General features: G+C 64.3%; 40 protein-coding genes, 1 tRNA gene and 1 riboswitch. Of the genes, 28 read left to right on the top strand and 13 right to left on the bottom strand.

The annotated features are described in order from the left end of the window. Positions 1-24 precede the first annotated feature (24 nt). On the top strand, positions 25-669 hold the full coding sequence (locus ACTHN9_RS25575; protein ID WP_440539610.1) for an NAD(P)-dependent oxidoreductase: 645 nt from the start codon (positions 25-27) through the stop codon (positions 667-669). Between the two features lie 83 nt (positions 670-752). Here ACTHN9_RS25575 and ACTHN9_RS25570 read toward each other — a convergent pair whose 3' ends face one another. Beyond that, a complete protein-coding gene (locus ACTHN9_RS25570; protein WP_440539609.1) occupies positions 753-1394 on the bottom strand; it encodes a cysteine dioxygenase in 642 nt (213 codons plus the stop codon). A gap of 123 nt (positions 1395-1517) precedes the next feature. On the opposite strand from ACTHN9_RS25570, the gene ACTHN9_RS25565 reads away from it, so the two are divergent. The 4 genes from ACTHN9_RS25565 (at position 1518) to ACTHN9_RS25550 (ending at position 4550) form a co-directional block, all read left to right on the top strand. Continuing rightward, positions 1518-1973: an Lrp/AsnC family transcriptional regulator gene (locus ACTHN9_RS25565; RefSeq protein ID WP_440539608.1), complete on the top strand. Its 456-nt coding sequence runs from the start codon at positions 1518-1520 to the stop codon at positions 1971-1973. Between the two features lie 98 nt (positions 1974-2071). Then, a complete protein-coding gene (locus ACTHN9_RS25560; RefSeq protein WP_440539607.1) occupies positions 2072-3484 on the top strand; it encodes an AAA family ATPase in 1413 nt (470 codons plus the stop codon). Positions 3485-3487: 3 nt separating this feature from the next. Beyond that, positions 3488-4225 (top strand): HNH endonuclease, encoded by a 738-nt coding sequence (locus tag ACTHN9_RS25555; protein ID WP_440539606.1) that lies wholly within the window; start codon positions 3488-3490, stop codon positions 4223-4225. A 121-nt stretch (positions 4226-4346) separates the two neighbouring features. Further along, positions 4347-4550, top strand: a complete 204-nt coding sequence (locus ACTHN9_RS25550) for a hypothetical protein (RefSeq protein WP_440539605.1) — start codon at positions 4347-4349, stop codon at positions 4548-4550. Between the two features lie 29 nt (positions 4551-4579). Here ACTHN9_RS25550 and ACTHN9_RS25545 read toward each other — a convergent pair whose 3' ends face one another. Then, complete coding sequence (locus tag ACTHN9_RS25545; RefSeq protein WP_440539604.1) at positions 4580-6862, bottom strand: FUSC family protein; 2283 nt, start codon at positions 6860-6862, stop codon at positions 4580-4582. Positions 6863-7112: 250 nt separating this feature from the next. Here ACTHN9_RS25545 and recC point away from each other — a divergent pair, with 250 nt between their 5' ends. Genes recC through arfB form a run of 4 tightly spaced genes read left to right on the top strand, consistent with a single transcriptional unit; the run spans position 7113 to position 17095 of the window. Next, on the top strand, positions 7113-10604 hold the full coding sequence (gene recC / locus ACTHN9_RS25540; protein ID WP_440539603.1) for an exodeoxyribonuclease V subunit gamma: 3492 nt from the start codon (positions 7113-7115) through the stop codon (positions 10602-10604). Beyond that, complete coding sequence (gene recB / locus ACTHN9_RS25535) at positions 10601-14416, top strand: exodeoxyribonuclease V subunit beta (RefSeq protein WP_440539602.1); 3816 nt, start codon at positions 10601-10603, stop codon at positions 14414-14416. The genes recC and recB overlap by 4 nt, the downstream gene beginning before the upstream one ends. Positions 14417-14441: 25 nt before the next feature. Next, positions 14442-16694: an AAA family ATPase gene (locus ACTHN9_RS25530; RefSeq protein WP_440539601.1), complete on the top strand. Its 2253-nt coding sequence runs from the start codon at positions 14442-14444 to the stop codon at positions 16692-16694. Continuing rightward, entirely contained in the window at positions 16691-17095 is a 405-nt protein-coding gene (arfB, locus tag ACTHN9_RS25525) for an alternative ribosome rescue aminoacyl-tRNA hydrolase ArfB (RefSeq protein WP_440539600.1), read from the top strand. Before ACTHN9_RS25530 ends, arfB begins: the two co-directional genes overlap by 4 nt. A 34-nt stretch (positions 17096-17129) precedes the next feature. Here arfB and ACTHN9_RS25520 read toward each other — a convergent pair whose 3' ends face one another. The 3 genes from ACTHN9_RS25520 to thiC form a co-directional block, all read right to left on the bottom strand. Next, positions 17130-18404, bottom strand: coding sequence for a sensor domain-containing phosphodiesterase (locus tag ACTHN9_RS25520; protein ID WP_440539599.1), 1275 nt, complete (start codon positions 18402-18404; stop codon positions 17130-17132). A gap of 360 nt (positions 18405-18764) precedes the next feature. After that, positions 18765-19688 carry a DMT family transporter gene (locus ACTHN9_RS25515; protein WP_440539598.1) on the bottom strand — a complete coding sequence of 308 codons (924 nt, stop codon included), beginning with the start codon at positions 19686-19688 and terminating at the stop codon, positions 18765-18767. A gap of 317 nt (positions 19689-20005) precedes the next feature. Next, complete coding sequence (gene thiC, locus ACTHN9_RS25510) at positions 20006-21937, bottom strand: phosphomethylpyrimidine synthase ThiC (protein WP_440539597.1); 1932 nt, start codon at positions 21935-21937, stop codon at positions 20006-20008. 75 nt (positions 21938-22012) lie between these two features. Then, positions 22013-22124, bottom strand: a riboswitch (TPP riboswitch). A gap of 238 nt (positions 22125-22362) precedes the next feature. Between thiC and ACTHN9_RS25505 the strand changes: the two genes are divergently transcribed. After that, positions 22363-23310 (top strand): EamA family transporter, encoded by a 948-nt coding sequence (locus tag ACTHN9_RS25505; RefSeq protein WP_440539621.1) that lies wholly within the window; start codon positions 22363-22365, stop codon positions 23308-23310. Positions 23311-23356: 46 nt separating this feature from the next. On the opposite strand, the gene ACTHN9_RS25500 is transcribed toward ACTHN9_RS25505, so the two are convergent. After that, entirely contained in the window at positions 23357-24907 is a 1551-nt protein-coding gene (locus tag ACTHN9_RS25500; protein WP_440539596.1) for a hypothetical protein, read from the bottom strand. Positions 24908-24973: 66 nt separating this feature from the next. Further along, positions 24974-26083, bottom strand: a complete 1110-nt coding sequence (locus ACTHN9_RS25495; protein ID WP_440539595.1) for a hypothetical protein — start codon at positions 26081-26083, stop codon at positions 24974-24976. Positions 26084-26369: 286 nt separating this feature from the next. Between ACTHN9_RS25495 and ACTHN9_RS25490 the strand changes: the two genes are divergently transcribed. Then, positions 26370-29795, top strand: coding sequence for an RHS repeat-associated core domain-containing protein (locus ACTHN9_RS25490; RefSeq protein WP_440539594.1), 3426 nt, complete (start codon positions 26370-26372; stop codon positions 29793-29795). Between the two features lie 93 nt (positions 29796-29888). Here ACTHN9_RS25490 and ACTHN9_RS25485 read toward each other — a convergent pair whose 3' ends face one another. The 6 genes from ACTHN9_RS25485 to ACTHN9_RS25460 form a co-directional block, all read right to left on the bottom strand. Continuing rightward, positions 29889-30716: a phosphodiesterase gene (locus ACTHN9_RS25485; protein ID WP_440539593.1), complete on the bottom strand. Its 828-nt coding sequence runs from the start codon at positions 30714-30716 to the stop codon at positions 29889-29891. A gap of 42 nt (positions 30717-30758) precedes the next feature. Further along, a complete protein-coding gene (locus ACTHN9_RS25480; protein ID WP_440539592.1) occupies positions 30759-31784 on the bottom strand; it encodes an ABC transporter ATP-binding protein in 1026 nt (341 codons plus the stop codon). An 18-nt stretch (positions 31785-31802) separates the two neighbouring features. Next, positions 31803-32696: an ABC transporter permease gene (locus ACTHN9_RS25475; protein ID WP_440539591.1), complete on the bottom strand. Its 894-nt coding sequence runs from the start codon at positions 32694-32696 to the stop codon at positions 31803-31805. A gap of 8 nt (positions 32697-32704) precedes the next feature. Further along, positions 32705-33529 carry an ABC transporter permease gene (locus ACTHN9_RS25470; protein ID WP_440539590.1) on the bottom strand — a complete coding sequence of 275 codons (825 nt, stop codon included), beginning with the start codon at positions 33527-33529 and terminating at the stop codon, positions 32705-32707. 145 nt (positions 33530-33674) lie between these two features. Then, the gene (locus ACTHN9_RS25465; protein ID WP_440539589.1) at positions 33675-34727 is read right to left on the bottom strand and encodes an ABC transporter substrate-binding protein; all 1053 of its coding nucleotides are present in this window, start codon (positions 34725-34727) and stop codon (positions 33675-33677) included. Between the two features lie 118 nt (positions 34728-34845). Then, positions 34846-35889, bottom strand: a complete 1044-nt coding sequence (locus ACTHN9_RS25460) for a substrate-binding domain-containing protein (protein WP_440539588.1) — start codon at positions 35887-35889, stop codon at positions 34846-34848. Between the two features lie 241 nt (positions 35890-36130). Here ACTHN9_RS25460 and ACTHN9_RS25455 point away from each other — a divergent pair, with 241 nt between their 5' ends. The 17 genes from ACTHN9_RS25455 to ACTHN9_RS25375 form a co-directional block, all read left to right on the top strand. Beyond that, complete coding sequence (locus ACTHN9_RS25455) at positions 36131-36961, top strand: undecaprenyl-diphosphate phosphatase (RefSeq protein ID WP_440539587.1); 831 nt, start codon at positions 36131-36133, stop codon at positions 36959-36961. Between the two features lie 98 nt (positions 36962-37059). Beyond that, a tRNA-Arg gene (locus tag ACTHN9_RS25450) sits at positions 37060-37134 on the top strand. Positions 37135-37472: 338 nt separating this feature from the next. Further along, positions 37473-37769, top strand: coding sequence for a hypothetical protein (locus ACTHN9_RS25445; protein ID WP_440539586.1), 297 nt, complete (start codon positions 37473-37475; stop codon positions 37767-37769). 871 nt (positions 37770-38640) lie between these two features. Continuing rightward, entirely contained in the window at positions 38641-39306 is a 666-nt protein-coding gene (locus ACTHN9_RS25440) for a response regulator (protein WP_440539585.1), read from the top strand. Positions 39307-39323: 17 nt separating this feature from the next. Further along, positions 39324-41966 carry an ATP-binding protein gene (locus ACTHN9_RS25435; RefSeq protein WP_440539584.1) on the top strand — a complete coding sequence of 881 codons (2643 nt, stop codon included), beginning with the start codon at positions 39324-39326 and terminating at the stop codon, positions 41964-41966. Continuing rightward, positions 41944-42366: a hypothetical protein gene (locus ACTHN9_RS25430; protein WP_440539583.1), complete on the top strand. Its 423-nt coding sequence runs from the start codon at positions 41944-41946 to the stop codon at positions 42364-42366. The genes ACTHN9_RS25435 and ACTHN9_RS25430 overlap by 23 nt, the downstream gene beginning before the upstream one ends. Positions 42367-42496: 130 nt before the next feature. Beyond that, positions 42497-46327, top strand: a complete 3831-nt coding sequence (locus ACTHN9_RS25425; RefSeq protein WP_440539582.1) for a hypothetical protein — start codon at positions 42497-42499, stop codon at positions 46325-46327. A 200-nt stretch (positions 46328-46527) separates the two neighbouring features. Then, entirely contained in the window at positions 46528-47547 is a 1020-nt protein-coding gene (gene tssA, locus ACTHN9_RS25420; RefSeq protein ID WP_440539581.1) for a type VI secretion system protein TssA, read from the top strand. A gap of 48 nt (positions 47548-47595) precedes the next feature. Next, the gene (gene tssB, locus ACTHN9_RS25415; protein WP_440539580.1) at positions 47596-48171 is read left to right on the top strand and encodes a type VI secretion system contractile sheath small subunit; all 576 of its coding nucleotides are present in this window, start codon (positions 47596-47598) and stop codon (positions 48169-48171) included. A gap of 25 nt (positions 48172-48196) precedes the next feature. After that, entirely contained in the window at positions 48197-49723 is a 1527-nt protein-coding gene (gene tssC, locus ACTHN9_RS25410; RefSeq protein ID WP_440539579.1) for a type VI secretion system contractile sheath large subunit, read from the top strand. Between the two features lie 84 nt (positions 49724-49807). Beyond that, a complete protein-coding gene (locus tag ACTHN9_RS25405) occupies positions 49808-50290 on the top strand; it encodes a type VI secretion system tube protein Hcp (protein ID WP_440539578.1) in 483 nt (160 codons plus the stop codon). A 79-nt stretch (positions 50291-50369) separates the two neighbouring features. Further along, positions 50370-50897: a type VI secretion system baseplate subunit TssE gene (gene tssE / locus ACTHN9_RS25400; RefSeq protein ID WP_440539577.1), complete on the top strand. Its 528-nt coding sequence runs from the start codon at positions 50370-50372 to the stop codon at positions 50895-50897. Beyond that, entirely contained in the window at positions 50894-52810 is a 1917-nt protein-coding gene (gene tssF / locus ACTHN9_RS25395; protein WP_440539576.1) for a type VI secretion system baseplate subunit TssF, read from the top strand. The genes tssE and tssF overlap by 4 nt, the downstream gene beginning before the upstream one ends. Next, positions 52795-53811 carry a type VI secretion system baseplate subunit TssG gene (gene tssG / locus ACTHN9_RS25390; RefSeq protein WP_440539575.1) on the top strand — a complete coding sequence of 339 codons (1017 nt, stop codon included), beginning with the start codon at positions 52795-52797 and terminating at the stop codon, positions 53809-53811. Before tssF ends, tssG begins: the two co-directional genes overlap by 16 nt. 12 nt (positions 53812-53823) lie before the next feature. Then, a complete protein-coding gene (gene tssH / locus ACTHN9_RS25385; RefSeq protein WP_440539574.1) occupies positions 53824-56526 on the top strand; it encodes a type VI secretion system ATPase TssH in 2703 nt (900 codons plus the stop codon). Positions 56527-56550: 24 nt separating this feature from the next. Beyond that, entirely contained in the window at positions 56551-56940 is a 390-nt protein-coding gene (locus ACTHN9_RS25380) for a DUF4280 domain-containing protein (protein ID WP_440539573.1), read from the top strand. Positions 56941-56989: 49 nt separating this feature from the next. Continuing rightward, positions 56990-57671 (top strand): type VI secretion system Vgr family protein (locus ACTHN9_RS25375; protein WP_440539572.1); only part of this gene is annotated, 682 nt, incomplete at its 3' end.

Genomic DNA, 57671 nt, shown 5'->3' with positions numbered 1-57671 from the left:
ACATCCATTCGATAAGGAGTCTGTATGCAACGTCGTCTAAAAATCGCACTGTTTGGCGCCACGGGAATGATCGGATCGCGCATCGCGGCCGAGGCGCTTGCGCGCGGCCATGAGGTCACGGCGATCGCACGCAAACCGGGGCAGGGTGGCGCGCTGCCGCAATTGAAGACGATCGCGGGCGACCTGTTCGACGCGGCGCAAAGCGCGACGCAGATCGCGGGCTTCGATGCGATCGCGAGCGCCTATGGTCCTGGCCGCGACGAACCGTCGAAAGTCGTCGAGGCGGCGCAGTCGCTCGTCGCGCTTGCGCGCGCGTCGGGGGTCAAGCGACTCGTGGCCGTCGGCGGGGCAGGCTCGCTGCTGGTTGCGCCCGGCAAGCAACTCGTTGACGCGGAAGGATTCCCGGAGGCTTATAAAGCGGTCGCGTTGGCCCATCGCGACGCGCTGGGGGTTTATCGGACCGTCGCCGATGTCGACTGGACGTTCTTCGCCCCCGCCGCGATGATCGCGCCGGGCACGAAGACCGGCGTCTTCCGCACGGGCGCCGATTCGCTCATCGTCGATGCCGACGGCAACAGCAAGATCTCGGCCGAGGACTATGCGGCGGCGTTCGTCGACGAAATCGAGCAGGGTCGCTTCGTCCGCCAGATCGCGACGGTTGCGTACTGATCGCCGGCCGTCGGCACGGATCGATCCGGCTTAAGTCCATGCCGCGCGCCGCGTTCGGCGGCGCGCGCACGTCAGTGTTCGTTTCAGGCAGGTTCGTATTCGGCCGATATGAGGCGATTGACGTGCGTCGCGAATCGCTCGCTCGACACGCCGTAGATATGCAGCGACACGGCGGGCCGGGGGCTCTCGTTGCCGAGCCGATGGATGGCGTTCAAGCCGGCCCGCCCATACGAGACGGCGCCGGCCTCGCGCGGATGAGCGCGGGACCGGGTCGCACAACGCGCCGCTTCATTCCATGCATACAGGGTCTCGGTCAGCACCCCATCGAGCACCGCATAGCCGCACCAAGTGTGATGGGCATGCACGGGGCTGGCTTGACCGGGTTGCCAGACCAGCGCCGCAGCCGCATAGCGGCCGTGCGGATCGGCGACCAAGAGGTGGCGTCGATAGCCGTTGAGTGCGCCTTCGCGCTGCGCGGGCGTCAATAGCGCGTCCTCGGCCGCGGCTTGGGTCAGCGCGGCGCGCACACGGGACGCGAACTCGGGACATGCGCAATGGGCCGGGTCGGCACCGGACTGAACCGCGTTGAAGGCTTCGTCGAGTGCTTGGCGCAACCGCTCGACGGCGCAGGCCGCGCTTGCATCGATGACGGCTGCGCCCCGCGTGCCGGACATGTGCAGGCCGCGCGGGGCCTCGTGCGCCGAAGATTCGAGGTTGGGATTCATGGTCCGTCGTCAGGTTGGATCGATCTCCCATTTATATCGGTTTATGCGTAAAAAGAGTTTCCCTATAATTCCACCATCGCGCGCTGGGCTAGAAAAAAATTCTATTTGGGAGTGGAAAAGGGAATGGATGCTATCGATAGGAAGCTCGTCGAGCTGCTGCAAGCCGATGCGACGCTGCCGATCGCCGAACTTGCGAGCCGGGTCAACCTTTCGCAAACGCCGTGCTGGAAGCGGGTGCAACGGCTCAAGGAAGAGGGTGTCATTCGCGCGCAGGTGGCGCTGTGCGACGCACGCAAGCTCGGCGTGGGCACGACCGTGTTCGTCGCCGTGCGGACGAACCAGCACACGGAGGAATGGGCCAAACAGTTCGTTCAGGTGGTACGCGACATCCCGGAGGTGGTCGAAGCCTATCGGATGAGCGGCGAGACCGACTATCTGTTGCGGATCGTCGTCTCCGACATCGACGATTTCGATCGCGTCTACAAGCAGCTGATTCGTGCGGTGCCGTTGTTCGACGTCAGTTCGAGCTTCGCGATGGAGCAGATCAAATATTCGACGGCGCTGCCGGTCAGGTCCTAGCTGCTTTATTATGTCGGCGCCGGCGACCGACGCGTCGCCTGCACCGAATCGTGGCGTGCGTTCCGCACGTCTGCCCATTTGAGCCGGAGCTGCCTCACGTGCGTCTTGTCACCCTCAAACTCCAAAACTTCCGAGGCTACGAGGAACGCAAGTTCGTCTTGCACCCGCAGTTTAATTTGATCGTGGGCGTGAACGGCAGCGGAAAGACGTCGTTGCTGGAAGCGGCCGCCGTCGCGATTGGTTCTTGGTTTCTTGGGATTCGCGGTTACGATTCACGGCATATTCGGCCGGGGGACGTGCGTATCGTGCGCGAGTTCGTCGAAAAGCGGTACCGTGAGTTGCCGCAGTTTCCGGTGAGGGTCGAGGCCGAGGGAGTTGTGACGGTTGAGAGAGCGGAACGCAGCGCGTCCGGCGAGATGAAGTTCTCCGAGCCAACTGAGGAGCGCCACGTCACTTGGGCTCGTTCTGTCGAAGGTCCAGGCGGGCGTACGACGCAAGCTAACGCGAAGAAATTGAAGACAGTGGCTGAAGTCATGGCGCGATCCGTTCTGGATGGGAAAGCCAAGGTTCTTCCGCTGATTCGCTATTTCGGCGCGGGCCGTTTATGGGAGTCGGTTCGAGAGTCCGACGGAAAGACGCTCCGCAAATACAAAGTGAAGCAACCTGCTGACCTCAAGGAAACCGACTTGCTTGAGCAGTTACTTGCCGAGGGAGAGGCACTAGCCCAACCGTTTTACGGTTATCAGTTGAGTGTTGACAAACGTTGCAATCCTGACGATCTAATTCGTTGGATGGCCTACGAGCGGCGTAACGAGCTTGACGAGGAAGAGCAATCTCCGGCGTTACGGCTTGTCTATCGAGCCGTCGAGTCTATGCTGCCGAACGCAGTCTCCGCCCGGTACAGCGTGAAGCTACGGACGTTGATCGTAAAGTTGAAAGATGGTCGATTTCTATCGTTCGAGGAACTAAGCGACGGTTACCGAAACATAGTCGCCATTGTGGCCGATCTCGCCATCAAGGCCGCAATGCTAAATCCGAGCCTTGCCGAAAAGGCACTCGAATGGACGCCCGGTGTCGTCCTAATCGATGAATTGGATCTTCATCTCCACCCGACGTGGCAACGTGGAATTATCGAGGCTCTGCGCCGGACTTTTCCGAGGGTCCAGTTCATCTGCACCAGTCATTCGCCGTTCCTCATCCAATCGCTGCGCTCCGGAGAGGAGTTGATTGTCCTCGATGGCCAGCCTACAGCGGAAGTCGCGAATATGTCCCTCGAGGACATCGCTTGCGGGCTGATGGGCGTTGAAAATGCCGATGTCAGCAACCGCTATCGCGAGATGAAGGGCGTCGCCCGACAATACCTGGAAGAGCTTGAGGACGCAGCGATGATTCCCCAGGAGAAGTTGGCCGATTTCAAAGAACGGCTTGCTGATGCCATAGCGCCGTACGCAGACAATCCAGCGTTTCAGGCTTTCCTGGAAATGAAGCGTGTGGCCAAGTTAGGGGAGTAAGGAATGCGGCCGATTCGTCGCGGGACGTCTCCTCAGGCACACGATTTCGATCCCTATGCAAGTGCACAGCCGTATCTCGTTTCTCGCTTGGGGATGTACTGCAGTTATTGCGAGCGGCGCATATGCACGAACTTGGCTGTGGAGCATATTCAGCCGAAGGCGTTGGCGGATTTCGCTCACCTGGAAGGGACGTGGAGCAACTATTTGCTCGCTTGCGTGAACTGCAATTCGACCAAAAGCGCTAAACGGGTTGGACTGCACAATACGTTTTTGCCCGATCGCGACAATACGTTCGTCGCCTTCTCTTATTTGGAGGACGGCAGAGTCGTGCCGTCTGCTGCCGCTGTCGATCTTGGCATGCGAGCTATGGCGGAAGCGACCCTAGCTTTGACCGGCCTGGATAAGGGAGATCGAGGCAACCTGGACGAGAATGACAAAGAGGTCGCGCTTGACCGTGCTTCGCAGCGCAGGGAAGCTTGGCTGCTTGCTCTCGAAAGCAAAGAAGCTGTTAGGGCTCGGCCGCACTTGGTCGAACTTCGCGATGCTGCCGTGCGCTTGGCCTTGGCATATGGATTCTTCAGCATCTGGATGACTGTATTCGCTGACGATTTGGACATGCGCCAGCGCCTCATTGCGGCGTTCAGCGGGACGCAAGCGAGTCAATGCTTCGATGCGACAACGGCCCAGCCAGTTAGCCCCGCACCGAATCCCGATCGGCTCGTCGGCGGCGGCAAGATTTGATCTCATCGTTCGAAATGGCGCTGCCGGTCAGGTGACGCTCGCGGCGATGCGCGTAGAATGCCGGCTTCCGTCTCACTTTTCCGTCGACGGGCGTCCTTGCCGACGCCGCGACCCCTCTTTCATGAACGACCCGCGCCAATCGAACAAATCGAATCCCACGACTCGCGTCGCCGTGTTCGTCGTCGTCGTCGTCCTGCTCGTGATCGCCACGTTCGTGTTCAATGCGATGAAGGGCAAGCGCGAGTACGACGAACAAAACGCCGCGGCGACGGCCCCGGCCGCCAGCGCAGCGGCCGCCGCCAGCGCCTCCGGGGCTTCGCAGTAAGCGAGGCCGTTCGTCGCGATTCGAGGCCGTCAGGCCTCGGGTAGCCGAATCGCGCCCGCGTCCTTACGAATCAGGAACGAAGCGGCGAGCATTTGCTTGCACTGCAGCGCCAGCAGCTTGATCTCGCCGACGAATTCGGGCGGCTGCGCGCCGGCGCGTTCGACGTCCACGACCATCGTATCCAGTTCGCGCGTGAGCTGTTTCGTCGTTTCCGCTTGATCGACGGGCGGCGCCTCGCCCGTTTGCGCTCGCGCAAGATTCTCGCGCACGGACGACAGCGCGCGTTGCAGCGCCGGCGCGCCGTCGGGTTCCTGCTGCGCCACGCTGCGCAGCAACGGCGCCGCGGCGGTGATATGCGCGGCCAGCACGTGGCTTTGCACGAGCAGATCGTTCAACTCGGCGACGAACCGCTGCTGCGCCTTCGGTTCGAGCATCATGCGCCGGAACGCCTGCGCCAAATTCGCAAAGGCGATATGAACGTTCTTGCGTGCGAGCCGGTAGCGCAATTCGCGTTCGTTCGTGCCGGCCGGCTCGGGCGGCACCCCAGCCGTTGCGGCATCGGCCGACCCGGCGGCGCCGGGCGCGCCCGCACGCTGCGCATTGCCCCACCACCAAGCGCTCTCCAAGTACTGGCGCGTCGCGGCCAGCATCTCCGTAACGAGCTTGCCCATCAGCCGATATTCCCAATACGGGAACAGATGACTCGCCGCGATCGCGAGCGCGCAGCCGATGACGGTATCGATCGCCCGCTCGCCGATGATGCGCAGGCTGCCCGGGGCAAGCAGATGGAACAGCAGCAGGACGTACGACGACGTGAACACGACGCTCGCCGTGTAGTTGAACAGCAGCAAGCTGTAGCTCATCACCATCGAAACGCACATGAAGACGAGCAAAATAGGCGTCGCCTTGACGAACCAAATCAACGCGAGGCTCGCCGCGCAGCCGATCGCCGTGCCGACGATCCGCTGCGTATTGCGCTGCTTCGTGAGCGAGTAGCCCGGCTTCATGATGATGAGCGTCGTCATCACGATCCAGTAGGCGTTGGTGAGCGGCAGCAGGCGCCCGAGCCAAAACCCCACGGCCACCGCGATCGTCACGCGCAGCGCATGGCGAAAGCTGGGCGATGCCATCGTCAGGTTCGAGAAGATCTGCGGCCACGGCACGCGGCGGCCGGACAGGAATCGCATGAGCGTGTGATCGACGCGCAGCTCCGTGCGCACGGCCGGCGTTTCGCTGCCGACGCTTTTTTTCATTTTGTCGATGAGGCGCACCGCGCTCCAGAGACGCCGGAACGTGGTCGATGCGGCCGCATACGCTTCGGGGCTGCGCTCCGGCATCCCCTGCTTGCGCATGAGTTCGATCTCGTACTCGATCGCGCGTATTTCCGCCTTGGCGTGCGCGCGCGACTCGGGCCGCCGGTTCTGCAGCACGGCGAGACCGATTTCCTCGAGTTCGATCGCCGCCTTGCGGATCAGATCGCGGAAGAACAGCATCAAATCGGCATTGCCGAAGGTGCTGCGCATGAGCGGGTAATCGGTATGCGCTCCGACGAACAGCTCGTGCAGGTCCACCGTATTGATGAACAGGTTGAACAGCGTCACGCGGCGCGGATCGAGCTTGCCGCGCCGCAGCTTGGGCAGATTGCGCAAGACGATCGCGCGCGCGGCGTCCTGCATTTCGACGGCCGCCGTTTGTTTTTCCACGAGACGGGTGTAGCACTCGTCGAGGTTGGCGTCGACGTCGTAGAAATCGGCGCGGGCGAGGAGGTATTCGGCGCAGGCGAAGACGTTTTCCGCCAGTGCCTGCTTTTCCATCCGGTGTGCCTGCCACCGCGAAATGAAGGTGGCCCAGTAGGTGTACCAAAGGCCGCCCAGCAATATCCAACTGGCGTTAGTGAGCGCTTTGAGCGGGGTGAGGTGCTCCTCGAGCGTCATCACCATCATGAATAACGTCGCGAAGCTGATTTGCGGCCAGCGGTTGCCGTACACGACGGTCAACGACAGCACGAACGTCATCGCGACGACGGTGGCCCAGAGCGCGAAGACGTTGAACGTCGCGAGCCCCGTCGCCAGCGCGGCCACGAAACCCAGCACGCTGCAAACGAGCATTTCGTTGTGCTTGTACTTGAGCGGCCCGGGCATGTCGACGACGCATGCGGCGAGCGCTCCCGTGGAGATCGTGAAGCCGAGATCGGCCTGATGGAATACGACTAGGCACAGCACGACGGGCAGCGACACGCCGAGGGCGGTACGCAAGCCCCCGAAAAAATACTGGCTGTAGAGAAATTTTTCGATTTCTTTCGAATAGCGCATCGATCTCGAGGCGGGCAGCGGGAACGGGGTGCGGGGCAGGCGGCTTGCGTGGAGTCTAACGTATTTCATGCGCGCCGGGCATGGCGCGTTCGGGCCTGCGCCTTGCGCCGCGCGGCTCGGCCAACGCGCTGGCATGCCGATTCGTATTTAGGCGAAAGGCCGGGTGCGGACGCGTCGCCGCCTTTGCTATCCTGACGTTTTTCGCCGCCAGCGATGCGCGCCCGTTGGGCGGCCTCCATCTCAAGGGTTCATGCTCCAGCTTTTCTATTCGAACCGGTACGAAACGCTTGTCCAAGCGCTCGTCGAAGATCTCGCCGCCATGCCCACCGATCCGTGGACGAGCGAGGAAATCGTCGTGCCGAGCGCCGCCGTGCGTCGCCGGCTCGAACTCGAACTGGCCGCGCGCCGCGGCATCTGCGCGAACGTGAATTTCAGCTACCTCGCGCAGTGGCTCTGGGCGCAGATCGGCGGCGTTATCGAGGTGCCCGCGCATTCGCCGCTTGGGGTCGAGCGGCTTGCGTGGCGTTGCTATCGCCTGTTCGGGCAAGGCGAACACGGGCCCGACGGCGAGCCCGAGGCGCCGGTGGCGTGGCTCGATTCGCCGCGTCTGCGCAGCTATCTCGAAGCGGCCGACGCGCCGATGCGCTATGAATTGGCACGGCGAGTGGCGACCGTCTTCGATCACTATCTGACCTACCGCCCCGAATGGCTCGCCCGCTGGCAGCAAGGGCAATCGATCTTCGAGGCAGGCCCTGGCGCGATTGCGCCGTCGCGCATCGGTAGCGCAAGCGCCGCCGCGCGCGAAGACGAGCGCTGGCAGGCTGCGCTGTGGCGTGCCGTGTTGGCCGAGCTGGCGCAGGAGAACGGCGCGGGGGACACGCAGGGCGCCGCGCCGCCCGCTCATCGTTTCCTGGAACTCGTGCGGACGCTCGATCTCGACGCGGTCATGCGTGCACGGTGGCCTCAGGCTGTCAGCGTGTTCGCCTTGCCGACGATCGCGCCGCTCTATATCGCCTTGTTGCGCGAACTCTCGCGGTGGATCGACGTCCGCCTGTATGTCTTGAACCCTTGCAGGCAATTTTGGTTCGACATCGTGACCGAGAAGCGCGCGCTCGCACTCGAAGCCGCCGATTCGCTCGACTTCCACGAAGTCGGCCATCCGCTGCTGGCCGAGTGGGGGCGGCAAACGCAGGCGCACCTGCATCTGTTGCACGAACTGACGGAAGGGGCGGCGTCCAGCGAGGCGACGCGTTTCGCACAAAACGACGCGCCCAACTGGCTTGCGCGTGTGCAAAACGCCATGCTCGATTTGGAACCCGAGACCCCCGATGCCGATCTCGCCGCCCATGGGGCTTCCGATGAACGTGCCCGCGGCATCGAGGTGCACGTTTGTCATAGCCTATCGCGCCAGCTCGACGTGCTGCACGACCGGCTGCTCGCCTGGTTCGACGATTCTCGTGCGGGCGACGACGATGCACTGCCGGGTCTACGCCCGGCCGACGTGCTGGTCGTCTGTCCCGACCTGGCCGCTTGCGCGCCGCTGATCGACGCCGTATTCGGTACGCCGCGCGGCGACGAGCGCGGCCGCATCCCCTATCGCATCACGGGCCTGCCGCCGTCGCAGGCCAATCCCATCGCACGCGTATTGCTCGATTGGTTAGCGTTGGCCGAGCGCGGCGTGGCCGCGCCGGAACTCGTGGAGTGGCTGCGCGTCGAGGCGGTGGCCGCGCGATATGGCATCGATGCCGTCGCGCTCGATACGGTGCAGGGCTGGCTTGCCGCGGCCGGCGCGCGGCGCGGACTCGCCAGCGAGGCGCCGGCGGGCGGCGACGAACCGGCCGCGCATGCGCTCTCCGGTGCGCGCCACACCTTCGCCGACGCATTGACGCGCCTATTCCTCGGTTACGCGATGCCCGACGACGGCGAGCCCGTCGATGCATGGTTGCCGGTTCCCGGCGCACGCGGCGCCGATGCGCAATTGTTGGGGCGTCTCGCTTGCTTCGTCGACGATTTGTACGGCTTCGTGCGGCGTTCGCGCGAGCCAATGACCTGCGACGAATGGAGCGTGCTGTTGGCCGATGCGTTGGCGCGATCGTTCGACGCATCGCCCCCATTCGCCGATGCACTGGCGAGCGTGCGCGATGCCGTGGAGAAAGCGCTCGAGGCCATGCGCGATGGCGCGCGCGACGCAGCGGCCCCGGCCGCCGTCGTCCGCGCCGCCCTGACGGTTGCGCTCGACGACGCGGCCCACGGCGGGGTGCCGTGGGGCGGCGTGACGTTCTCGTCGCTAACGAGCCTGCGGGGCTTGCCGTATCGGGCGATCTGCCTGATCGGGATGGACGACGGCGTCTTGCCGAGCCTCGCGCGCGCGGACGAGTTCGACCTGATGGCCGTGCTGCCGCAGTTGGGCGACCGCCAGCGCCGCGCCGACGAGCGCAATCTGTTCCTCGATCTGCTGCTTGCCGCCCGAGACCGGTTGTTCGTGAGCTACACCGGACGCAGCATTCGCGACAACGCGCCCTTGCCGCCGGCCGCGCTCGTCGACGAATTGCTCGATCATCTGGCGCGCGCGAAAGCGGGCGTGGATGCGACGCCTGCCGAACTCGCCGCGGCGCGCCGCTCGTTCGTCGTCGACCATCCGCTGCAGCCGTTTTCCGCAGCGTATTTCGACGAGACCCGCGACGGCCACCTCGGCGGCCACGGGCGCACGCTGTTCACCTACGATGCCGAGCGGGCCCGTCTGGCCACGCAGTTGGCCCTCGATGCCGAACCGGTCTCGGCGCCCTTATTCGCCGGCCCGCTGCCGCCCGAGCCGGCGGAGCCCGTGTCCTTCGCCGATTTCCAGCGCTTTTGGCAACATCCGGCGCGCGCGCTGCTGCGCGAGCGGCTTGGCGTCGTGCTCGAGAAGACGCAAGGCGAGCTGCTCGAGGTCGAACCGTTCGAACTCGACTACACGGGCCGCGATGCGCTGGCCGACCGGTTGCTGCCGCGACTCATCGAGCGCGACGACGACGCCGCGCGCGCACGCGCTTGGCGCGTTGCGCAAACGAGCCCCGAGCTGCCCGCCGGCGCGACGGGCGACGTGCTCAAGCGGCGCGAACTCGGTGCGCTGGCCCGCTTGGCGGGGCAGGTGCGCGATGCTCTCGCGGGCGGTTCGGCGCGATTGACGTTCGCGTTGCAGGTAGCGCCGCGCTGGCCGGACGCGCAAGGCGTCGCGCTGTTCGGCGAACACGATGCGGCGCTGCGCGAAGCATTGGACGAAGGCGCTCCGTTGCACTTGCACGGCACCTTCAATCGCGTGACCGATGCGGGCCAAGTGCTGTTTCGCTACGCGAGCCCGAACGCGCGCGAGTATCTGAACGCGTGGCTCGCGCATTTGGCCTACTGCGCGGCTCAGCCCGATGGGCCCTGCCGCACGGTGTGGTACGGGGCCGGCGAGCGGTTCGCGTTTTCGCGCGTGACGGCGCCGCTCGATCATCTTGCGCCGCTCGTCGCGCTGTTTGCCGCGGGGCGGCGCCTGCCGTTGCGCTTCTTCCCGAAAGCCGCCTGGGCCAAGGTGAACGGGGGCGACGCCGAGGCGCTCGGCGTGTGGATCAGCGACCGCGTGCGCGGAGAATCCGACGATCCCGCGCTCGCGATCGCCTGGCGCGGGCTCGACCTCTCGTTGGACGAGGCGTTCGGAACCGTCTCGCGCATCGTGTTCGAGCCGTTGAAGGCGCATTTGACGGGAGCCGACGCATGAGCGAGCACGACCGCCTCACCGTCATCCCGTCGCCGCCCGAGCCGCTCGACGTGTTTCGATGCGAGCTGACGGGCGTCAATCAGATCGAAGCCTCGGCCGGTACCGGCAAGACTTGGAATATTTGTGCACTCTATGTGCGGCTCCTGCTCGAACGGGATTTGAACGCCGATCAAATCCTGGTCGTCACGTTCACGAAAGCGGCCACGGCCGAGCTGCACGAGCGGATTCGCGGCCGCCTTGCCGAGTTGGCCCTGGCCATCGAACTGGCCGATGAGGGCGCGGAGCTGCCGGCGGACCCGTTCGTCGCGCAACTGCTCGCGACGACGCTCGGCCCCGGCGGGCTCGATCGCGCGCTGGCCGCCAAGCGCATCCGCCGTGCGCTGTCGACGTTCGACCAAGCGGCGATCCATACGATTCACGCGTTTTGTCAGCGCGCGTTGCAAGAGGCGCCGTTCGCTGCCGCGATGCCGTTTGCATTCGAGATGGAAGCCGACGACGCGTCCCTACGCTTCGAGCTGGCTTTCGATTTCTGGCGGGAGCGCGTCGAACCCGTGGCGGCCGCCTATCCCGCATTCGCGGCGTGGCTCGTCGCGCGCGGCGCGACGCCGTTGGAACTCGATGCGCAACTGGCCCGCCGCCTGAAAAAGCCGCTTGCGCAGTTGCGCTGGGGCGCCTCGGGCGCGACGCCGCCTGCGCTCGAACCGCCGGGCGAGGACGAAGCGCGCGCGCGCTTCGATGCGGCTTGCGCACTGTGGCATGCCGAGCGCGAGACGATCGAGCGGCTGCTCGACGAGGCACAAGCGGCGCTGAAGCAAACCACTCACAAGCCCGAGGCCGTGCGCGCGGCGCTCGATGCGTGGGGCCGGTATTTCGGGCAAGACGATTGCCATGCGGTGCCCGCGCGCGAGGCATTGAAGCTGACCGCAACGGCGCTCGCCAAGGCGACCAAAGTGAAGTTCGCGCCGCCCGAGCATCCCTTCTTCGTGCTGGCCGACACGCTCGCCGAGGCTGCCGAGGCGCTCGACGCCGCGCATCGCAGGCGTTGGCTCGCGCTGCTCGCCCTATGGCTCGACGAAGCGCCGCCCGCGCTGGCCGCGATGAAGCGCACGCGCCGGCTCGCGTCGTTCGACGACTTGCTCGCCAATCTGCACGGCGCGCTCGGCGAGCATCCTTGGTTGGCGCAGACATTGCGCGCGCGATATCCGGCCGCGCTGATCGACGAGTTCCAAGACACGGACCCGCTGCAGTTCGCGATCTTCGAGCGGATCTTCGCGGGGCCGGGCAGCGACGGCCAAGCGGGGCCGCTCTTTCTCGTGGGCGATCCGAAGCAAGCGATCTACAGCTTTCGCGCCGCCGATCTGCATACGTACCTGGCCGCGCGGCACGCGGCCACGGCGCGTTACACGCTCGCCGTCAACCAGCGTTCGACGGCTGCGCTCGTTGCCGCGTGCAATCGCATCTTCGGTGCTAATCCGCGCGCGTTCGTGCTCGAAGGACTCGACTACGCGCCGGTGCAGGCGGCCGATCGTGCGCGCGCGCCGCTGCTCGATCGAGACGACCCCGCGCGCGGGCAAGGCGCCGACGGTGCGCTGCGCGTTTGGATGCTACCGGCGGGCGAAGCGCCGTTCCTCAAACGCGAGGCGCAGCGATCGGCGGCCGAGGCGTGCGCGCAAGAAATCGTGCGCCTGCTGCGCGGCGCACGCGAGGGCGGCGTCGCGCTCGGGAAGGCGCCGCTGGCGCCGGCCGACATCGCCGTGCTCGTCCGCACGCACAAGCAGGGCAGCTTGATGAAGCGCGTGCTCGCCGCGTGGGGCGTGGGCAGCGTCGAACTCGCGCAGTCCTCCGTGTTCGCGACGCTCGATGCCGAGCAGCTCGAACGCGTCCTCTCGGCCGTGGATGCGCCCGGTGATTTGCGTCGCTTGAGGGCGGCGCTGGCGGCCGATTGGTTCGGACTCGATGCCGCGGCGCTGGCGCGTCTGGCGCAGCTCGCCGATGCCCCCGTGCAGGCGCACGCCGACGAAGCGACGGCTTGGGTCGAGCGCTTCTCCCGTTACCGGTCGCTGTGGCTCGAACGCGGTTTCGCGACGATGTGGAGGACCATGGCGCGCGAACTTGCCGTGGGCGAGCGGCTGATCGCGGGCCGGGACGGCGAACGGCGCTTAACGGACATTAACCACCTGGCCGAACTGGCGGCCGCGCGCTCGGCCGTTCATCCCGGCATCACGCCGACACTGCGTTGGCTGTCCGGGGAGCGCGCCAGGGGCGGCGGCGAGGAAGCGCAACTGCGGCTCGAATCCGATCGCGATCTGGTCCAGATCGTGACGGTCCACAAGTCGAAGGGACTCGAATACGCCGTCGTGTTTTGCCCGTTCCTAGGCGACGGCGCACGCATGACCGGCTCGAGCACGGGGTTGCCCGATGCGAGCGAGTATCACGAGCAAACGCCGGCGGGCGCGCGTGCCGTGCTTCACTACGGCTGCGAGGGCGCCGAGGCCGAGCGTGCGCAGGCCGAAGCCGCACGCGAGGAAGCGGCCGAGCGCGCACGGCTCGTCTACGTTGCGCTCACGCGAGCGGTTCATCGGTGCTACCTCGTCGCGGGCTTGTACGTGTCCTCGCGTTCGACGAAGGAGTCGCGCCGCAGCGTGCTCAATTGGCTCGTGGCGGGCGACGGACGCCCGTTCGAAGCATGGGCCGACGATCCGCCCGACGATCGCGCGATCGAAGCGGCATGGGGCGCGCTAGCCGATGCGACGATCACGCTCGCGCCGTTGCCGGCGCCGGGCGCGCGCGCGCCGCTCCCGCGCGAGACGGCGTCCGGCAAGCGCTTGACGGCACGCAAGCCGCATCGGCCGCTCACAGAGAGTTGGCGCATCGCTAGCTTCAGCTCGCTGGCAGCCGCGGGCGCCCGGCATGCGAACGACACGGCCGACGACGAACCGAGGCCCGATCACGACGCACTTGCCGCCGCGCAGTTGGAGGCGAGCCCCAGGACCGAGCCGGTTGGTTCGCCGCAGCCCGCTCAGCCTGCGCAGCTTGCTCAGCCTGCACACGGCGCCGCCGAGCTGCGCGAAGCCGACGATATTCTGGCCTTCCCGCGCGGGGCGACAGCGGGCGAATGTCTGCACCGGATGTTCGAATTGGCCGATTTCTCCGAGCCTGCCACATGGCCCGCCGCGATCGAGCGCGCGCTGCGCGAGCGGCCTGTCGCGACCGACGCGGAAACGGCGGCGCGGATGCCGGCGATGATGGCGCGGCTGATCGCCGACGTGACGGCCGTGGAAGTGGCGCCCGGCATGACGCTCGCGGCGCTCGATCCGGCGCGTCGTCTCACGGAATGGCCGTTTCTGTTCGCGTCGCCCGCGCTCGAGTTGTCCGCGTTGCGAGCATTGCTGGCGCGTCACGGCTATCCCGACGTGGCGCTCGAGGCCGGCCTGCTCGCGGGCTACGTGAAAGGGTTCATCGATTTAGTGGTCGAGCACGAGGGCCGGTTTTGGATCATCGATTGGAAGTCGAATCATCTGGGCGCAAATGCAGCCGATTACGGCGCGACCGCGCTCGAAGCTGCGATGGCGCACCATGCCTACCATTTGCAAGCGTTGCTTTATACGGTTGCGCTGCATCGCTACCTGAAGGCGCGCCGTCCGGGTTACGACTACGATGTCCACATGGGCGGCTACAGCTATCTGTTCGTCCGCGGTGTGCGGCCCGCCTGGCGAGACGGGGCGGTGCCCGCTGGCGTGCACGCGCGCAAGCCGGCGCGCGAATTGATCGAGGCACTCGATGCGCTCGTGAGCGCGGGGCAGATATCGTGAGCCTTGTCTACCCGAGGAGGCTCGCATGAGTACGACCGCGGCGTCGTCGCGTCCCGGTCTCGCGCGCGAAAGCGGCGAATTCGGCGCTGCGCTGGCGGAAGGATTCGCGCGTCGTCTCGGCGCCTTGGCCGGGCGATTGGGTGCCGATCCCGTTGCCGTGACCTGGGCGCGTCGCGCCGCATTCGCGGCGAGTCGCGCAACGGACGCGGGCCACGTTTGCGTCTCGCTCGCGCGGCTGGCCGAGCGCTACGGTGCAACGCTCGATACGGCCGCTGCGGCGCTACGCGCAAGCGGCGTCGTCTCGGACGGCTCGGAGGATGCCGCGGCGTTGCGGCCGCTCGTCGTCGATGGTGACGGTCGCCTTTATCTCGCTCGCTATTACGACGACGAACGGCGGCTTGCGGCGGCCGTCGTGGGCCACGCGGGTGCACCCGCCGCGCCGGCTGCGACCGCCGACGAGCCGGCGGCTCGCGCGCAGCAGGCCGAGGCCGCCATGCTCGAAGCGCGCCTGGCGCGCTTTTTCGGTCCGCCCGACGCAAGCGAAGTCGATTGGCAACGCGCGGCGGCCGCCTTGGCGTTATCGGGCCGGCTGACCATCGTGAGCGGTGGGCCCGGCACCGGCAAGACGACGACGGTCGTCGGCATGCTTGCCTGTCTGCTCGATGCGCATCCCGCACTGACCATCGCCTTGGCCGCGCCGACCGGCAAGGCGGCGCAGCGTATGCAGGAGGCGTTGCTCGCGCGCGCGGCCAGCTTGCCGGACGAGATCGCGGCACGGTTGCCGCGTACCTCGCAGACGTTGCACCGCCTGCTTGGCCTTGGACGAGGCACGCGTGCGCGCTATGGCCCGGACAATCCATTGCCGTACGACGTGCTAGTGATCGACGAAGCATCGATGATCGATGTGGCGTTGGCCGCGCAACTGTTCGACGCGCTCGCACCGGAGACGCGTCTCGTGCTGCTCGGCGACAAGGATCAGCTCGCGGCGGTCGAAGCGGGCGCTGTCTTCGCCGAACTCAGCGCCTGTCCTTCGTATAGCGACGCCGGCATCGCACGGATCGCGCGTGCAACCGGTGTCGATACGTTGCGCGTCCGAGCAGCATTACCGCGCCCCGAGCGCGGCGCGAGCACGCACGGCGCGGATCCTTCCATCGTCGATACGCTGAGCGGCGACGACGAAGCGTTTGCCCTGTTCGACGAACTCGAACCGGCCGGCGCGATCGACGACGATTGGGCGTGGACGGGGCTCGAGGAGCCCGATGTCGGCTATGCCGGCGACGGTGCGTCGAGCGAACGCGGCGAGCCGCATTTCGCAGGTGGCGACGAGCCGGGCGAAGCGTATGCGAGCGGAACGACGCGCGCGAAGCCGGAAGACGCTCGCTCGCCGTCGGCGTCCGGGTCTGCGCCGGCGCCGCTCGTCGATTGCGTGGTTTGGCTGGAACGCAACTACCGCTTCGGGCTCGACTCTGCCATCGGCCGGCTGTCGTTGGCGATTCGACGCGGCGACGTGGATGCCGCGCTCGATTCGCTCGGGGCGACGCTTTCCGCCGAGCCCGACCTGTTCGCGGCACACGATCCCGTCGATGCGGTGCCGGGCCGAGAGCGGCCGGCCGTGCTCGACGAGGATGCCGGGCAGTCGTTGGCGCCCCGGACGCTCGAGCGTCTCGCGCGCGGCTTCGCACCTTACGTCGAGGCATTGACGGCGGCGCTCGCGCAGCCGCAACCCGATTGCGCGCCGTTGTTCGATGCCTTGAACACGTTTCGCATCCTTTGCGCCACTCGGCTCGGCGCGCGCGGGGTGGAAGCGCTGAATGCGCAGATGGCCGATTTCGTGCGGCGGGCGGCGCGCGTCCCGCTGCTGGTCGGCACGAATTGGTTTGCCGGGCGCGCGGTGATGGTGGCGCGCAACGACTATGCGTTGGGCTTATTCAATGGCGACATCGGCATTGCGCTGCCCACGCGCGAAGGGCAATTGCGCGTCTACTTCCGCGCGGCCGACGGCGGCACGAGGGCCGTGACGCCCGCGGCGCTGCCGCCGCACGATACGGCGTTCGCGCTGACGGTGCATAAGTCGCAAGGCTCCGAATTCGATCACGCGGCGCTTGTCTTGCCTGCATCGAAGAGCCGCGTGCTGGCACGCGAACTCGTCTACACGGCGATTACCCGCGCGCGCAAGACGGTGCGGATCGTGGGTGCGCGCGACGTGCTCGCCAGCGCGATCGCCACGCCCACGCGGCGCGACTCGGGATTGTTTGCCCGCATGCAGGAGGCGCAATGACGTTGCGGTATCGTGTGTTACCCGAAGAAGTGGAGTTGACGGCCGTCCGCGCTCAGGGCGCAGGCGGGCAGAATGTCAACAAAGTATCGAGCGCAATCCACCTGCGCTTCGACATCCGTGCTTCGTCGCTGCCCGAGGCGTTGAAGATGAGGTTGCTCGCGCTCGACGATCGCCGCGTGACGCGCGAAGGCGTGGTCGTCATCAAGGCGCAGGAATACCGGACCCAGGAGATGAACCGGACGGCGGCGATTGCGCGCCTAGAGGAATTGATCGCCAGTGTCAGCGTGACGCGCCGTGCGCGGATTCCGACGCGGCCGACGCGTGCATCGACCGTACGGCGCCTCGACAGCAAGACGCGTCGTTCGGGCGTGAAGGCCGGGCGCGGGCGCGTGGTCGAATGAGTCAGGCCATGCGTCGAACCGGAGCGCCGCTCGCTTAATCGTCGCTCGCGGACGGCGTTTGTACGCTCGCGACGAAGTCGACACAGAACACTTCCAATCCGCCGCCTCGCTCGATCGTCACGGCGGCCGTGTAGCAATCCTTGCCTTCGGTGAGCGAGTAGTGCGGCCCCATGACGGCGACGCGCCCGGGGGCGGCCAGCGCACGCTTGAAATAGGCTCTCCTGGACCAGTTGCTGGCCGTGTCGGGAAAGAGCGGGGCCATGCGGGGGGCTTCCGAGCGCGGTTCCGCGGCAATCGACGGGCGATGCTGATCGCCATGCCGGTCGACGACGAACACACGCCGCGCCCAAGGGCTGCGGAACGTATGTTGCGCGGCCAGCGAGAGATCGTCGGTGGCTTTATAGGTTCGCGCGCCGCCGAGCACGGCTTCCTCGACGCTGCCGAATTCGACGGGCATTCCCGGCAGCGCGGCCGAGCGCGCATGAAAGCGCTGCCACATCGATTCGATGCGAGCGGGCGCATCGGCGCAGGCGTGCGCGACGGACATATTCGGCCGGCCGAGCCAAAAGCCTTGGACGAAATCGACGTCGGCCTCCATCAGTGTCAACAGCTCGTCTTCCGTTTCGACACCTTCGCCGAGCACCATCGTGCCCGCGCGGTGCAGCATCGTCACCAATTGCGTGGCGAACTGGGAGTCGGCATTCGGCGTCGCGATGCGCGAGACCAAGGATCGGTCGAGCTTGACGATATCGGGGCGCATGCGCCAAATCCGATCGAAGTTAGAAAAGCCGGTACCGAAATCGTCGATGGCGATCAACAGATCGCGTTCGCGCATCGCGTCGACCATCCGGTCGAAGTTGGACTCGTCGGTACTCGGTTGTTCGATCAATTCGATGACCAGCCGATGATGCGGGATGCCGAAGTGATCGCACAGATCGTCGGTGAACGCTCGGTGATTCGGCGTCACGCGCAGCAATTGGGGCAGCGCGTTGACGAAGAGCCATCCTGTTTCGACGTTTTGCTCGGCGAAATTCGCGAAATGCACGCAGCGCGCGAGCCGTTCGAGCGCGAGCGCCGGGCCCGTCGCTTTGGCGCGCGCGAATAGCCGGTCGGGGGCGATGGCTTGTCCGTCCGCCTGGGTGGCCCGCAGCAAAGCCTCATAGCCGACCACGCGCTTGTGCGTAATCGAGACGACCGGCTGGAAGGCGCTGCGCAGCGTCACGCCCTGATAGACGATGTGCCACCCGCGGCTATCGCGCGCGAGGTGCGGCAAGATGCCGGCGAGCGTTAGATCGCGTTTGGACGACATGACAAGCGACGCCCGTCCCCGCGCGGTGGACGCACGCGGTGGACGCCGCGCCAGACGCGGGAAGAGATCGTGCCGGTCTCGCACGGCGAGCCGCTCGACCGGTAGCGAACGAAAAGACGAGGCATGCCGAGGCTGGTCCATATGACGAAAGGGCAGTGTAACAAAGTGTGGGCTGAAGAAACGAGCCCAGCGTAAGACCGCGCCAGGATGGACGAACGTTCGGTGACAGACCGACGGCGGGAAGATGAGGGGGCGTAACGGCGCCGAGCGTGGGCCGCCGTACTTTCGGCGGGGCGGGAACAGCGTGTGCGCTAGGGTCTGCCCGGAGGCGCAACGATCGCGCGCCCGGGCGGCAGCAGGCTATGCTTGCCGTTGACGGATGCCCGGAATGCGCTTGATGACGCCGGTGGCCAGTGCGGTGCCGACGAGGACGATCGCGCAGCCCTCGATCATGCCCGCGTTGACCTGCTCGTTCAGGAACAACGCGCCCCAGAGGATCCCGAAGACAGGGATCACGAACGTCACCGTGATCGCGCGCGCCGGCCCGGCGACATTGATCAAATGGAAGAAGATGAGATAGGCGATGCCGGTGCATGCTACACCGAGGCTTAGCACCGCGCCCCAAGCGTGCAGCGAGACATGGGCCGACGGCCAGGTGGCGATTGCGAACGGAATCAGCGCAAGACTGCCGCCGATCATGCTGCCCGTGGCGATCGTCAACGAATCGACGCCGGTCAAGTGGCGCTTCGTGTAATTGGCGGCGATCCCGTAGAGCAAGGCCGCACCGGTGGCGGCGAGCGCGGCGAGCGCCGTGGCGAGCGCCGAGGGTGCGAGGGCGCCGTGCGGCTCCGCAATTTGGCCCCACACGAGCGAGACCACGCCCGAAAACCCGATGAGCATGCCGAGCGTGCGCAGCGGCGTCAGACGATCCTTCAGCCAGACGAAGGCCACGAGCGCACCCCAAAGCGGGGTCGTGGCATTGATCACCGAGGTCAAGCCGGCGGAGAGCGTGAGTTCGGCGAACGCGAACAGGCAAAACGGGGCGGCCGAATTCAACACGCCGACGACGAATAGCGGCAACGCCTTCGCGCGCAACGTTGCGAACGACGCGCGCGGCGTGCCGCGCACGGCGAGCATAAGGACGAGCACGATCGCGCCGATCGAGACGCGCAGCGCCATCAGCGGCGCAACGCCGAACTCGGCAACCCCGACGCGAATAAACAGGAAGGACGCGCCCCATAGTGCGGCGAGCACGAGCAATTGGACGATGTGGCTAGGTTTCATTGGCGGTCTCGAGCGGCAAGCGTGTTTGACGTCTTATTCAGGAGGGTTTCGGATAACCGAAACGCATGGTATCACCGGGTCTTCGATCGATATTTCAGCGCGAGATGAAACGGCAAGCACCGGGAGATAACGGGCCGGTCAATGGCAGAAATCGACCGTCGATGGGTCGGACGGCGAACCGGTAGCCAAGGCGGAAGTCAGGCACAAGAGAGGGCGCATCGACGAAAAAAAGGGACGCGAGCGCGTCCCTTCGATGATGCGAGCGGCGCACGGAACGAGCGGCTGCCGCGCCACTCGCACTCCGCGCGGATTCCGCGTTATTGCCGCTGATAGATCTGCGCGCCGCCTTTGACGAACTCGACGGCCTTTTCCTCCATGCCCTTCGAGAGCGCGGCCTCGTCGGAGACGCCTTGTGCGGCGGCGAAGTCGCGCACGTCCTGTGTAATCTTCATCGAACAGAAGTGGGGCCCGCACATCGAGCAGAAATGCGCGACCTTCGCCGAATCCTTCGGCAGCGTCTCGTCGTGGAATTCGCGTGCCTTGTCGGGATCGAGGCCGAGGTTGAACTGATCTTCCCAGCGGAACTCGAAACGGGCCTTCGACAGCGCGTTGTCGCGCACCTGCGCACCCGGATGGCCCTTGGCCAGATCGGCCGCATGCGCCGCGAGCTTGTAGGTGATGATGCCTTCCTTGACGTCGTCCTTGTTCGGCAGCCCCAGGTGTTCCTTCGGCGTGACGTAGCAAAGCATGGCCGTGCCGAACCAGCCGATCATTGCCGCGCCGATGCCCGAAGTGATGTGGTCGTAGCCGGGAGCGATATCGGTCGTGAGCGGCCCGAGCGTGTAGAACGGCGCCTCGTCGCACCATTGCAGCTGCAAGTCCATGTTCTCTTTGATGAGCTGCATCGGCACATGGCCGGGGCCTTCGATCATGACTTGCACGTCGTGCTTCCACGCGGTTTGCGTGAGTTCGCCGAGCGTCTTCAGCTCGCCGAGCTGCGCTTCGTCGTTGGCGTCGTAGATCGAGCCGGGACGCAGGCCGTCGCCGAGCGAGAAGCTCACGTCGTAGGCCTTCATGATGTCGCAGATGTCTTCGAAATGCTCGTACAGGAAGCTTTCCTTATGGTGCGCGAGGCACCACTTCGCCATGATCGAACCGCCGCGCGAGACGATGCCCGTCATCCGGTTCGCCGTGAGCGGCACGTAACGCAGCAGCACGCCGGCGTGGATCGTGAAGTAGTCGACGCCTTGCTCGGCCTGTTCGATGAGCGTGTCGCGGAAGATTTCCCACGTCAGATCTTCGGCTTTGCCGTTGACCTTCTCAAGTGCCTGGTAGATCGGTACCGTGCCGATCGGCACTGGGCTGTTGCGGATGATCCACTCGCGCGTTTCGTGAATGTGCTTGCCCGTCGACAAATCCATGACCGTGTCGCCGCCCCAGCGGATCGCCCAGGTCATTTTGTCGACCTCTTCGCCGATCGACGACGTCACGGCCGAATTGCCGATATTGGCGTTGATTTTGACGAGGAAGTTGCGGCCGATGATCATCGGCTCGCTTTCCGGGTGGTTGATGTTCGCGGGAATGATCGCGCGGCCGCGCGCGACTTCCTCACGCACGAAATCGGGCGTGATTTCGCGCGCGGCGTCCGCGCCGAACGCGGCCGCACCGAATGCTTGCCCCGGGTGCTGGCGGCCCATCATCTGCGCGAGCTTGGCGCCGTTCGGACCGCTCGCGCGCAGGCTTTCGAGGTATTCGGCGCGACGCTGATTCTCGCGGATCGCGATGAATTCCATCTCGGGCGTGATGATGCCGCGACGCGCGTAGTGCATCTGCGTGACGTTGGCGCCGCCCTTGGCGCGGCGCGGGGTGCGGTGCAAGCCGGGGAAACGCAACGACGACGTGGCCGGATCGGCGGCGCGCTCGCGGCCGTATTGGCTCGTCAGACCCGACAGCGCTTCGGTATCGCCGCGCTCCTCGATCCAGCTCTGGCGCAGCGCGGGCAAGCCCGCGCGGATGTCGATCTTCGCTTGCGGGTCGGTGTACGGGCCCGACGTATCGTAGACATAGATCGGCGGATTCTTTTCGCCGCCGAAGCCCGTCGGCGTATCGGCCTGCACGATTTCCCGCATTGGTACGCGGATATCGGGGCGCGAGCCCGTCACGTAAATCTTCTGAGAATTGGGCAGCGGGGCGACAGCCGCGGCGTCGACGTGCGCTTCGGAGGACAGAAACTTCGGATTGGCACTCATGGGAATCTCCTGAATTAGGGCGCTAATGCAGGAGACGACAGGAAGGTCGGGCGGATGAGAGAAAGGCGCAGGGCCCGGTAGGCCCATACGCTTCCCTGCGCTGGCATTATCCAGATCAGGTTCAAAGGGTATTTCTCACCCGCGCGTACCGAGTGCGACGGCACGACGCAGGACCCCCGCGTTAGCATCGCAGAAGATACACCGGGCGGGCTGCCTTTGGCAACCGCGAGTCTTGGGCGCGAGTCTTGCGCGACGGCGCTGGATTGGCGCTGTCGCCATCACGGCGAAACCGGCGCGGCGAGCCTTGGCGTCCTGGAATCGACGCACCGCTGCCGCGTTTGCGGAGCGAGCGTTGCATAATGACGACGAATGCGCGAAATAGCCCCGCTGCGCCGCGCGCCCGTGTCCGAAACCTGTCGACCGACATGCCGCCTCGCATCGCCCGTTTCGCCCGTTTCGCCCGCGCCGCGCCGTTAGCGATCCTCGCCCGCGTTCGGTTGCCGCGCACGCACGGCGGGCGCATCGCGCTCGCGCTCGCCATTGTCTATTTCGCTTGGGGTTCGGCCTATCTGGCCGTGCACGTCGCGCTCGAATCGTTTCCGCCGCTGCTGCTTTCCGGACTGCGCAACTTAATGGCGGGGATCGGGCTGTTCGCCTTGGCGGCGCGTCGCCCATTCGTCTGGCCGACATCCGTCGAAATACGCAACGCCGGGATCGTGGGCACGATGCTCGTCGGATTCTCGAGCGGGTTGCTCGCGTTCGGGATGCGCAGTGTCGGCACGGGGACGGCGGCGGTGATGGTAGCGACGGTGCCGCTGTTCGCGACGGTGATCTCGGCTGTCGCCGGCCGGCCCATCGCGAAAGGGGAGTGGGTGGCCGTCGGGCTCGGCCTCATCGGGATCTTCATCCTCAATCGCGGCGATACGTCGAACTCGTCGACGAGCGGCGCCATCGTCATCTTGTGCGCCGCGCTGTTCTGGGCGGCGGGCGCGCATCTTGCGAGCCGCCTCGCCCTGCCGGCCGATCTGTTCTTATCGACGGCGTTGCAAATCGGCCTTGGCGGCGCGATCTCGACGCTGATCGCCGTGACGGGGGGCGAACGCGTCGGGCCGCTCGGCTTCGGCCCGTTTTTCGCGTTTCTCTACTTGATGGCGGTGGCGACGATGGCCGCATACGTCGCCTACGGCTTCTTGATTCGGCATACGAGCCCGATCGTCGCGAGTAGCTGTATGTATGTGAATCCGATCGTCGCGGTGGCGCTGGGCGCGCTGACGCTCGGCGAACCGGTGACCGGTGCCACGCTCGTATCGACCTGCGTGATTCTGGCTAGCGTAGCGCTTTCGTTTTGGTTCGATCGACGGCGGGTGAAGTAGGCGTGTATACGCGAGCAGACGGGGGCCAACCCGAGTCGTCGCCTCGCTAGGCTCCTGCCGCCGGGCCGCCCGGAAACGACGCATATTGGTATTGTTCGATGCGCGTCGGGGTATCGGCATACTCGCTATCGCCCGGCGTCGTGGTGACGCGTTTTACGAAACGCACGAATCCGTCGGGATCCTCTGGGCAGCCTTCGTCGGTTCCATCGGCTGGGTAGTAGTCCCAGTCGGTCTGAATGCCCTCGCGACCGGACCCTGGCGACGGCTCGACCCGCTTCGTGATGTTCTCGTATTCGTCAAATTCCGTTCCAGTTGTTTCGCTGCGTTGCGATGACGAATGACTCCAGGTCTTTGTGATCGATTTCGGTTTTTGGTATTGGGGAAGTTGACTCTCGAAGTCCGTTGCGTCTTGCACGTAGTAAGCGACATCGGTCGTGACCGAGTAGCCGTCTTGCTCTACTTGGTCCTGTATCAGCAGGTGATAGCAGTTGTATGTCCGGGTCGTCGCTATCTGCTTCGTTTGCTGTGTCGCGGCATCGGTAAACGTGCGAGTTTCCGTCGTCCCGTACAGGTAGTCTGCGTCGAAGTAGCCTAACAAATAATCGGTATCGGGACTCCAATCGCCGTTATCCTGACCGACGCCGAGGAAGTTGTAATCAAAGTACTCGTATGATGCGGTTAGCATCGCGCCGCCCGCACCTGGATTGCGCAGGTACGAGGCCGCACGGGGCAAAACAGGAAGCGATGCCGCTCCCGGGAAAGCGGCCCCGTGCATGTCGTCCGCCGAATACGTCACGATCTCCGTTAGGCCACCTGGCGAGGTCGCCTGTGTCAGCCACTGCCCCCAGCTTCCATCCCCAACGGTGTCGTACTCCAATGTCCATACTTGTGCGTCGCCAGTGCCTAACGATGGATTGCATACCTGCACCAGTTGATCATTGTCGAACGTCAGATTGACTTGGTATGTCTCGGCTTGGCCGGGTAAAAAGACGAATGACGTATTGTCGCCATCCTCGTAGTCGATTTGCAACAGCGTGGTCTGTTGGTCTGATACTTGTACCAACCTAGGAGCTGGCCACTGGGTATCGCCAGAGCCCGTGCTCCATGTCAATGTCAACGCGTACCCGAGATGATTGACGATTTGCTCCACGTATTTGAGATCCGACGGTGCATCGTCTCCGGCGAGAATCTCGATGCGCCCACTCTTATAAGCAACCTTGTAGCGGTAGCCGTTGCCGTCCGGCGACGGAATGCGGTTGAAGGTCACAACCTTCCGTATGTGCTGAGAGAGTGTCTCATCGTCTATCACGTATTGCTCGCCTGTGGAGAGCGTAAGGCGGCCGGGGTCGGTACTGGCATCGTACAGCGTGAGCCCAAGCGACATCCCGGTGCCGATGCCATCTGGAAGCGGGCCATTCAGTGATGTTAGAGGGGTGTAGCTCAGTGTAATTGGGATAGACGGACCTAACCCATTATTCCCGACAAGGTGCCCCAGCTTTATCGAGTAGTGGAACATGCCGGTTCGCATGTCGATGCCTCCCGACGATGCACTCGGGAAATTGCCGGCTTGTGAAAAGAAGCTCGATGAATCGCTCATGCTTATTCCTATCGGTGCTGTTTTTTATGGTAATGCAGGGAGGCGTAGGCTCCCCGGCTCAGGCGTTCACGACGGGAATACTCGGCCGCTTTCGACCCAGCCGGACGCCATGCTGACAGCGATGTCGTCATCGTACTCAATCTTAATTGTGGCTGTAAAATTGTTGCCCCATTGATCGAATATCCGAAGGTGACAGTTGTAATACGTTCCGCAGTTGTTGTAGTTTGTGTTGGCGTTGTGATTGTACATTTTGGTGACGCAAAGAGCGGGTTGCACGTCGTTGTAAGTTACAGTCGGGGTAAGATCGAATGGCAAAGCTAATGACGCATCTCCTTGTGGACCAATCGGCCATATGAAGAAGTGGTAAAACTCTTGGGTGGGTAGGTAAGTGCTTGTATCGTTGTAGACGTACGATCCACCCGCCCACTCTGGATTTACAGTGGCGTTCGGCATCGGTGGCCAGGCGGGAGGAGGGTTTTTTTCAGAGAGGCTAGGATCTATATTGAAGATGACGTTTTTAATGTATGCGGAGGATCTATTTATTAGAAAAAACGTGTTTTCTTGATTGTAGTCTTCGTCCTCTCCATCGTATTCGGGATACGTGTCCACGTAACGCGAGACCACGTCTTTCTGTACGTCATACGGGCTTGGGTCGCATATGCTGATGTGCGGGGGTTTTTGCAGTTGCTGGTCGCCGTTGTTCCAGACGTTAAAAGTTTGACTGCCTGATCCGTAGCCGGCTGCCTTTGCGTCGAACACGACCTTAAACCCGAGGTCGCGCGATTCCTCGTCAACGGTGGAGAGAAACATCGTAAACGCCGCGAGGTCAGGGTCCAGCGCCCGCTGGGTGTTTCGCTCGTCATGGGCGGCTGTCTTGGATTCAAAACTATTCTCGAGTTCACCATTGTATTGTATGTCGTAGCCATTGGTCTTGTCGGACCATGTCCACCCCGAACCGGATAGCTGGGCGCCGTTATCGTAGTCGATAAACGAGATCGTCGAGTATTTCTCAATGATATTTGGTGGAATGTGAGTGCCGTTATATAGCTTAAAGAAGACCGTTATCTTTATTTGATGATAGTTGTTGCGAATAAGATTTTGTGCGTTACTGGGTGAAATTGCCGGGTCCTGCATACTTATAGTGTTGCTGGAAACCGAGGACGGTGCGGTGTTCATTTTTGTATCCATGGTGATTGGGTATGAGTGTCGGAATTGTATCCTGGGTTGATGTGCGTGTACTTGGTATAATTAACAGGTTTTTGTGGATCAATGCGTGCGATCATGGATGTATGGGTGACCCGTTCCGTGTTGGTCGGCTGGCTAACCCACTGGCGTCAGGGTCAAATTTGATAACGATTCCGAAAAAAACCTTGCGTTCGCATGCGAGGGTTAAATCGTCGAAATATTTCCTGGCGAATGCATGGATCGGTAGTCGATTTATTGAATGTCAGTGGGGCGCTGAATGCCAATTCTCGCAAAGAAGATTTCTTACAGAGATGAGTCAATGGTGTTATGGGAGACCGAATTCGACTATGCGACCGATGCGGGCAATGCGGGACGATTAAGCTGTCGTAGACAAACGCACTACGCGAAAGATGCGCCCAGTCAATCGTTGACCGAGAGTTCAGTATTCACATGCGCAAACGACACAACCTTGCAGGGAGCGCTACTGCACGAACGTACCGTTAGCACGCACGACAACCTAAAGCGAAGCTCTAGTAGCAGTCGTTCGCAGTTCACCAGCAGGCTATGGAAGGTGGTCAACACGCAAGGGGTGACCGACACCGGTGACTACGATGGGCTTGGTCGGTTGATCGAACGTACGCAGGCAGTCGGTTCGAATTACGAATATGAAGCTGCCATTGACTACATCGTCACTGGTGGCACCGAGGAAGCGTTCCAGATTGTCCGGGCGGGCGGCAATTCGGAGGATTCGTCGCAACGGAACAAGGTATGTCAAGGCTTCGACGGGGCCGGCCGATTGGTGTACGTTCGAATCAACGACGTCGACGACGGCGTTTCGGAGGCGGATTACCAAATTCGATCGTACACCTATGACGAGTTGGGGCGCCTGGTGACTGCCTCGCAGGCCGACTGGCTGCTGGACCCAGAACAGTCGTGGTCCGCAACGACGACCGTCGGGTACAACGCGTGGGGCAAAGGATTTCGCATCGACCGTGACGACGGCAGCTACCGCATCAAAAGCCACGATCCGATTGGGTTGACCACGCTCGTGCAAATCGGCGGAAGCAATGAAACGGGCAGTGTCGAAGGAGGCCAGACGGTCATCACGTATGACGTCAGCAGGCGTCCGATCAAGGTGGCGCGCTATTCGAAGGACGCTGACGTTACCAAGGACACACCATACAGCAGCCAGGCGATGTCTTACGATGGTTTGCACAGGCTGCGAAGCAAGACTGATGCACTGGGCTATACGACGACGTACGAATACGACGCTGTTGGCCGTGTCATCAACACGACGTTGCCCTCGACGACAAACGTGAACGGACAGGTAACGCCAGGCGCGGTCGTGACGCGCACCTATCGCCCCGATTCGCGCGGTAAGGATGTAACCGAGATAAAACTCAATGGGCGCTCGGTGGGGGCGCGGCAGTTTGACGGCTTCGGCCGCCTCAAGTCCACGACGATTGGAGGCCGTCGGGCGCAATATGCTTATGACTCGGACAGTGACGTGCGGCCGAGTACGATCACCGCAGCAGACGGCGTCGCGCGTCGATACACATATGTAGCTGAACTTCGCAACAAAACCGCCTCCGTGGCTGCGCCATCAACCGATCCGTCGATCACGCAGGCGTTTGTGTACGACAAGCAAGGTCTGCTGTCGTCGTCGACGGAAGGGGCTTCGGTGAGGGACGACACGCCGCGAACTTCGGGACGTCCGAAGACGAAACAATTGACGCTCGACGGTATTGTCGCCACAGCGACTTATGATCTATACACGGTCGCCGGCAAGCTGTACCGGTATCTTCATGTCGACGGTGCGGTGCGTATTGTCAATCGCGACTCGTCTGGACGAGTCAGCGACGTAAGCGACGGCGCGGCGAAAGTGACGTTGCACCGCGATCCTGCTGGGCGAGTCACGGGATGGAGGACAGAGGCGCTCGAGGGCGAAGCGCATGTATTCGAGGTGCAGTTAGTGGTCGACGACTACGGGCGTGAGGTTTCCCGTACGCTGTTTGAAGACGCTTCGGTGCGGTGGCTTGTCGAGCAAGAGTGGAACAAGAACGATCTTCTCAGCACCCGAACAACGTATCACCTTGGTTCACAGTATCGCCAAGAGACATTCAACTATGACGAACGCCATCGCCTAATTCACTGGACCTGCACAGGAGCGTTGCCATGCGATTGCTATGGCAACGCGGTACAAGAGCAAAAGTTCTTTTTGGATTCATTCAACAACGTCACGAGCGCGACGACCAAGTTTAGCGACGGTACTGAAAATGTCGCTACTCTCGCATATGACGATGCGGCCGATCCATGCAAGCTCACGACGGTCAAGAACACTAACTCATCGCTTTCGTATCCGCTGTCGGCGACGATGAGCTATGACGCTGCCGGTCGCCTCAAAAATGATGGTATGGGCCAGGCTTTCGACTATGACGCGCTGGGGCGAATGACTTCGGCACAGAGCAACCTGACGGGACATAGCGGTGGCTACGCTTACGACGCGCTGAACAGAATCACCAAGCAAACGATAGAAGGCCAGCCGAATCCGTCCTTTTTTTACTACGAGGCGAACGCGCTCGTCAACGTCATCCAAGGCCAGCCGCAGCAGCCGTACACCAATGTCCGCATTCTTCGATCGCAAGCGGGATGTGCGTCCCAATATGTGGTGCGAAATGGCGCCGGAAGCGTATGGCTGGCCGGCTCGGAGACAACCGACTCTTTGCTGTATGCCAGCACTGATTCTTTGACGGAACAATTCAGCTACAGCCCGTACGGCGAAGAAAGACCTCAGGCGTGGCATACGGTGTTGGGCTACAGTGGCTTGCATCGCGATACGGTGTTGCCCGGTTATCAGCTAGGTAACGGATATCGGGCCTATCTGCCTGCGCTTATGCGATTCACAGCACCAGACAGTGCAAGTCCGTTCGGCAAGGGAGGCATTAACTCGTACGCATACTGTGCCGGGGATCCGATCAACAGACGAGATCCCACGGGCCACGCATTCTGGGATGACGTGGCTAACACGCTCGATGATATAAAAAACACGGCAGAAGGTTTTCTTCAGGACGTCGGGGATTTTCTGGGCAATGTCACGCGAGGACTGGCGCGGGGCCTGACTTGCTGTACCCCCGACTCGCAGGTCGAACCGACGGCGTCGAACTGGATGGAGGGCATCGGCGATGGGCTTGGGCAAGGAATCAACATGTTTGTTGCGGGGCCAGAAGCGGCCGAGGAAGAGGAGCTTGTCGACGGTGGCGCACAAGCGATTCGGGAGTCAATTGCCGAACTCGGAAATATCGGTGCAGACCTTCGAGGGGAATCGGATGGCGTTTTGCAGTCTTCAGTGGACGACTATCGTCCGCTGGAGAGCGAGGCAGGTGCCGGTGGAAACGCCGGCGCTGATGCCTTCGATTCGGAGGCGTGGGAGCGCCAGCAAGCACCCACTGCGCCGCGGCCCCCTGAGGACTACGACAGCGTGTTGGATATGGATAGTGGCGTGATAGAGCGTCAGCGGCAGTGGTTCGACGACGGCAACGCATATAGAGGCTCGCAGTTGCGCGACGTGCTGAGAGCTGGTGTAGAGAACAATGGGTTTGGCCCGAGAGATCAAGCTTGGCTGAGAAGGGAGCTAGCAAAGTACGACGTTTGGCGGATGAATCTGGACGACGGCGACTATTGGCCATGGCCAGAGCCCCGCTAGCCGATTGCCCGGACGATACATCGGAAAATCCGCTGACGTCGAGTCCGATTCAGTCCGTGCCGATGATTGCCCCGTGTGTGTCGGACCGCCGCATTAATCGATCAGCGTACCGTCCGTCTCGTAAAACGGAAAAGGCCCTTCGCCTTCGTCGACATAAGCGTGATGCGTCACCACGCCCGTTTCCGGCGCATATCGATGCAACGCGAAAGCGGGTGGCTCGAGGCGGAACGCCGAAGGCGCGTTCTCGCGCAGATCGAGCGCGACTTGATGCGCCGGAGCGGGCACGGCGGAAGCAATCGTCCCGGCGAAGCGCGTGAAGATGGGGCGATGGACGTGACCGCAGATCACGCGTTCGACGTTGGGATAGCGGCTGACGATCGCGGCCAGGCGTTCGCTCGATGCCGGATCCAGCCGCTGGCGGTCCATATGCCCGATGCCCGAGACGAACGGCGGATGATGCAGCGCGAGCACGACGGGTTTGCCTTGTGCTTGTGCCAACTGCGTGTCCAACCAAGCGAGGCGCGCCGCACACAAATGGCCGCTGCTTTGCTGCGGCATCTGCGAATCCAACGCGACGAGGCGCAACGGGCCGACGTCGACGGCGTATTGGACGAATTCGCCGCCGGACCGCAAATAGGCATGATCGGGGAAGACTTCGCGCAGTGCCCCCCGCTCGTCGTGATTGCCGACGAGCAAGTACACGGGCATCGTGAGCGGCGCAAGCAGCGTCTTGAGCGCCTCGTACTCGGCGAGCGTGCCCAAGTCGACGAGATCGCCGGTGACGACGACAGCCTCCGGCTTGGGCTCGAGCGCGACGAGCCGCGCGACGCAGCGTTCGAGATAGGCGGCCGTATCGACGCGCCGATACGCGAGCGCCCCGGGGCGCTTAATGTGCAGATCGCTGATTTGGGCCAGTAGCATGGGCAATCCTGTGTCTGTGTTGACGTGTGTCGTCGGCGCCGATCAAGGCAGTGCGATGAGCCCTTCGGGCGCGATTTCGATACCGACCGTGGCGCCGGGCGCCCACTCGCTGCGCCCCGCGACGTCGATCACGAGGGCATCGGGCGCCGCGCCCGTGACCGTGACGCGCGTACGCTCGCCGAGAAACGAGACCGTCTCGACGATCCCGCGCAGCGATGCGTCCTTCGGATCCACGAGCCGCCCGTCCTCGGGACGAAAGAACAGGTCTGCGCGAGCGCCGTGGCTTGCGGCCGTTCCGGCCGATGCCGGCAGGTTGCTCGGCCATTGTCCCGCGAGTCGATTGATCGTGCCGACGAACTGCGCAACGGCGCGGTTCGCCGGACGATAGTAGATGTCGCGCGGCGTGCCGATCTGTTCGATGCGCCCCGCGCTCATCACGACGATCCGATCGCCCAATTCCATCGCTTCGGCCTGATCGTGCGTCACATAGACCGTGGTGACGCCGAGGCCGCGCAGCAACGTATTCATCTCGCGCCGCAGCGCATCGCGCAGGCGTGCATCGAGGGCGGTCAGCGGTTCATCGAGCAGGAGCACGCGCGGCTCGCGGGCCAGCGCACGGGCCAGCGCGACGCGTTGGCGTTGTCCGCCCGAGAGCTGATGAATCGGTTTGTCGGCATGCGCTTCGAGCCGCATCATCGCGAGCAGTTCGTCGACGCGCCGCCGTGCGAGCGCCGGTTCGGCTTTCGCGATTTTCAGCCCATAGCCGACGTTGCCGCGCACCGTCAGGTTCGGAAACAAGGCATAGCTCTGAAACACCATGCCGACGTGACGCCGCTCGATCGGCAGGCGCGTCACGTCGTCGTCGCCGAAGCGCACGGTGCCGCCCGCATCCGGCGATTCGAGACCGGCGATGATGCGCAGTGTCGTCGTTTTGCCGCAGCCCGAGGGGCCGAGCAGAACCACGGTTTCGCCCGCGCCGATCGCGAGATCGAGCGGTTCGAGCACGCGCGTGCCGTGAAATGTCTTACCGCACTGCGCGAGCGCGATGGGGACGGGAGTGAATTTCATGTTGGCGGTAAGCGAAAATTAGTCGGCCTTGACCGAGGGACGACGTGCGGCGTCGGCGCGCTGGACGAGTTCGACTTGCCCCGCACCGAAACGCTGCATGGCGACGAGCAGCGGCATCGTCATCGCGAAAAAGAGGATCGTGTAGGCACTACCGACCTCGATGCGCAGCGAGGCGTAGGTGTCGGCTAGTCCCACGGGCAGCGTTTTCGTTTCCGGCGTGTGCAGCATCCACGTCAGATTGAATTCGCCGACGGACAGCGTGACCACAGCCAGTGCGCCGGCCACGATTCCAGGCCTCAAATTCGGCAGCACGACGGTAAAAAAGCGCTGAACGAATGTGGCGCCGAGGCTGGCCGCGCCTTCCTCGAGCGTACGCAGATCGGCGCTCGCCGCGACGGCCGCCACCGCGCGCACCATGAATGGCAACGTGAACACGACGTGGCCGACGACGATGAATGCGATGCTCATGCGAAAGGCCGTGATCCCGCCGTAGACGACGATGAGCGCGAGTGCGGATGCGAGGCCGGGTAGCGCGATCGGCAGCACGAGCAGCTCTTCGACGATGCGCGCCCAACGTGTCTTGCTGCGCGCCAGCGCGTAGGCCGCGGGCACGCCGGTGACGAGCGTGACGGCGAGCGTCGCCGCGGCGATTTCGAGCGAAAGGAAGACGGAGCCATGGTATTGCGCCCAGACTTGCGCGAGCCAGCGCAGCGTCAGCCCGCTCGAGATGCCGCGAAAGTAGTTCACGGTGAGCCCCGCCAAGATCGACATGACGACAGGCACAACGAGAAACGCGCACAGGCCGAACGTGACGAGCCATTGCCCGAGTGCGAGCAGTTTGCGCGGCGCGAGGCGCTCGGCAAGCCAAGACGGGGAGCGATCGAAGCGGGCCGTATCGGTGAGTTGATTCATGGCGGGCCTCACGCGGTGGCGGCGACGGCCGAGCCGGTCGCGCTGCGGGCGAGTGCCAGCACGAGCCAGGTCACGATCCCGAGAATGACAGACAGTCCCGCCGCGGTGATCATGTTCGCGTTCAAGGTGAATTCGGTATAGATGGTCATCGGCAGGACATCGATGTCGGTGGCGAGCGTGAACGCGGTGCCGAAAGCGCCCATCGCTGTCGCGAAGCAAATCGCCCCGGCAGCGACGAGCCCGGGCGCCAGGCCCGGCAACACGACGTCGCGCATGATCTGCCACGGCGAGGCGCCGAGCGAGCGGGCCGCCTCTTCGAGCGAAGGGTCGAGCTTCGTGGCCGACGCCATGACGGTGACGATCACGCGCGGAATCGAAAAATAAAGATAGCCGAGAAAAAGACCCGACATCGAATAGGCGAACACCCACCGATCGCCGGTGAGCTTTTGCGTGAGCGTGCCGATGAGGCCTTGGCGTCCGGCGAGCATGATGACCATGAAGCCCACGACCACGCCGGGGAACGCCAGCGGAAACGTGAGCAGGGCAACGAGGGAGCGTTTGCCGGGGAATTCTCGGCGCGCGAGCAGCAGGCCGGAGATCACCGACAGCACGAGCGTGGCGAACGTGACGGCGGCCGAGAGCGCGACGGTGGCGACGAGGCTGTTCATATAGCGCGCGTTGGTGAGCAGCGCGCGATAGGTGGCGACCGCGTCGCCGTTGCCGCTCACGTGAACGAGCACTGCCATCGGCAGCAGCCAGAATGCGATAAAGACGGCGAGCGCGGGCGCGACGAGGGCGATGCGCCAGCGTAAAGGAAAGGTAATGTCGTGCATGGTGATGACCGCTCGTGGAGAGGCCGTATCGGGTAAGACGGGTTGCGCGCGGAGCGTCGCAGCGTGAAGCGCGCCCGCGTGCAACGGATCGATGGGGCAATAGGTATCGGAGCAATGCCGAATCGATCGTGCCGCGGGCGAAGCTTCAGTGCATGACCTGCAAATATTGCTCGCCGAACGCCTGCTGTTTCTCGGCCATTTTGGCGAAATCGACGGGTTTGGCGCGCGCGTAGTCGCTCGCGGGCAGGAACTTGGCGGCTGCCTCCTTGCTCATCGCGCTGGCGCGTACCGGCCGCAGGAACGCATTGGCCCAAATTCTCTGGCCTTCGTCCGACAGCACGAAATCGAGCACCTTCTTGCCGTTCGCCTCATGGGGCGCGCCCTTCACGAGACTCATGACGTACGGCACCGAAATCGTGCCTTCGGCCGGAATCACGAACGCCACATTCGCGTGATCCTTGTACATGGCGCGATAGGCATCGAAGTCGTAGTCGAGCAAGATCGGAATTTCTCCCGAAAGCACGCGCGCGTAGGCCGTTTGCTTCGGAACGATAGGTCGATTGGCCTTGAGCTTGGCGAACCAGTCGAGCGCCGGTTTGAAATTGTCGAACGAGCCGCCCAGCGCTTGGTTCACGGCGACGGCGCCCGCATAGCCGACGAATGCGCTAGACGGATCGAGATAGCCGATCATCCCCTTGTATTCGGGCTTGAGCAAATCGGCCCACGAGCGCGGGACGGGCTTGCCCTCGAGCGCGTCTTTGTTGACGAAAAAGCCGAGCGTGCCCGAATGGATGGCGAACCAATACCCTTGCGGGTCCTTCAGCCCCGCGGGAATGTCGTCCCAATGCGCGGGCTTGTACGGCTGGATCACGCCCTTGTCCTTGGCTTGGAAAGCGGAGGACACACCGAGGTAGACGACGTCGGCAACAGGGCTCTTTTGCTCGGCGATCAGCTGGGCGATCGCTTGTCCCGAGTTCTTGTTGTCCGAGGGCACATGGATGCCCGTTTTATCCTGAATGGCTTTCAGCTCGCTGGCCCAGTCGGCCCACTCGGGCGGACAGTTGTAGGAGATGGCCGTTTGTTCGGCGTGGACTGCCGGGGCGAAGGCCCCGGCGAACGCGAGCAGCACGCCGGCTGCGCCGGCGACACGCGCGAGCCGTGCGAACGGTGCGCGAAGGCGAAATGAGCGACGTATCACTTAGAGTCTCCTTGCGGGACGAAAAAGAGAAGAATTTGACGTCGTGGGGAAGCGGCGCCGGCCCCTTGACGGCCGGCGCGAAAACCGAAGCTAAACTGAAGCGGCTGCTTCCCGGCGCTTACGCGGCGGGATGGGCAGGCGAGACGACGCCCGATGCGCCCGAGAGCGCGGCGATCGTCGCGCCTTGGCGCAACGTATGCGGCAGCGTGAGAGACAGGGACTCGCCGTCGTCGCCACCCTCGATGCGCGCCATCAACCGGCGCCACGCGGCGCAGCCGATTTCGCGGTTGGGCGTGCCGATACTCGCGAGCGGCGGCGACAGCAACTCGCCCATCGCCAGCCCGTCGAAGCCCAGGATCGACATATCTTCGGGCATGCTGTAACGCGCGCGGCGCAGCCCCCGCATGACGACCATGGCGAGCAGATCGTTGCTGCAAAAAAGGGCGGTGGGGCGAGCAGGGCCGGAGGTTAGGTGCGCGAGCACCGACGGCGCGAGTTCGTCCGCGTTGAAATCGACCTCGAGCGCGGGCAACGGCGTCAGACCCGCTTGGCGCATGGCCTCCGAGTAGCCGCGATAGCGCAGGCGGGCGCGGTCCGATTCGGCCAGCGTCCCGGCCAGCATCATCACGCGCTCGTGGCCGTGCTCGATCAACATGCGCACGCCGTCATAGGCCGCGCGACGATTGTCGACCGATACCGACGGCCGACGCACCGTGTCGTTATGCATGAGCACGTACTGCTTGCCGTCGCGGTCGAGTTCGTCGAGCAGCGGGTGCGTATCGGCATCGGCCACCGTCAGGATCAACCCCTCGACCCGCTGAGCGAGCAGCGTCTCGATCGCATGGCGCTCGCGCGCAGCGTCGTATTGGGTTGTCATCAGCATGAGCCGATAGCCCTGGGCCGCGGCCAGTTCGTCGATCCCTTGCAGGCATTCGGCGAAGACGGGGTTCGCGAGTGTGGGGAGCACGACGCCGACGAGGCGCGTGCGTTCGCCGCGCAGCTGCCGCCCGAGCGGACTCGGGCTGAACTGCAGCGCCGCGATGGCCTCGCGGATCTTCGCGAGCGTGACGCGATTCACCGTATGAGGCGCGTTGATCGCACGAGAGACCGTCGCGATGGAAAAGCCGGCGTACGCGGCTACGTCCTTGATCGTATGTTTCATTGCTGTCTGTACAGTCCGGTAGTGCTGGGCACTGAAAACGTTTACGCCGCAACGATTATCCGGGTCGATTATGACTGAGACATGACGCTTTTGCTCGGTATTTGGGCCGAAAAAAATGTTTTCTTAGCTTGGCTCATTTCTCGTCGATAGGCATAATCGGTCGCGATCGGACGCCTGCCGGCCGGCGGACGCCCGAAATATTCTTCCTCTCCCCCAACTTGTAGAAAGAAAGGATCGACGCGTGAGCCTTTGGTTTTTGTTTTTTCTAAGCGTCCTGCAGGGCGTCACGGAACTGTTCCCGGTCAGCAGCCTTGGCCATACGCTGCTGGCGCCGGCGCTGATCGGCATCCATATCGACAAGCATGCGCCGCAGTTGATTCCCTTCCTGGTGGCGCTGCACTTGGGCACGGCTTTTGCTCTCCTGTGGTACTTCCGCAAGCGCTGGGTGGCGCTCGTGGCCGGCTGGTTCGGCACGTTGGCCGGGCGACGCAGCGAAGAGGGCCATATGATGTGGGCGCTCATCATTGGCACGATTCCGGCGGGTCTCGTCGGTCTCCTGCTCGAGAAAAAACTCGAGCGGGTTTTTCACGACTTGCGGATCGTGGCGTTGGCGCTGGTGGTGAATGGCTTGCTGCTGTGGTTGGGCGATCGGCTGCAGCGCTCCCGCGCGCACCGTCCACCCGAGAACTTGACGTTCAAGCAGGCGTTCCTTGTGGGCCTTGCGCAAGTCGGCGCGCTAATCCCAGGCTTTTCGCGTAGCGGGCTGACGATGATCGCGGGCAACGCGGCGGGCTTGAGCGCCGAGAGCGCGGCCGAGTTCGCGTTCTTGCTCGGCACGCCGATCATCTTTGCCGCGGGGCTGCTCGAAATACCGAAGCTGTTCCATGCGCCGGGCCAATTGGGCAATGCGCTCGTGGGCGGCGTGCTGACGGCGATCGCGGCGTATTTGAGCGTGCGCTTCCTCATGCGTTATTTCGAAGGGCGGGGCCGTTTGGCGTCGTTCGGCGTCTATTGCATCTTGGCGGGCTTGGCCTGCTTTGCCTGGTTCATGGTGCACGGCCAACCGGTTTAACGCCGGAACTTTGACGCCGCGATCGGGCCGGGTGGGGATCGAGTATAATCTCGGCCCCCGGCCCTTGTGGCCGGCACGTCGTACAATCACGCCTTCGCCTCCCCATAGTTCAACGGATAGAACACGGGTCTTCTAAACCTGAAATCGAGGTTCGATTCCTCGTGGGGGGGCCACTTCGGGCCATGTCGCGCACGGGGGCGGCTTGTCCTGCAGCGTGCCATCCCTCCAACAGCGCGCCCGAATTCACAGCCGGTCTCGCGACGACAAAGCCGCGTCCCCACCTCGGTAACATCGCCCGTCCTTCGCGTCGTTGCTCGGACGCCGTGTCGCGCGGACTGCGCGCCGATCTGGCCATCCGGTCTACTATCCCGCCCGCTCCCCATACCCGATGATGCTTGCCTGGGCGCCCGCGCTGGCGCCTGGAGCGCGCGGCGAGAGCGTGCCGACGATCGGCGGCGCTCGGGCGATCCGATGCCGCTTCCGTCCACCCATTCTCGAGCGAGACACCGTCATGATGCCGAACGCGCGCGATTCGCGTCGCCCCCAGCCATCTGTCCGATTTTCCAGGCCAATCGTACCCTTCGAGGCCTTCTCCGGCGATCATCCGTCATTTCACGCACGCCTAACCGAGCTTGAACAAATGACGACCGATATCCGCGAACGCATGGCCCACGTCGAAGCAGGGTTTCACCACTTGGCAACGAAAAACGACGTCACGATCCTCGAATCCACGCTTCTGAAGTGGTTCATCGGCACCGCGATTGCCTTGACCAGTTTCGCGTTCACTGCAGCGAGACTGTTCAACTAAGCCGAGTTGCCGCGGTCCTGAGGGCATATCCAGGCCCCGGGCGGCGCGCATTCAATACCAAGGCTGCTCGTGCCGCCGGCTTATCGCGTCGGCGGCGTTGGGCGCTGGCTGACGTCGGGTGTGTCTCTAACGGGAGCCTGGCCCGGTTGCCTGTCCGTTTCAGGGCGGCTCTCGGGCGTGCGCGCCGGTGGCGTGCCTCGTCCTATCTCCGCCTGCGCTGGGTCGGTCTTGCCGACACTGGCCGGTTCCGCCATGGTGCTTGCCTCCTTTCGAGCAATGATCCCGCTAGCGAGACGCAGCAACGCGCACGCCGGGCAAGCCGTGCCTGCCGCATAGGCGCAGGGAGACCTTCCTGCCCGCTAGCGCCGATTGCATTGGGCTAACGGTGCGCGCTTCATTCGTCGATAGACGACGGATCGAACTTGCATTCGAATGGCGCCGCGCTTTTCGTGGTTGACGTTTTTCGGCTGCTTAGCACGTTTAATGTCGAATGAACTAGATTCGGCGAATTTTAGGACTAAGAGAAATCTGATTTTTGGGTTCCATCTCTTTTGGACAAAATGCGTGTAATAGAACGTTGTTGGGCGCTGCCGCTTGGGCTAGAATCGAACGAACCGAAAAAACGATCCTAGCGTGCAGTCCCGCGGTGTTGCCGGCCGAACGGGCATGCCCTGGGCTATTAAACCCTTTCCAATCGTTCGAGCAATAACCTGAGAGTTAATTTAGAGATATATGGTGCGTCCAGTTCATCGTTTGGTCGCCTAATCGTCCTTTCTAATTCGTGCATTACTTCGTCGCCGCACAATGAGGGTTGTTACATTACAGCGGCGGTCCTTTCATGTCGCAATGGCAATAGCGAGGATGAAAACGCATGACTCCCCGGCAAATCCTATTGATGTCCCGCCCCAGACACCGAATCCGCATTGCAGTGCTAGACGACCATCCGATCGTGTCGCTTGGCGTCTCCACTTATCTGCGCGATCACGCAGACTTCGAACTCGTGGCGAACGTCTCGACGATCGACGATCTATTCGCCGTCCTAGAGCACGAGCCGTGCGACGTCGCCCTCGTCGATTATTACCTTCCCGCGGATCGTCTCGACGGGGCGACGTTCATCAAACGCTTGCGCGTCGAGGCGCCGCCGCTGGCTATCGTGGTTTTATCGGCGGCCCGAGCAAGCGACGCGGAGTGCGTTTGCCATCGAGCCGGCGCGAACGGGTTTCTCGAAAAATCGACGCCTTTGCCCCTCATTGCCGAAGCGATTCGGCATGTCGTCGCCGCGCCGCGGAAATTTTTCGTCATGCGAGCGGGCGACGTACAAGCGCTTATTCCCCACGCGCGCGAAGACATGTTGTCCGCCGCCGAAATCGAGATATTGCGGTATATCGCGGAAGGGCTATCGGTGACGCAAACCGCCGCGAGGCTGCGCCGCAGCAAGAAGACGGTCAGCACGCACAAGCGCAGTGCGATGCGCAAATTGAGCGTAGCCGACGACCTCGGTCTCGCGCTCTTCCTCAAAGAGAAGTTCAAGGTCTGAGCGCGAGGAGGGCGGCAATGAGCGTGGCCTCGCGGTCTTTCGCGCGATACCGGTTGCGATCGTCTGGACTGGCTCGGTCGTTCGCCCGCGTGATGGCGGCTGTCTGTTTGGCCGCGATATCGGGGGCGGCGGCGAGCGAGCCGGCGGCGCCGCGCGTCGAGGCCAATCCTGGTCTCGACGGCGGCGTGGCTGCGCTCGGCCATGCGCCGGCCGCGGCAACGAGCGCTGCGAGCTTCGCGGCCGTCGCACCGCTATCGGTCGGCGACACGGAAAGTCATTCGCCGCCGGGGCCGCTTCACCGAGACCCGGCAGCGAGCCGATGGCAAATGACCGATGCCGAGCGAGCGTGGGCGAGCCGGCATCCCGTGGTCCGCGTCGGCGTTCAGCGGCTCGGCCGCCCCTACGATTTCATCGACGAGGCCGGTCAATGGCAGGGATTCGGCGCAACGCTGCTGAAACGGTTCTCGCTAGCGGCGGGGCTTCGGCTCGAACCCGTGCTGCTCGATGCCGCGCTCGAGCCGGAGCAGGCGCTGCGCGACGGTGTCGTCGATCTCGTATCGTCGTTTCCGCTCGGTCCCGGCACGTCGATGGCCGGGCTGGCGACCACGCGCGCGTACGACAGCTTTCCCTGGTCGTTCGTGCGAGCCGAGCGCAGCGATGCGCAATCGAACCGCATCGCGACGACGCCGTGGCGGATGCGCCGCGTCGTCCCCGACGCGATGCTGACCGATGCCGAACTCGTGCCGAGCACGACCACCGCAGACGCGTTGCGCGCGGTGATGGCCGGTCGCGCCGATGCCGCGCTCATCAATGCCGTTGCCGCCGAAGACCTCGGCGATCGCTACGCCCACGTCCGGCTGTCGATCGACCCGGCTACGGCGGGTATCGAGCGCATCGGCTTCGCCGTCCCTCGGGGCAATCGTCCACTCGCGACGATGCTCGACCGCTATCTCGCGTCCTACAGCCCGCGCGAACTGGCGCGGCTCGCTTCTCGCTCGCGGCCGCTCACGATCGTGCTCGGCTACGAGAAGCGCGCCGTCATTGGTCTCGCGTCGGGCGCCGCCGCTATCGCGTTGGGCGTGATCGCGGCACTCGGATGGGCGTATCGACGGACGCAGGCGGCGCGCGCCGCGGCGGTGGCCGCGCGTACCGAGGCGATCGCCGCGCGCGAGCAAGCGCTTGCCGCCGATCGCGCGAAGTCGGCGTTCGTCGCCATGATCAGCCATGAGATCCGGACGCCGATGAACGGCGTCGTGGGCGTGCTCGATTTGCTCGACACAATGGCGTTGGCCGCCGAGCCCCGGCGCTATTTAGGCATCGCGCAGCACTCGGCGCGGCTCATGCTGCGTGTCGTCGACGATACGCTCGATTACCTGAAGATCGAGCAAGGCGCACTCACGCTCGAATCGGCGCCGTTCGATATTGGCGCGCTAGCCGCGTCCGCGGCCGAACTGCACTCGCCGCTGGCAGCCCGCAAGGGGCTCGCACTCTATTTGGCAGCGATGCCGCACTTCGATCGGCAACTGATCGGCGACGAAGTCCGGGTGAATCAGATCGTGACCAACCTGCTCAGCAATGCGATCCGCTTCACCGAGCGCGGTCACGTCTTGCTCGAGGTGCGGCGCAAGTTGGTGCGCTCGCGTCCGTGGCTCGTCCTGTCCGTCGTCGATACGGGCGCAGGGATCTCGGAAGCGTACCGCGCGCGTCTGTTCGCGCCATTCACGCAACAAGACAGCACGACCACTCGACGCTACGGCGGGACCGGCCTCGGGTTATCGATCGTCAAGCGCCTCGTCGATCTCATGGGCGGCACGATCGACATCGAGAGCCGAGTGGGCGAAGGCACGCGCGTGCGCGTTCGATTGCCGATCCGCTGGGGCGGGGAATCTCGCGTATGGCCGTGCGCCGCGCCGGCACGAGCCGCGCTCGACATGCCGATGCCGGAAATGCACGTCGCCACCCGAGCGTGCTTGGCGAAGATGGGCGTTCGATGCGTGTCGCGCGGCCGTCAAGTCGACATCGAGGTTTCGACGGACACGACGGGGGCCGTGGTTGTGACTGGGCGAGACGGGCCCGTGCGGGCGGTGCGTAGCTTCGACGACCTGGCCGAAGCGGTGGCCGTCGCGGTCGGACGCCCGACAGCATCGAGCGAGGATACGGCACGCCGCATCGATCGTCCGGCCGATGCGGCACCCGCTACCACACGGGAAGCGATCGATGCATGCTCGTTCGGCCTTGCCGGCGCGTCGCCGCTCGTTCGCGCAGGCGTACTCGTCATCGAAGACAACGACGTCAATCGCGACATCATGGTGCGTCAGCTTCAGGCGCTCGGCATCGACGCCAGCGAGGCGGGCGACGGGCTACAAGGCTACGCGTGCTGGCAACGCACGCGGCCGGCGTTGGTGCTGCTCGACTGTCATATGCCCGGGATGGACGGCTACACGCTTGCGCGCAACATTCGTCGCGCCGAAGCCGATGGCGCGCGGCGCACGACGATCGTCGCGATCAGCGCGAACGCCACGCATGACGACATACGCGCGTGCCACGAGGCGGGGATGGACGATTACCTTGCCAAACCGATCACGCGGCACAAATTCGCCGCGTTACTTCAAAAATGGGCAGACACAACCGATGCCGATGCAGAACCGACGCGCGGGTGAAGCGCGCGAAGCGCAACGAGCGTGCGAGCCTAGCGCCTTCGACTTGTCCGAGCTGTCGGCGCTATATGGCGAGGCCGGCTTGCGCACGCTGCTGGCCGTCGCACTCGACGAATTCGATTGCCAGCGTCTTGCGTTCGATGGCGCATTCCAATATGGGCAATGGGGACGAGCGGCGCACGCGCTGCATCGGCTCACGGGGACGGGGGCGTTTTTCGTGCGAGACGAGCGCGTGCTCGAGCCGCTCAGCCGGGCAGAGCGTGCACTGCGGCTGGCCGACGCCCCGCTGATCGCGCTGACCGTACCGGATGCCCTGTCTGTGCTCGCTTCGCTCAGAGCGGCGTTTATCGACGAACTCGCTCAGATGAGAGGAACCGGCCGAGATGACTCTTCGGAGCCGTGAGCGGGCCGACCACGCTGGTCGGTATCGATGACCGCGTAACGTCGTCCGGGAATTGCCGCCAACGTGGATGTCGCGAGCGTTTTTGAAAGATCGTCGGGTTCGACACGAACTTTCGAAACGGAGGACACTCATGGCGATACCGCCCATTCGGACACTCGACACCGCGGCTCGATACGACGCGATCGACGCGGAGCGCGTGTCGAAGACGCGCCCGGACACCGACTACGCCGCCGATGAACCCACCGCCGATCATCCCGCGGCGCCGACACCTTCCCGCGATGTGCCCGCGCCGCACGCCACTGCGGCTCATCTTGCCGCGCGCTCGATGGAGCGCCGCTTGCGCCGCTCGTTAGCCGACGCGCCGGCCGGCTCGGCCGAGGTATCGGCGGCGGCGCCGCCATCGGCCGCCACCGCCACCGGAGCGGTACCGACGCCAGAACCGGCACCGCCGCGCTCGCCGGTAGCGGACGCGGCGGTGCTCGAGCGCCTGAATTTCGCGTTGACGCAGTGGGTCGACGAAGGCAAGGCCCGGCCCTACGCCGACAGCCCGAGCGCATTGCTCCGCGCCGTGGCGACGCACCGCCAGCGCGCCATTCCGATGGCGTTCGAAACGACGCTCGATCCCTCGCTGTTGGCCGACGAGGCCGTGCTCGACGAAGCAGCGCTGTTGTACGACCGGCTTCGCCGCATGTCGTCCGCGGACGGTACGCCATCGGCGTCGCCGCCCGCGGCGAACCTGCCGACCTTGCGCGCCAGTTTCTTGGCTGCTTTGAAGATCGACTATCCGAAGCGCCGTGCGCTCGATGCACTGCTCGCGCCGAGCGCATCGTTCGCACAGACCACGCCCTACTTCGACGGGTTCGCGTTGCGCCATGCCGAGGGGATGTCGTTCGACGATCTCCTGCATATGCAAGCCCTGTGGTCCGGCCCCGTCCTGGCGGACTACCCCCAAGCCGAGCGCCGCGCGCTGCTCGCGCAAAAGTTCGACGAAATGGGCGAGTCGATACGATTCCCGATCGGATCGGAAATGCATTCGATGGCAAGCGCGCTGTTGCGAATCGAGCGCTACCGCGGCGCGCCGCCCACGCGCTACGTCAGCGAATCCGAATTGGCGAAGGCCTTCGCGAAAATCGACAGTGCGTGGAAGGAGGGCGATACCTACCCCTACCACCCGCGGCTTCTGTTCGCCGCCCACTTGGCACGATCGAGCGGCGTGGAGGTGCTCTCGCTCGAGCAACTGACATTGCTTTACGAGAACCAAGTGCATGATCGCGCGTTGGAGATGATGGCCGATGGAGACGCAAAACCGGCCGAGTGGATCGGTCGCTTTCTGTCTGAGTCGACCGCGCCTGGCGCCAACTGGCAGGACGCCGCGCCGGCGCGCAAAGCGCAAGTGCTGCTTGGGCTCTTCGACGCGTTGCGAACGGCTGCCGACCGCGATGAACCGATCTCGCCGTTCGCGCGAGAAATACGGGCAAAGGGCATTCTCTCGCCGAATCGGCTCATCGGAGCCGATTTCGATGCGCGTACCGCCGCCGTGATCGGATATGCCAACGAGCGTCTGATCGTGGCCTATGGCGAGCCGCCCTCGTTCGACAGACGCGACGCGGCGATCGCCATCCTGGGCCGGGCCGGTATCGCCCCTTCCGATATGACCGATCAGCGCCACTATTCGATCGCCGGCGACAACCCGAGCGTGACGAAGGCGGCATTTGGCGACCTCATCGACGAATTCCTCGATCGAGCGGACTGGGTGGGCTTGAACGGGGCGTCGATGCGATTGCCGAACGGACAGAGTCTGCGCCCGCGCGACGCGCTCCAACGGGAAGAACAATCGTTCAACGCTTCTCTGCCGTCGGATCCGTGGGTCGTCGCCTTAGCCAAGGAACGCCTGCGCGCAAGGTCGGCAGCCGCGACGCCCGAGGCGGTGGCAACCGTCGCGGGCGAGATTGCCGGCAATTTGGCGACGGAAACGGAGCAGCATCGCGCGCTGGTCAGGGGCCTCGAAACGTGGGTCAATACGTTGCCGGTTGCGGGGCCCATCTACAACATCGAGGAGGGCGTGCGCCATCGCGACGCCGCCCGAGCGGCATTCGGGCTGTTGTTTCTCGGTGCCGACGTATTCGATCTCTCGACGGGCGGCGGCGGTGCGCACCCAAGCGCGGCGCATCCGATCGTACCGAAGCTGCGACACGCGTTGAGGCGCGTCGATGCCTCGCAAATCAACGTAGCCGGGCATGCCGAGCTGGTCGAGATGGCCGTCGACCCCGTGCACCTCGCTCAGCCGGATGCGAACGTGCCGCCCGAACTTCGCGGCTTGGCGCGACAAGCACGGGAGCACCGCAACGTTCGGTGGCGCGGATACGACGTCGTCCATCTCGATCTGGAGGACCGCATCGTACCGGTCGGTCGCGAGGGCGATCTCTATTTCGAAGTCGATTGGTACACGAGGCACCGGCTGCGCGACACCCCGGCGATCGAACTCGACCTGCAAGCGAACACCGCTCGCTTTCGCGAGGCGCACTCGCAGTCAGATCGAACGCCGATCGCCGTGAGCGACCTGCAAGCACGGGTGACCGTGCAAGGCGTGAAGGCGTTGCTCGAGCGCGCCGACGACACGACGCTGCGCGAATTCCAGACGCTCTTCGCCGATGCTTTTGCGCAACCGAGGCCGGCGGCCAACGCCTCACGCTTCGACGCGCCTGCGTTTTACCGCAAGCTGTACGAGTCGAGCGACACGTTCCGCCGCCTGTTCAACCGGCACGCGCAAGTCGATGCGCGCGCCCGCAACGGAACGACGCATGCTTGGAAAAAGTGGGAGTTCGCGATCGGCGAAGTGGGGCCGCTCGGGGCCCCGAGCAAGGCCTACACCGATTTCGAACACAAGCGCATTTACATGCCGAGCGATGCCGCCATCCAGGCCATGCCTTACATGACAGCCGGCGGGCCGCGCACGATGAGCAGCGAGCAAGCCTATCTGCATGAAATGATCCATGCGCTCACGGGCGGCCGCGATCCCGAGCGCGCCATCGACCTGCGCAATCGCGGGCCGATCGTCTATCTCACCGACAAGATCTTGAACGAAGCGGGGTACGACTTCGCCGAGCAAGTGATGTATCGCCGCAGCAATTCGACTTCGGACATGCCGGTGGACCAAACGATCGAGTACAACGCTGGCGAGGCCGCTCGGACGGCCGGCAAGGAGAATCGCTACCTCGATGCGCTGCTGGACGCCAAGCGAGGCACGGTGACGGCGGACACCCTCGTCGAGGGCGTGCCCGTTTTGAAACGAATGACGGTTGCCGATACGCAAGCCGCACTCGACGAAATCGAGGGCGTACAGGACGAAGCGTTCCTGGCCTGGGGCGAGTTCAAAACGAAGTTCGATCGCAACTTCGGGTTTTATGTGCAGGATAGGACCGTGACCACCGAACTCGCGTCCGACGCGATGGTCGTCGTCGATTTTTACGGCCGCCTGTATCAACGTAGCGTGACCTTCCGAAGGATGTTCGACAAGATGCCGGTTACCGAGGCATCGCAAGCGGATCCATGGAAGTTCGTGCTCGAGGGCGATATCGATTTCCAAGCGCTGTCGCCGGGCGGTCGGGCGCACGGCATAGAGCAAGCGCAAAAGAAAATCTATGTACTCGATGACGGGATGGCTTACCTCGCCGAGACGGGGCTGCGCGAGGTCGAAATCGAACGCAAGCTGGCGTATCAGATGGTTTGTGCGGCGACCGGCATCGGGAAGGTGCCGACGCCGCAGGCCTACGCGAATCGCGGCGCCGCCGTCTACCTGACCGACCGCATTTTGCAGGAAGCCGGTTTCAACTATCCGCGCCAACTCGTTGCGGCCCTCGCAGGCCCGAACGACGTTGCCGCGCAAGCGCAGTTGGCCGCACGACAGACGGCGGCCATGCGTAGCGCATGGGTGGAGGACCGGTACATGAAACTCGGGTAATGCAGCGTGGCGTCGCCGCGCGATCGGTATCGATGTCGCGCGGTGCCGCCGTCGCGCGAACGCGCGGAAGGATCGAGCAAATAGGTTAGGCAGTCTGAGAATTTTCAGGAGGAGGGGCGGCCCGAAAACGCCAACAATCGAGTCGTGGTTCGAAGCACGGCGCATCTCGCGCTTCGAGCATTCAACCGTACCGGCTCGACATGACCTACATCGACGTTCCAACGCTGCTGCAACCGGTCGATCCCGCATCGCCCTGCGGGGCCGACCTCGAATACTCGCCGCGCTATCTTGAAGCGTCTCGCGCGCTCGAAGGCAGTCCCGACGTGCAATACGGCAGCATGCATGTCGCGGCTGTCGAGCCGGACTGGAAGCGTTTGAAGGCGGCAACGCTCGAGTTGTTGGGCGATACCCGCGACTTGCGTTTGGCCGTGTGGCTCACGCGAGCGCTTGTGGCCCTGCACGGCGCGGCAGCCGTCGTCGACGGCCTGGCGCTGATCGAAGGCTTGCTCGCCCAATACTGGGACGCGCTTCATCCGCAACTGGACGCCGACGACGAGAACGATCCGACCGCGCGTATCAACACGTTGCTCTCCCTCGACGACAAAACCGGCTTCGTGCGCGAGCTTCGATCGGCGCCGCTCGTCGTGTCCGAACGTCACGGCCGCGTCTGTCTGGGCGATATCGAATGCGCGGCCAACGAGCGCGAACCGAGCGGCACGGTGCTGGAGGCGGCTGCCATCGACGCCGCGTTCGCCGATACGGCGATCGACGAGGTTGCCGCGCTCGAGAACGCATTGGCGAATGCTTCGGCTTCGCTCGAACGCATCGATGCAACGCTGAACGAACGAGCGGGCCAGGAGCGGTGGGCGTCGTTGCCCGCGCTCGAGCAAGTGCTGCAGCGTGCGCACCGAGCCGTGGCTGCGCAGCGCGCACGGCACCCGGCTTCGATCGAACGCGACGCCGATCCCTCCGATACGGCCGGCACCCCGCTCGCTAACGGCCAGAGCGCCTCCGATCGAATCGCCAATCGAGACGATGTCGTACGCACGCTCGATCGACTATGCGCGTACTTCGCCGCGGCGGAGCCGTCGAGTCCCGTGCCGATTTTGCTGCAGCGAGCACGTGCTCTCGTGGGTATGACATTTATCGACCTCGTTGCGGATCTGACGCCGGCAGGCGTCGGCGAGGCCAACCATTGGGCAGGTTCGCGCGAGTCGTGAGCATGCCGCCATTTACCGATTCAGTGAACCCGGAAGGAGGACGTTGGTATGTCTAGCGAAAGCAGCCAAAAATTCTTGGGCCGCACGCGCGCGCCGCGTGTGCAAATCGAGTACGACGTCGAGGTATACGGCGCCCAAAAGAAGGTGAGCCTTCCGTTCGTGATGGGCGTCATGGCCGAGCTGTCCGGTCAATCGACGCAGCCCCAGGCTCCCGTGAGCGAACGACAGTTTCTGGAGATCGATAGCGAGAACTTCGACGAGCGACTGAAAGCCATGAAGCCGCGCGTCGCCGCGATGGTGCCCAATACGCTGACGGGCGAGGGCCGGCTCGGGATCGATCTGACGTTCGAATCGATGGACGACTTCTCCCCGGCGGCCATCGCACGGCGCGTCGAGCCGCTGAATCGATTGCTCGAGGCGCGTGGCCATCTCGCGAATCTGCTGACCTACATGGACGGCAAAGTGGACGCCGAAGCGCTGGTGGCTCGATTGCTGGCCGACCCCGCGTTGATGCGCACGCTGTGCGCGACGCCGAACGCCGACGCGTCGAGTGCGGATGAAGCGGCAGCGGGCACCGGCGCGTCCGGTGCCGACGCCGACGCCACCGCGCAGCCCGACGCTTAATTCACTGCATTAAGGATAGGTAACCATGTCAGAGCTCAGCCCTGAAGCGCAGCCCGAGGCGCAGACGCAAACGGCGCCGGACAGCGCCGACGCACTCGAGTCGGGCGACTCGAGCGATTTCGGCGCCCTGCTGCAAAAGGCGTTCAAACCCAAGACCGACAAAGCGCAGGAGGCCGTCGAGCATGCGGTTCGTACGCTCGCGGAGCAGGCGCTGCAAGATGCCGCTTGCATCTCGCCCGATGTGCTCGGCACGGTCGAGGCGCTCGTGGCGGCGATCGACCGCAAGCTCACCGAACAGATCAATGAGATCCTGCATTGCGACGCATTCCAGCGGGTCGAAGGCGCGTGGCGCGGCCTGCATTATCTCGTCAGCAATACCGAGACGGATGAGCAGCTCAAGCTGCGCGTGATGAATATCTCGAAGGGCGAATTGTATAAGACCCTCAAGAAATACAAGGGGTCGGCCTGGGACCAGAGCCCGCTGTTCAAGAAGCTCTACGAAGAGGAATACGGCCAGTTCGGGGGACATCCGTTCGGTGCGCTCGTCGCCGATTATTACTTCGACAACAGCGGGCCCGACGTGGATCTGCTCGCGCAGATGGGCAAGATCTGCGCCGCCGCCCATGCGCCGTTCATTGCCGCCGCGTCGCCGGCCGTGATGTTGATGGATTCGTGGCAGGAACTCGGCAACCCGCGCGATATCGCCAAGCTGTTCCAAACGCCCGAACATGCGGCATGGCGCGCATTGCGCGAATCGGAAGACTCGCGCTATATCGGCCTCGCGTTGCCGCGCTTCCTCGCGCGGGCACCTTACGGGGCGGCCACCAACCCCGTCGACGAGTTTGCATTCGAAGAAGATACGGCCGAAGGCGACAGCAGCCGCTATACCTGGGCCAACGCCGCCTATGCGATGGCGGCGAATATCAACCGCTCGTTCAAGCGTTACGGCTGGTGCTCGCGCATTCGCGGCGTCGAATCGGGCGGGGCCGTGGAAGGCTTGCCGGTTCATGTCTTTCCGACGGACGACGGCGGGCTCGACGCGAAATGTCCGACGGAGATCGGCATCAGCGACCGCCGCGAGGCCGAGCTTTCGAAAGCGGGTTTCTTGCCGCTCGTTCATATGAAGCATTCGGGCATGGCCGCGTTCATCGGTGCGCAATCGTTGCACAAGAGCGCCGAATACGACGACCCCGAAGCGACGGCGAATGCGACGTTGGCCGCTCGCTTGCCGTATCTGTTCGCGTGCAGCCGCTTCGCGCACTACTTGAAGTGCATCGCACGCGACAAAATCGGCTCGTTCAAGAGCAAGGAGGAGATGCAGCGGTGGCTCTACCAGTGGGTCATGAATTATGTGGACGGCATGCCGAGTCATTCGTCGGAGACCACTAAAGCGTCCAAGCCCCTCGCCGACGCGGCGGTGGTCGTCGAGGAAGTGGAGGGCAATCCCGGCTATTACACCTCGCGCTTCTATTTGAAGCCGCACTACCAGCTCGAAGGTTTGACCGTATCGCTGCGGCTGGTGAGCAAGCTGCCGTCCGTCGGCGGCGAGTAACGCACCCGGTTGGGTTTCGTATCCGTCGCCTTGCCGGTGTTCGGAAAAGGCGGCGGGCTTTTTTAAACATGGATAGGAGTCCTAATGAGCTACGACAATATCGTCAAGACGATGAAAATGGCCAATATCGACGGTGAATCGCAAGTGTCCGGCGCAACCAACGAAATGGACGTGCTCAGCTTCTCGTTCGATGCGGCGATTCCGATGGAAGGGCGCGGCCCTGGTCTGTCGGGTAGCGGCGCGGCCTATGTCTCGCCCGTGAGCGTATCGAAGGTCGTTTGCGGCGCGACGCCGAAAATCGAAGCGCAGTTCTACAGCGGCAAGCCGATCGCGACGGTTACGTTGAAAGACTACAAGGCCGACGGCGAGAACGTGCCGAAGCCGTTCGTCGTCGTGACGTTGACGAATGCACGCATTCACACGTACCACGCCGAAGGCACGAGCGAGCATATGGAACTCACGTTCGAAAAGATCGAACGCGAGTACTTCTCGCAAAACACCGCAACGGGTGCGCTCGTATCCAAGGGTAAGACCGCCTTCGACGTCATGACGAAGAAGGTTTCATAAGCCTGCGGTGAGGGGAGGCGCCGGGTTTGCCCCCGGCGCCAGGCTTCTTTTATTCGCAATTGCAACGCTTCCATTTCCTATGGCAGAACTCACGAGCCGAGACCGCCTGCAGCCCGCGCTGCTCGATCGCTTGTCGGACGATGCGCCGCATGAGCGCGTCGAGCCGCGCGAGCGCCGTGCCATGTCGACAGCCGAGTTGCGCGCAAGCGTCTTGCGGGATCTGTCGAATCTGCTGAATGCGCATGCCTTGTACGGCTGCGGCTCGCTCGCGGCGCATCCGCTTGCGGCGGCTTCGGTCTTGAACTACGGAATGCGCGACTTGACGGGCACGGCCCGATCGGGCCTCGATGTGGCGGCACTCGCACGCGAAATCGAACGCGCGATCAGGCGCTTCGAGCCGCGCGTCATCGCGGACACGCTGCGGGTCAAGCCGCTCGATGCGGACGAAGCGACGGGCCGATCCGCGGTGGCGTTTCTCGTCGATGGCGATCTGTGGGCGCAGCCGTATCCCGAACGGCTGTACTTCAAGACGGAACTCGATCTCGAGTCCGGGCAAGCGCGGATCATCGAAGGGGCGGATTCGCCGTCGCCGGAGCACGTCCGATGAACGAGACGCTGCTGGCCTATTACGAAGAGGAACTGCGGCATCTTCGCGAGGTGGGCGGGGAATTCGCGCAGGCCTTCCCGAAGGTCGCTTCGCGTTTGGGGTTGGACGCGTTCGAGTGCGCGGATCCCTACGTCGAGCGGCTACTCGAGGGATTCAGCTTCCTAGCGGCACGCGTGCGCATGCGGATCGACGCGCAATTTCCGCGCTTTACGCACCATTTGGCGGAAATGATCTATCCGGGGCTGCTCGGCCCGACACCATCGATGGCGATCGTGCGGATAGAACCGGACCGAACGCATCCTGCGCTCGCGCGCGGTGTTGACGTTGCACGCGGCACGGCGCTGTCGAGCCGACTCGATCGCGACGGCACGACCCGCTGCGAATATCGGACGGCGCATGCCGTCACGTTGCTGCCGCTCTCCATGACGCACGCCGGCTATCGCGCATTCGATTGCCTGCCGTCGGGTTGGGCACCGCCGCTCGAGCGCGCGCCCAAGGCCGTTTTGACGCTGCGATTCGACTGGGGCGAGGCCGAACCGGAGACGATGCGCTCGCTCGAGCGCTTGCCGCTTTACCTGCGCGGCAGCGAAGGATTAGCCGAACTGCTTCACATGCGATTGACGGGGCACTGTTTGGCGGCATGTCTGCGGGTGAGTGCGGGGCGGGAAACGCGCTATGCGTCGCTCCCGGCGCGCTGCGTGAAAGCGCAAGGCTTCGACGACGACGAGTCCTTGCTCCCCGCCTCGAGCGCGACCTATCGCGGCATTCGCCTGCTGCGCGAGTATTTCGCCTTTCCAGATCGATATGCGTTCGTCGAAGTCACTGGGCTGCGCGAGGCCGCGGCGAGTATCGACGTGCCGAAGACGAGTTTCGAACTCGTGCTGCTGCTCGATGCCTACGACGCCGCCTTGGCCGCGGGCGTCGATACATCGCGCTTTTCGCTCCATTGCACGCCCGTCGTGAACTTATTCGATCGCCGTGCCGACCGCGTCGTACTCGATGACCGGCGCTTCGAACATCACGTGGTGGTCGATCGCACCCGGCCGCTCGACTACGAAGTGTTTGCGATCGACGCGATCGACGGTTATACGTCGGCCGACGCGACGCCGATGCGCTTCGCGCCGTTTTATCGCGCCCGGGATCCGGGCGACGGCAACGCGCGGCAGGGCTACTTTCAGATGCGCCGCGCACCGCGTCTGCTCTCGGCGCGCGAGCGCAGCCGCGGCCCACGGTCTCGCTACGCGGGAACGGAGGTGTTCGTGGCGCTCGTGGCACCGGACGAGACGCCGTACCCGGGTGATTTGCGTCAGCTTGGCGTCGACGTGCTGTGCACGAATCGCGATCTGCCGTTGTCGATGCCGGTGGGCGCTAGTGCGACCGACTTCACCGGCGGGGCGCAATTGCAGGCGGTCGAGCATATTCGCGTGCTGGCCGGCCCCACGGCGCCGACGCCCGCGCAGACGGAGCAAGCGAACGTGTGGCGGTTGCTCGATATGTTGTCGACGAGCCGCCTGCCGTTTCTCGAGCTGGGAATCGGCGGCGCCGCGCACGCGGCGAATTCGGGCGGGCACGATGCGCAGGCGTTGCGCCGGTGGCTCTCGGCGCTGTGCCCGGCCGACGACTTGGCGGGCCAGCATCAAATCGCGCTGTTGCGCGAGGCCAGTGCGAGGGCGATTACGCGCCGCCTACCGTTGCCTGGGCCCGTCAGTTACGGCCGCGGGGTGCGGATCTCGCTCACGTTCGACGACGCGGCGCTGGGGGGAGCGCGGGCTTCGCTGTTCGGCGCGGTGCTGGCCTCGGCGCTGGCCGAGTACATGCCGATCAATCAATTTGCCGAAACGATCGTGCGTACGCCTGGGCGCGGCGTCGTGACACGGTATCCGGCGAAGGCGGGGCGATGCGAGATCCTGTGAAACTCGACGCGCAACTGCGTTCGCACGCGAAGCGGTTCCAAGCGTTCCAGGCCTTGCGCCTCATCGAAGCGGCACACCCGCGCGAGGCGCGCCTCGGTACGGCCGCGCGCGCGGGACAGGAGCCGGTGCGCCTTGGCCATGACGCCGACCTGCGGTTTGCCGCCGCGCAGGTGATGTCGTACGAGTGGGCGGCCTTTGGCGAGCGTGCGCGGCTCGCGCTCGATTTCGGACTGTTGGGGCCGGATGGCGCGATGCCGGTGCATTTGACCGAGTACGTGCGCGCCCGCGCGCGACACCGGGGCGACCGCACGATCGAGCGCTTCCTCGACATCTTTCATCATCGGATGACGAGTTTGCTCTACCGCGCATGGGCGGACAGTCAACCGGTGATCGGCCTCGACCGCCCGGGACAGGACCGTTATGCCGCGTATGTCGGCAGCCTCTGCGGGCTAGCGCTGGAACGCGCGCAGCCGCACGAGCCGATCGGCGATCACGCCAGACTCGGTGCGGCGGCGCTGCTGGGCGACCGGCGCCGGCACGCGAGCGGGCTCGCCGCTCTGCTGTCGAGCGAATTGACCTTGCCGGTGCGGATCGAGCCGTTCGTCGGGCAGTGGCTGCGCTTGCCCGAGACGAGCGGTCTTCGGTTCGGCAAACGCAATCGAACCATGCTGGGCGAGGGGTACGTGCTGGGCCGTCGAATGTGGGACCGGCAGCACAAATTTCGCATTGTCGTGGGGCCGGTGGACGCGGCGCAATGCGAGCGATTGCAGCCCGGGACGAGCGCCTTCGCGCGCATCGCGGCATGGGTGCGTTTGTATGTCGGGCCCACGCTCGACTACGAACTCGTATTGAGACTCGCGCCCGGCGCGGCGCCGGCCATGCGGCTCGGCGCCAAAACGCGGCTCGCGCGAAACACGTGGGTGGGATCGGCAAAAAGCGCCGCTGAAGTACCGGTACTGCGCTTTAGCGGCGCGAGCGCAATCGTTAGCACAACTGAATAAGGACGAAGAGTCATGGCAGAACTGAGTCGAGCCGCATTGTTCGGCAGATTGGGAGCGCTCGCCTATCGGGCGGTCGAAAGCGGTACGACGCTCGCTAAAGTGCGGGGGCATGCGCGCGTCGAGCTGACGCACTGGCTGCTCCAGATTCTGCAATACGACGATTCGGATCTGCGCCGGGTGGCGGCGCACGTCAAGCTGGATATCGCTGCGATCGCGCGCGAGTTGGCATCGTCGCTCGAACGATTGCCGGTGCGTCGAGGACAGGCGCTCGATTTGTCGACGGACGTGCTCGACGCGGCCGAGCGCGCTTGGATGTACGCATCGCTTCAGTACGGCGCCGCGCAAGTGCGCACGGGGCAGCTTCTGATCGGCATCGTCGCGAGCCCGTCGTTGCGGCGCGCATTGACAGCCTGTAGCGCGACGCTGGCGCGCCTCGACGAGCGTGCCTGCGTCCGCGCGTTCGATGCGATCGCGGCGGATTCCCCCGAGAGGGAGACAGGCGAGGCGCTCATCGCTCAGGAGCAGGCCTCGGGCGAGGTGCAAGGCGGCGAACCGGGCGCATTGGCGTCGGACGCGCTGGCGCGCTATACCGTCGACCTCACGGGGCGCGCACGAGAGGGCAAGCTCGATGCGGTGGTGGGCCGGCACGAGGAAATTCGGCGAGTCATCGACATCTTGTTGCGTCGCAGACAGAACAACCCGTTGTTGACGGGCGATGCCGGCGTCGGGAAGACGGCCATCGTCGAAGGGTTGGCGCAACGTATCGTCGCGGGCGAGGTGCCGGCAGCGCTGCGAGACGTGTCGCTGCGCGCGCTCGATGTCGGGTTGCTGCAAGCCGGCGCCAGTGCGAAAGGCGAATTCGAAGCACGGCTGCGACAAGTCGTCGAGCAGGTGCAAGCGGCGCAGCCGCCGGTGATCCTATTCATCGACGAAGCGCACACGCTCGTGGGGGCGGGCGGTGCGGCGGGAACGGGCGACGCGGCGAATCTGCTCAAGCCCGCTTTAGCGCGCGGCTCGCTGCGCACGATCGCCGCGACGACGTGGACCGAGTACAAGCGGCACATCGAAAAAGATCCGGCGCTGGTGCGGCGCTTCCAGCCTGTTGCGATCGGCGAACCCGACGAAGCGCGCGCATTGGCCATGTTGCGCGCGGTGGTGCCGGCGATGGAAGCGCATCACGGCGTGCAGGTGGGCGAAGAGGCGTTGCAAGCCGCCGTCGCGCTCAGTCATCGCTACATCTCCGATCGTCTGTTGCCGGACAAGGCGGTGAGCCTGCTCGATACTGTGTGCGCCCGTGTGAGCGCGAGCCGCGATGCGGTGCCGCCGCCGCTCGATCGCGCGCGCGAGCGCATCGCGACGCTGGCGGCCGAATACGACATCGCGGCACGCGAACACGCGTTGGGGCGGTGTTCGCCCGCGCACCTGCATGAACTCGAGCGGACCTTGGCGGAAGAGCGCGAGGCGGCGAGTGTGCTGGCGCAGCGCTGGCGCGAGCAGGCTCGCAGCGTCGAGGAAGTGCTCTCGCTGCGCGCGGCGCTCTGCCGCGAGTCGACGGACGATGCGGCCTCTAGCCCGGCCGAGGAAAAGACGGAACCTGCCGGCGACGCGCGCGATACGGGCGATGCGGGACCGGACCGGTTGGCCCGCCTCGAGCGCGAGCTGCAGGAGCAACAAGGCGAAACGCCGCTCGTCGTCGCAAACGTCGACCGGCAAGCGGTCGCTTCCGTGGTGCAGGACTGGACCGGTATCCCCGTGCGGCGCATGTTGCGCGACGAACTCGATACGGTTCTCGGTCTGGCCGAGCGCCTCGACGCGCGCATCGTCGGCCAAGGCCATGCCACGCGACGCATCGCGCGGCGCATTCGCGTCGCCCGTGCCGGGCTGCAACGGCCCGGGCGGCCGCTCGGCGTCTTTTTGCTTGCGGGCCCCTCGGGCGTGGGCAAGACCGAAACGGCACAGGTACTGGCCGAAGCGCTGTACGGCGGCGAGCGCAATCTCATTACCTTCAACATGAGCGAGTACCAGGAGTCGCACACGGTATCGACGCTCAAGGGCGCGCCGCCCGGTTACGTCGGCTATGGCGAGGGCGGCGCATTGACCGAGGCCGTTCGCCGCAAGCCGTATTGCGTCGTGCTGCTCGACGAGATCGAAAAAGCGCACCGCGACGTGCACGCGCTCTTTTATCAAGTGTTCGACAAGGGCTGGATGGAGGATGGCCAAGGGCGCATCGTCGATTTCCGCAACACGCTGATCTTGCTCACGACCAATCTCGGCGACGACGCCATCTTGCGCGCGTGGGACGGTTGCGGGGGCGAGAGCGGCGCCGCGCTCGACGCCGTGCGCGCGCCGCTGCGCCATGCGCTCTCCACGGTATTTCCGGCGGCGCTGCTCGCCCGGATGACGACGATTCCCTATTTGCCGTTATCGGACGAATCGATGGGCTCGATTGTGCGCGCCCAGCTCGCGCAGGTGCGCGAGCAAGTGCACGCGCAACACGCGGCGATGCTGGCCTACGACGATGCGGTCGTGGCCGCGATCGTCGATCGATGCGGCGAACGCGAAAGCGGCGCTCGCCTCGTGGATGCCGTGATCGCCGAGGCGGTCTTGCCCGAACTCGGCCAGGCCCTGCTCGGCGTGCCCACGGACGAGGCGAGCCCGCTATCTATCGAACTGAGTGTGGCCGACGGCGTATTCGGCTGCCGCGTGCAACGCTAACCCGACCCGAAGAAGGAGCCTCGTATGCCTGAACCTGTCGTCGCCGGAGCGGAGTTGACGTGCTCGTTCGGCGCTGCGCCCACCGCACTCGTGGTGCTGCCGGAAGCGCGCGTGTTCATCGAGGAACGGCCCGCGGCCACCATCATGGATCACGAGCCGCTCGTGAACATTCCCACGTTCGGCATGTGTACCTCGCCGGCGAACCCTGCCGTCGAGGCGGCGACGGCTGCCGCCATGGGCGTTTTGACGCCGGCGCCTTGCCTTCCGCAGACGGAGGCGCCGTGGGTGCCCGGCGCGCCGACGGTGCTGATCGGTGGATTACCGGCATTGAACAACGGCAGCGTCTGCATGTGCATGTTCGGCGGCAGCATCAGCATCGGGTTCGCGGGCGCGGTGAGAACGCAGGTGCCGTAAACGAACGCAGAGAGCGAGACCAAGACCCACGCCGAGAGCGAGGAACGACATGACCACTTTGCAGCAAGCCAATCGCGCAGCGCGTGTGTCGAGCGCGCTGGCCGACGACACCGTAGTGCTGTCTTCGATGGACGGCACCGAGGCGATGTCGCGCCTGTTCGAGATGCACGCGGTCCTGCTGAGCGAACGCGGCGATCTGGCCGCGAAAACCTTGCTCGGAACGCGCTTGTCGATTGCGCTCGATACGGACAAGAGCGTGCGCCAATTCAACGGTATCGTCGCGCGTTTCTCGACGGCGGGGCACCCGATTGCGGACGAATCGCGCGGCGCGGTGTTCCGCTATGAAGCGGTCGTGCGCCCGAGCCTGTGGCTGCTCACGCGCGCGACGCATTGCCGCTTCTTTCACGGGCGCACGGTACCGGAAATCGTCGCGGCCGTGCTGGCCGACTACGACGTCGACTACCGAAACGCTTGCACCGCGCACTACCCGGCGCTCGAGCATTGCGCGCAATACGACGAGAGCGATTTCGACTTCGTGAGCCGATTGCTCGAGCGCGAAGGCATCTACTACTACTTCGAGCATGAAAACGGCAAGGATCGGCTCGTGCTGGCCGATGCCCCGACGACGCCGACGCATGCCGGTACGATCGCGTTCGCCGATGCGCTGCTCGATGGCGGGGTGCTCGCCGAATCGGTCTTCGAATGGCGCTTCGAGGAGGAACTGACGGCCG

This window comes from Trinickia sp. (genome assembly GCF_051953405.1).
Lineage (GTDB): Bacteria > Pseudomonadota > Gammaproteobacteria > Burkholderiales > Burkholderiaceae > Trinickia.
The sequence above is the reverse complement of the archived record's forward strand: the minus strand, read 5'-3'. Positions and strand labels throughout refer to the sequence as shown.

Bases quoted from the DNA above. Each gene is read 5' to 3' on its own strand.
- ACTHN9_RS25575 (WP_440539610.1), top strand. From the start codon at position 25: ATGCAACGTCGTCTAAAAATCGCACTGTTTGGCGCCACGGGAATGATC.
- ACTHN9_RS25570 (WP_440539609.1), bottom strand. From the start codon at position 1,394: ATGAATCCCAACCTCGAATCTTCGGCGCACGAGGCCCCGCGCGGCCTG.
- ACTHN9_RS25565 (WP_440539608.1), top strand. From the start codon at position 1,518: ATGGATGCTATCGATAGGAAGCTCGTCGAGCTGCTGCAAGCCGATGCG.
- ACTHN9_RS25555 (WP_440539606.1), top strand. From the start codon at position 3,488: ATGCGGCCGATTCGTCGCGGGACGTCTCCTCAGGCACACGATTTCGAT.
- ACTHN9_RS25550 (WP_440539605.1), top strand. From the start codon at position 4,347: ATGAACGACCCGCGCCAATCGAACAAATCGAATCCCACGACTCGCGTC.
- ACTHN9_RS25545 (WP_440539604.1), bottom strand. From the start codon at position 6,862: ATGCGCTATTCGAAAGAAATCGAAAAATTTCTCTACAGCCAGTATTTT.
- recC (WP_440539603.1), top strand. From the start codon at position 7,113: ATGCTCCAGCTTTTCTATTCGAACCGGTACGAAACGCTTGTCCAAGCG.
- recB (WP_440539602.1), top strand. From the start codon at position 10,601: ATGAGCGAGCACGACCGCCTCACCGTCATCCCGTCGCCGCCCGAGCCG.
- ACTHN9_RS25530 (WP_440539601.1), top strand. From the start codon at position 14,442: ATGAGTACGACCGCGGCGTCGTCGCGTCCCGGTCTCGCGCGCGAAAGC.
- arfB (WP_440539600.1), top strand. From the start codon at position 16,691: ATGACGTTGCGGTATCGTGTGTTACCCGAAGAAGTGGAGTTGACGGCC.
- ACTHN9_RS25520 (WP_440539599.1), bottom strand. From the start codon at position 18,404: ATGTCGTCCAAACGCGATCTAACGCTCGCCGGCATCTTGCCGCACCTC.
- ACTHN9_RS25515 (WP_440539598.1), bottom strand. From the start codon at position 19,688: ATGAAACCTAGCCACATCGTCCAATTGCTCGTGCTCGCCGCACTATGG.
- thiC (WP_440539597.1), bottom strand. From the start codon at position 21,937: ATGAGTGCCAATCCGAAGTTTCTGTCCTCCGAAGCGCACGTCGACGCC.
- ACTHN9_RS25505 (WP_440539621.1), top strand. From the start codon at position 22,363: ATGCCGCCTCGCATCGCCCGTTTCGCCCGTTTCGCCCGCGCCGCGCCG.
- ACTHN9_RS25500 (WP_440539596.1), bottom strand. From the start codon at position 24,907: ATGAGCGATTCATCGAGCTTCTTTTCACAAGCCGGCAATTTCCCGAGT.
- ACTHN9_RS25495 (WP_440539595.1), bottom strand. From the start codon at position 26,083: ATGAACACCGCACCGTCCTCGGTTTCCAGCAACACTATAAGTATGCAG.
- ACTHN9_RS25490 (WP_440539594.1), top strand. From the start codon at position 26,370: ATGCCAATTCTCGCAAAGAAGATTTCTTACAGAGATGAGTCAATGGTG.
- ACTHN9_RS25485 (WP_440539593.1), bottom strand. From the start codon at position 30,716: ATGCTACTGGCCCAAATCAGCGATCTGCACATTAAGCGCCCCGGGGCG.
- ACTHN9_RS25480 (WP_440539592.1), bottom strand. From the start codon at position 31,784: ATGAAATTCACTCCCGTCCCCATCGCGCTCGCGCAGTGCGGTAAGACA.
- ACTHN9_RS25475 (WP_440539591.1), bottom strand. From the start codon at position 32,696: ATGAATCAACTCACCGATACGGCCCGCTTCGATCGCTCCCCGTCTTGG.
- ACTHN9_RS25470 (WP_440539590.1), bottom strand. From the start codon at position 33,529: ATGCACGACATTACCTTTCCTTTACGCTGGCGCATCGCCCTCGTCGCG.
- ACTHN9_RS25460 (WP_440539588.1), bottom strand. From the start codon at position 35,889: ATGAAACATACGATCAAGGACGTAGCCGCGTACGCCGGCTTTTCCATC.
- ACTHN9_RS25445 (WP_440539586.1), top strand. From the start codon at position 37,473: ATGATGCCGAACGCGCGCGATTCGCGTCGCCCCCAGCCATCTGTCCGA.
- ACTHN9_RS25440 (WP_440539585.1), top strand. From the start codon at position 38,641: ATGACTCCCCGGCAAATCCTATTGATGTCCCGCCCCAGACACCGAATC.
- ACTHN9_RS25435 (WP_440539584.1), top strand. From the start codon at position 39,324: ATGAGCGTGGCCTCGCGGTCTTTCGCGCGATACCGGTTGCGATCGTCT.
- ACTHN9_RS25430 (WP_440539583.1), top strand. From the start codon at position 41,944: ATGCAGAACCGACGCGCGGGTGAAGCGCGCGAAGCGCAACGAGCGTGC.
- ACTHN9_RS25425 (WP_440539582.1), top strand. From the start codon at position 42,497: ATGGCGATACCGCCCATTCGGACACTCGACACCGCGGCTCGATACGAC.
- tssA (WP_440539581.1), top strand. From the start codon at position 46,528: ATGACCTACATCGACGTTCCAACGCTGCTGCAACCGGTCGATCCCGCA.
- tssB (WP_440539580.1), top strand. From the start codon at position 47,596: ATGTCTAGCGAAAGCAGCCAAAAATTCTTGGGCCGCACGCGCGCGCCG.
- tssC (WP_440539579.1), top strand. From the start codon at position 48,197: ATGTCAGAGCTCAGCCCTGAAGCGCAGCCCGAGGCGCAGACGCAAACG.
- ACTHN9_RS25405 (WP_440539578.1), top strand. From the start codon at position 49,808: ATGAGCTACGACAATATCGTCAAGACGATGAAAATGGCCAATATCGAC.
- tssE (WP_440539577.1), top strand. From the start codon at position 50,370: ATGGCAGAACTCACGAGCCGAGACCGCCTGCAGCCCGCGCTGCTCGAT.
- tssF (WP_440539576.1), top strand. From the start codon at position 50,894: ATGAACGAGACGCTGCTGGCCTATTACGAAGAGGAACTGCGGCATCTT.
- tssG (WP_440539575.1), top strand. From the start codon at position 52,795: ATGCGAGATCCTGTGAAACTCGACGCGCAACTGCGTTCGCACGCGAAG.
- tssH (WP_440539574.1), top strand. From the start codon at position 53,824: ATGGCAGAACTGAGTCGAGCCGCATTGTTCGGCAGATTGGGAGCGCTC.
- ACTHN9_RS25380 (WP_440539573.1), top strand. From the start codon at position 56,551: ATGCCTGAACCTGTCGTCGCCGGAGCGGAGTTGACGTGCTCGTTCGGC.